Source organism: Mesorhizobium sp. CA8, assembly GCF_020164955.1.
Classification (GTDB): Bacteria; Pseudomonadota; Alphaproteobacteria; order Rhizobiales; family Rhizobiaceae; genus Mesorhizobium.
Genome location: NZ_JAIUHG010000013.1, coordinates 113,190 through 170,023, shown reverse-complemented (window position 1 = coordinate 170,023; position 56,834 = coordinate 113,190). Strand labels below are relative to the sequence as shown.

Here is a 56,834-nt window from a genome sequence, read left to right as displayed (position 1 = left end):
GCCACAGGCTCGACGGGAGCAACCGGAGCCACAGGCTCGACGGGAGCAACTGGAGCCACAGGTGCGACGGGCGATACCGGCGCCACTGGAGCAACCGGTGCCACAGGCTCAACCGGAGCTACCGGATCCACAGGTGCGACCGGCGCCACTGGCGCAACAGGTGCCACCGGCTCAACCGGGGCTACCGGAGCAACGGGAGCCACAGGTGCGACGGGCGATACCGGCGCCACTGGAGCGACTGGTGCCGCCGGCTCAACCGGTGCCACCGGCGCAACGGGCGCCACAGGCTCAACCGGAGCGACGGGTAGCGGCGGTCCGACCGGAGCCACCGGACCGACAGGCCCAGGCGGCGAAACCGGGCATCAAGGTCCGCAGGGCAACAACGGGCACGGCAATGGCGAACAGAACGCGCCAGGCAATTCTGGCGACCACAACAATGCCGATAACAGCTCGCACCAAGGGCAGGGCAACTCTGCCGGTGGCCAAGGCAATGGAAATGGCGGGCCCCACGCCACCTTAACGGCAAGCACGCTGGGCCTGACGGACTCCAAGCAGTTCTTGCAGTCCGGCTCGTCCGGCGGCGGCGGCCCTGCCTCGTTCGGGAAGCTTGTCAGCCAGGCTGCCAATTCGGCCACGACCGATCTTTTGAACGTGCTCAACACGGTCAAAGGCTTTGGTCAGAACCAGAATAAGCCGTCCGGCGCGACGTCCGACCTGGTATCGGACAAGGGCAAGCAAGGTGCTGGCTACGGTCAGGCCGACGACACGCTGAAAAAGGCTCTGAAGGATATTCTGAAGCCGAATGACTGAGTGTCGGTCAAGAAAAGCACGCGCGGGCTTTGCGGAAACGCAGGGCCCGCGCCCTTGCGTCTTGGACAGAGGGAAAAGGCTCGTGCCGTGGCCTTGTTCGCATTACAATAGAGTTGCCGTGCACCCACGCCGGCGCAGTCGTTGCGGCAGCGTTCTCGAACCCTCGCAAGGTCGCAGGGGAAGTAGATGGTGAGCGTTCCTCAATACACCCTGGCTCAGCCGGTCCCAATCCGTACGGATATGGAAGCGCGCAAGGCCGGGAACGGTCACAAGATCGCAGAGGACCGGACCCCTGGCGGCCCCGCCGCTTTCGATCGGATCGGGCCGCGAGTCAAGGCAATGCTCCAGGTCGCCCGCTATCACGGTGTCGAACTGGATCCTAATGAATTCCGAGCAACGGCCGAAGGGTCGTTTCCAACCGCCTCCGACCTCTCGCAGTGGGCCCAGAACGCCGGGATGTGGTCTCGTGCGTTGCGTATCCGCTGGTCGCATCTGTTGCGCTTTGAGCACGCGGGGCCAATCGTCCTCCTGTTCAACGATGGCGGAGCCGGTCTCCTTGTCGGGGCAAGCGCCGAACACAACCTCGTTTTCCTCAAGAGCGTCGACGCTTCCGACGACGCGGACGCTCTACCAATCGACGAGCTCCGCCTCGCTCAGGTGTGGTCTGGCGAGGCCGTCTTGTTGCGGGCTGCGCGGTCCCACGTCGCGGCGGACGCGCCATTCACGTTTGGTTGGCTGATCGATCTGGTGCGGCTCGAGAGCCGCCCGCTACGCGACATTGGCATCGCCTCGTTTACGCTTAGTATTCTTACCGTTCTGCCACCTCTCATCGTAATGACGGTGGTCAACAAGGTGCTGCAGTTCAGCAGCCTTTCGACCTTGGTGCTTCTCTCGGCCGTGATTGCTGTTGTCTTCGTCTACGAGACACTACTCGGCCATGCTCGGCGGCTGATCGTCAACGTTGTCGGCGCGCGTCTGGACACGAAGCTCAATCTGCATGTTTTCGGCAGGCTGTTGCGCCTGCCTCTCGACTATTTCGAGCGGCATCCTGCAGGCGAGACGATGTATCACCTTGCCCAGGTTTATCGCATTCGTGAGTTCCTGACCGGCAAGCTCCTCAGCACTTTCCTGGATCTGATCACGCTGTGTGTCCTGATCCCGGTCATCTTCTACATAAATCCCATACTGGCCTGGATGGTGCTCGCCTGTGCGGTCGTGATCATGGCGACGATCTTCGCCTTCCTCGCGCCGCTGCGCCGACGCTATCAACGCGTCGTGGACGCGGAGACCTTGAAGGCAGCCGCGCTCGGCGAGACCGTCGTCGGCATCAAGACCGTCAAGGCGCTCGGGCTCGAACCGCAGCGCAAGGCGATGTGGGACGAACGGGTGGCCGACGCGGGCAAGGCGCGTCTCGCTTTCGGGCAACTGGCCAACTGGCCGCAGACTCTCGTCACGCCGATCGAGCGTGTGATGGTTCTCGGCACCATGCTCATCGGCGCCTATCTCGCGATGAACGACCGGTCGGGCTACATGGTCGGCAGCCTGTTCGCTTTCATGATGATCGCCCAGCGCGTCGCCCAGCCACTGGTCGGACTGGCACGGCTGGTCGAGGATTATGAGGAGGTCAGCGCCGCGATCGGGGAAGCCGCTTCGGTTCTCAACCGGCCATTGGAGAGCAGTTCCAATTCTGCCGGCCTGCGGCCAAGGCTCGTCGGCGAGATCAAGTTCAGCGATCTGACATTCAGTTACATCGGCACCAAGACACCGGCACTCGACCGGGTCAGCTTCGATGTCCCGGCCGGTACCATGTTCGGCATTGTCGGGCGCAGCGGATCAGGCAAATCGACGATCGCGCGCCTGTTGCAGGGAATAAACCGTGACTACAGCGGGTTCCTTAAGCTCGATGGGGTTGATCTCAAGGAAATCAACCTGCGCCATTTGCGCCAGGGACTGGGCGTCGTCCTTCAGGACAATTTTCTGTTCCGCGGCTCGATCAGGGACAACATCATCGCGGGACGTCCTGGTCTGACGCTGTCCGACGCGATGCGTGCCGCTCAACTGGCAGGTGCGGCCGAATTCATCGAGCGCATGCCGAACGGCTACGACACCTATATCGAGGAGGGTTCGCCCAACCTATCTGGCGGCCAGAAGCAGCGGCTGGCAATCGCTCGTGCGCTCGTTCACGATCCGACGATCCTGATCCTCGACGAGGCGACGAGCGCGCTCGATCCGGAGAGCGAGGCCGTAGTGAGCGCGAACCTGATGCGCATCGCCAGCGGTCGCACGATGATCATCGTTTCGCATCGGCTCGCCTCTTTAACCGAATGCGACCAGATCCTCGTCATCGACCAGGGCAAGGTGCTCGATGTCGCTTCTCACCCGGTGCTTCTGGAGCGGTGCGCTGTCTATCGCCAGCTCTGGTTCCAGCAGAACCGGCATCTTGACGGGCGTCATGGCCGTCTGGCGGCCGTGCCGTCTCGACCCGACTGAGCTGGCCGGCAATGAGCAGCACCACTCATTCCACCCTTCCAGTTCACCGGCGCCGGCGAGATGCGAGCGATCCGACTGCTCCTGCCATTCTTGAGTTCAAATGGCCGTCGACGGCAGTCGCCAATGCGCCGATTCCCTGGGTGGCGCGCAGTATCGTGTGGATTATCTCCAGCATGGTCGCCGCCTTGATTGTGCTCGCGGCGCTGATCCCCGTCGACCAGGTCGTCACCACAAGGGGGCTTGTGGTCTCGCAATCGCCCAACATCATCGTCCAGCCGTTGGAGACTGCGATCGTACGATCGATCGAGGTGCGCGAAGGCCAGCGTGTAAAGGCCGGCCAGGTGCTGGCTCGCCTGGATGCCACCTTCGCATCAGCGGACCTTACGGCGCTGGCCGCGCAGGTCTCAACCCTCGAAGCCGAAGTGGCGCGCCTCAAAGCCGAGGCCGAGGGCTTGCCTTTCAGCTATGATGGACTGGACCCGAGCTGGACATTGCAGGCCGCGATCTTCGATCGCCGCAAGGCGGTATACGATGCAAAGCTGGAAAGCTTCGACAGGCAGCGTGACGAGTTGAGCTCCGTCATCCGGCGCTCACAATCCGACGCAGAGGGCTATCGGCAGCGTCTGGCTGTCGCGGCATCGATCGAAAAGATGCGTCAGCAGCTCGAAGAAAGGCAGGTTGGGAGCCGTCTCAACACGCTTCTCGCCGAGGACAACTCGGCGGAGATGTCGCGCTCGCTGAACAACGCCGAGCAGACGACCGAGGCTGCCAAGCGTCAGCAGGCCGCGGCCGCAGCCGAGCGTGACGGCTACGTGCAGAGCTGGCGTGCCGATGTCTCGCAGAGCCTTTCGGAAGCGAATTCACGCATGTCGGACGCGCGCGAGCTTCTAAACAAGGCGAAGCTGCGCAAGCAGCTGGTGGAGTTGAAGAGCGAAGCCGATGCGACCGTTCAGTCGGTCGCCAAGGTGTCGGTGGGTTCGGTTCTGCAGTCCGGCGAGCGCCTGATCACACTTGTCCCATCCGACGCGGTGCTCGAGATCGAGACCAATATCGTTGGGCGCAGCAGCGGCTTCGTCCATGTCGGCGACCCTGTGGCTATCAAGTTCGATACCTTTCCCTACTCGCAATATGGCTTGGCGCATGGCACCGTTCGCGCGGTCAGCCCGGACTCCTTTTCGGCCAGGGAACAAGCGCGCGATCCAAACAGTTCGCTGGCAATGCTGCCCTCCGATGCGGACCTATTCTATCGCACCCAGATATCTATCGACGATGTCGCACTCCACGGTTTGCCGGCGGACTTCGCGATCAGTCCCGGCATGCCTGTGACTGCTGACGTGAAGGTGGGCCGCCGCACAGTGCTAAAATATCTGCTGGGCGCCCTGCTGCCGATCGGACAGGAAGCGATGCGGGAGCCCTAAATGGCGATCCTCGACCGCCTGACCGCACGTATTCATCCCGCGCTGGCACTTCGCCGGGCGGTTCAGCTCTCCGGCAGCGGCAAGCCTGAAGAAGCTTTTGTGCTGATGGCCATTGCCGCGCGCGGCGGCATTGTGGAAGCGCAATATCAGGTCGGCCGTTGCTACCTGGAAGGCGTTGGCGTGCCGCCAAGCCATTCGGAGGGCGCGCGCTGGTTGCGGCGCGCAGCCGATCGCGGCAGCCCCGATGCGCAAGCCCTCCTAGCTGCGCTCTGCGTAGCCGGGCTGGCGCCTCGCGAAACAGAGGATGGTTCGGAAGGCTTGTTCGAACGAAATGCCTCGGGAGAGCCAGACTTCGCGGCAGCGCTTGACCTCGCGCGGAAAGCCGCCGAAGCCGGATCCGCTACAGGACAAGCCCTGCTCGGCTACATACTGAGCAAAGGTCCAAAGGTGATGCGCGATCTTGATGCCGCGCATGGCTGGTACGAAAAATCAGCGGCCGCCGGTTGCCCGGAAGGATGTCTTGGCCTGGCGCTTTCTTTGACCCGGTTGAGGCAGCCGGAGCAGAGAACCAGAATCGCCACAGAGCTTCGTCGGGCGGCGGACGCCGGTCTGCCAACGGCGATCTATCTGCTTGCCGTGCTCACCGAGCACGGGATGGGAGTGGCGGTCGATCTGGACGCGGCTCAGCGGCTTTACAGGGATGCGGCAGAGACGGGACTCGCATCCGCTCAATTCCGGCTGGGGTTGGCACTCATCGAGGGCAACCTGGTGGATCTGGACCCTGTCGCCGGTGAAGCCTGGATGCGTCGCTCCGCGCTGGCAGGAAATGTCGAAGCCGCTTATCGCTTGGGCGAACTGTATGCGAGCCGGCCTCAGCGGGACCTTGCGGAGGCAGCGACCTGGTACCGCCGGGCTGCTGATGGCGGTCACCAGCCGGCCTTACGTGCATTGGCTTCGCTCTATCTCTCGGGCAATGGCGTGGCTCAGGACGTTGAGGAAGGAACTCGCTTGCTGCGTTCCGCAGCAGCCAGCGGCGACCGCGACTCCCAAGTTGATCTGGCAAACCTCGTCCTTGAAGGCGCAGGCGAATCAGATGACGCTGTCAGCGTAGCCGGATGGTTTGGGGCAACCGCATCATCAGGCGATCTGGTTGCGGCGTTCAATCTCGGCCTCTGCTTCGCGGAAGGCGTGGGTGTCGGCAAGGACCAGGAGCGTGCGGCGCGTTGGATGGGGCGGGCGGCCGAAGGCGTTGCCGAGGCGCAATATATGTATGCCCGCATGCTTCAGGAAGGACGAGGCGTGGCTGCCGATCAGAGGCAGGCTCGCGTCTGGTTTGAGCGTGCGGCAAAAGCTGGCCTTGTGGACGCGCAGGTCGCTCTTGCCGAAATGCTTTACAACGGTCGCGGTGGAGAACGCTCTGTCGTTGCCGCAGCCCATCTTTTCAAGCAAGCCGCCGCTGCTGGACATGCCGGGGCGATGTTCGCGATCGGGGCATTGTACGAGACCGGACAAGGCCTATCGATCAATCCTAAAGCGGCGCAGGAATGGTTTGCAGCGGCCGCTGAAAGAGGCCACGGGCATGCGCAGCTCATGCTTGGCCGCTATCTCTCCAGGGGCATTGCCGGCGACCATGACTCCGCTGCCGCCCGCATCTGGTTCGAGCGGGCGGCAGCGCACGGTGTCCAGGAAGCCTCCGACGAGCCCGCCGAAACATAGCGGCGATATAGCTCGCGATTTTTGGCTACCGGGATCGGTATCTGGGATACGTCTCAGATGTTCGCCGCCGTGAGGCATGCAAGCACGCAGGCCGCCGATCGACGCTCTGGCGGAAAAGCTTGAAGCGAGGGCAAACAGAGGCTCTCACCGGCCAGTTGGTGTTGAAGCGGGCTCGATCGGCTACATATTTAAGGCATGCCCGTCCGTCGAAAAGTCGACTTAGCAGAAAAACTGATAGCAGAGTGGCCACTCTCCCCAGCGGCAACACTTGGATCGTCCGTAAGGGCGAGGGGCATTTTCCTCGACATGCGGGCGCGCCTACCTCTTGCACTGAGAAAGCTGCTTCACATCGAATCCACGGTGCTCAGCCTGAGGCTGCCGGAAGGCGATGACGCCGATGTTGAATCGGCCTCCGCAATCATCACTCAAGCAATGCACAACATCGAAGACCTGCCGGTGATCCCCCGCGAAGTCGAGGACATCCTGACAATCTCCTCCGCCGAGCGGCACCGCTGGCTGAAGGACGGGCGCTTGCAGAGCGCCGGAACCAGAACGGTCAAACTTCGCGGCCGCGCAAGAAAGATCACCTTCCACGTCTTCGAGCCGCGCCATATCGAAGATGTGCTCGACCGCGACCTGGTCAGCGCCTGGCGGGACGAGGATGCCGCGACCTCTGCTGAGAACCGGCGACGCGCTGCCGCGAAGGCTGCCCTGAAGCGTGCTCAAAAAAGTGGCCGTAGGGGTTCAACTTCAGGCGATGGCGACCGGGACAATGCATCTCGCTCCAACTTGCGCGGCTGGGAGGATTTCGAGAGTGAGGGTCTTCTGCGCTGACAATTTTAAGGCGCGCCTCGGCAACTTGGCGGGCGATCCCGACTGACGGGCGTCAATGCTCAGAACTTGTAGACTCTGCCAAGCGGGCGTATAGTATTGTTTGGTTGCTACATGTTACAGAAGTATAGAATAAGAATTTAACAAATTTAAAACGAAGGACATTCGCCGGGGCGGAGGGCAACCGAGCGGTATCGGTTGGCGTGAACTCGTGGTCCTGGAGGCCGGCTATGGCGAAGACGATCAACAAGGGCTTGGGCGTTGGCCAGCCTGGGCCAGATCAGCCGTTTCTCGACACCACCGCCTACGGATCCGGGCCGGACGACTCTGTCTCGGATGTGACCGAGAACGCCGCCATCACCCACCACGTGGCCACGGTGAACGGGATTTCCGTTCCCTACACCGCGACAGCCGGTCATCTTGTCGCCGTCGATCCGTCGAGTTCGAAGCCGGCCGCCAAGGTCTTCTATGTCGCCTTCACGGCGGACGGCATGGACGCGACAACCCGGCCGGTGACCTTCTTCTACAATGGCGGGCCTGGCTCGTCATCGGTCTTCCTGCTGCTCGGCTCGTTTGCGCCCAGGCGCATCAGAACCAGCATGCCCGGCTTCACGCCGCCTCCGCCCTACGCCATGGAGGACAATCCCGATAGCCTGATCGAACGCAGCGACCTGGTCTACATCAACCCGGTCGGCACCGGCTATTCCGCGGCGATCGCACCTTTCAAGAATCGCGACTTCTGGGGAGTCGATCAGGACGCCGTCTCGATCAAGCAGTTCATCAAGCGGTATCTCAGCGCTTTCAATCGCTGGAACTCGCCGCGCTTCCTGCTCGGCGAATCCTACGGCACGGCTCGCAGCTGCGTGCTGGCTTGGCTGCTGCACGAGGACGGCCTCGACCTCAACGGAATCACGCTGCAATCCAGCGTGCTTGACTATCCCGCCAACTTCTCCAACGCGGTCGGCCTCATGCCGACCTTTGCCGCAGATGCGTGGTTTCACAAGAAGACCGGCATCGAGCCACTGCCAGCTGACCTCGCCTCATACATGGAGACCGTGACTCAGTTCGCGCAGGGCCCCTACAGCGCAGCACTTAACGCTTTCCCGAACCGCAGACCCCGTGGCGGTGGAGACGCTGAGCCGCTACCTCGGCTTGCCCGCCAGCGAACTCGGTGCTTGGCGGCTGAACGTGGAGGCTGCCGACCGGCTCGGTCATTCCGCCTTCCTAATCGAGCTTCTGCAGGACCAGGGCCTGGCGCTGGGCGCCTATGACGGGCGGGTGACCGGCATCGATACGGGCATATCGGCCATCGTCTCGCCCGATGGCGGCATGAACGACCCGACCATGGCGGCTGTGGGCGGTGTCTACACCACAATGTGGAACAGCTATCTCAGCAACGACCTCAAATTCACTGCCACCTCGAACTTCATCGACCTCAACGATCAGGCCTTCCAGTTTTGGGACTTTAGTCACACCGATCCGACGGGCGCAGTGCAGAAGCCGGACAGCCAGGGCAACCCGACCCTCTACACGGCAGGCGATCTCGCCGCCACAATGGCCGCCAATCCCGACCTGCTGGTGCTCTCGGCCAACGGCTACTACGATTCGGTGACGCCTTTTTTCCAAACCAAGCTGACGCTGGACACGATGCCGCTGGAGGACGCCCGGGTGCGCGCCAATCTTGCGATCAGAAATTACCCCTCGGGACACATGATCTACCTCGACGGCGCTTCGCGAACGGCCATGAAAGCCGATCTCGCCGCCATGTACGACCGGGCGGTCGGCACACGTCGCGCCCAGTTGCAAGCTAGAGCGGCGCTGTCGCGCGCGGTGCCCAACATCATCCGGCCCTATTTCAAGCTGCCCGGCGTCGGCGACGTCGCCTTCCGTCCTGCTGCTGCCGGTGCAGAAGCGTGGAATGTACCGGATCTGTGCCGGGCCTATGGCTGGCCGAGCGGCCTCGTCGGCGGCGGCGTCATCGCGATCATCGAGTTCGGCGGCGGGTGGGTGCAGAAGGATATTGATGCCTATTTCCGCTCGACGGGCCTGCCGGCACCGACCATCGTCGACGTGCCGATCGGGGGCGGCCGCAACGATGCGAACAAGCACTCCGGCAACCCGGCTGCCGACCCGGACCGCGAAGTCGCGCTCGACATCGAAGTCGCCGCCGCAGCCTATTCCGTGGCCACCGGCGATGCGGCAAGCATCCGCGTCTACTGGGCTGACGGGAGCGACTGGGGCGCGATGGCGACCGCGATCATCGCCGCCGCGGCCGACGGCTGTGATGTCTGCTCTGTGTCTTGGGGCTCCGACGAGGCCAACTGGACGTCGGCGGCAACAATGGCAGGCACCGACTATCCCGGCAGGCTGAATAAAGCGGCGGAGGCCGCCACCAAGGCCGGCATGATTGTCTTCGCCGCATCGGGCGACAACGATTCCTCGGACGGCGGGGCCGATCCGGCCAATGTTGACCTGCCGTCCTCCAGCCCGTTCGTCGTTGGCTGCGGCGGCACCATGAAGCCGCACGGCGCCAATGCGGAAGAGACCGTCTGGAACGACGATCCCGGCAACCCGAACGGCTCGGGAACGGGCGGCGGCTTCTCGGAGCTCTTCCGCCCCATGCCGGCATGGCAGGCGGGAGCTCCGCACGGCCCCGGCCGCATGGTGCCCGACGTCTCCGCCAGTGCCGATCCCTATACGGGCTACGGTGTCTTGGTGCACGGCCGGCAGGAAGTGATCGGCGGCACCAGCGCCGTGGCGCCGCTCTATGCCGGACTATTTGCCGCCTTCGGGCGCAAGCTCGGAATGGTGGCGCCGCAGCTTTGGCTGAACCACACCTGCTTCAACGACATAACCAGCGGCGATAACGGTTATTTCCGCGCCCGCATCGGCCCGGACCCCTGCACCGGCATCGGCACTCCTATCGCGGACAAATTGGGCGCGCTGTTTGAGGCGCCACGCAAGCCTGCTGCCGAAACGGCGCGCCCAGCGCCCCGCCGACGGCGAAATGCAGCGGCGGCTGCTTGAAACCGCCGGCGCTCCCGAAGACCTGATTGCGGCGCGACCCCCGGGACCCAGGCGGTTTGTATATGCTTGTATAGATAGTTCGATCGGCTAGGCTCGAGTGAGATCGCTAAGCAGACCGTTCCAAGGAGGATCGCATGCGCAACGCTCCGCTCTTCGACCTGTCGGGCCGGAAAGCGCTTGTTACCGGCGCAAGCCGCGGCATCGGGCGTTCCATTGCCGAGGCACTGAGCGCGGCCGGCGCCGATGTCGCCGTCACGGCACGCAGCCTTGCCTCGCTTGGGGAGACGACGGCAGCCATCGGCGCCGCAGGTGGAGTAGCGCATGCCATCGCCTTGGACGTCACCGATGTCGGCCGCTGCAGGACGGCGACAGCCGAGGCCACCAGCCTGCTCGGCGGTCTCGATATTCTCGTCAACAATGCCGGGATGGAGGAAGTCCGCCCCTCGCTCGATGTCGACGAGGCGCTTTGGGACAGAATCGTCGACACGAATCTCAAAGGCGCATTCTTCTGCGCCCAGGCCGCCGCGCAGCGCATGAAGGATGCCGGCCGGCCCGGCGCCATCATCAATCTTTGCTCGCTCACCTCCGAAGTCGGGATTCCGACGGCTGTGCCCTATGGCTCGTCGAAGTCGGGTCTGCTCGGCATGACGCGCGCGCTGGCGGCCGAGTGGGCGGATCTGGGGATCAGGGTCAACGCCATCGCCCCCGGCTATTTCAGGACAGCAATGACGGAAGTGTTCTACGGCAATGAGGCATGGCGGCAATCCATGCTCGCCAAGATTCCGCAGCACCGGTTCGGCGACCTATCGGACCTGCACGGGATTGCGGTATTCCTCGCCTCCGATGCCTCGGCCTACATAACCGGCCAGTCCATCCCCGTCGATGGCGGCTTTCTCGCGTCGATCTGAGGTGGCCTCCCATCAGCTGGGCTCGAGTTGGCGGGACGCAGAAAATGCTGACAGCTGTTATACGTACATGTATATGCTTTTGTAGTCTGGCAATTGTTCTACCTGCGATCCTTGCCCCGTATTGCCGGTCTCAAGGCCTTCCAGGCGTGTGACCGGCCATCGCCAATTGCCACTGCGTTCCAGGAGAAGGAGCAGCCATGTCCGATATCAGCTTCCACGACCTGTCGGCCCTCGATGCCGACCGGCGGGCCAGCCTGCTGAGGCGCGCCGAAACCGATCTTTCTGTCTTCGTCGAAAAAGTCCGTCCGATCATCGAGGCGGTCAGGACCGAAGGTGATGCGGCCCTGCTTCGGTTCGCGCGCGAGTTCGACAAGGCCGAAGTGGCCGATGGCGGGCTCAAGGTCTCGGAAGCGGAGTTCGGCGCGGCATTCGACAAGGTCGAAAAGGATGTCGTGGAGAGCATCCGGTTCGGTATCGAGAACATCAGGCATTTCCACGAGGAGCAGCGTCCGGAAACGATGTGGCTGAAGGAAGTCCGGCCGGGCGCCTATGCGGGTGACAGATACACCCCGATCGCCTCCGTGGCGCTTTATGTTCCGCGCGGCAAGGGCGCCTTCCCGTCGGTGACGATGATGACCTCGGTTCCGGCTGTGATTGCCGGCGTGCCCCAGATAGCGATCGTGACGCCGCCGACTTCCGATGGATCCGTCGATGCCGCGACCCTGGTTGCCGCACGCCTCGCCGGCGTCGAGACCGTGTACAAATGCGGTGGCGCCCAGGCGGTCGCTGCTGTCGCCTATGGCACCGAGACGGTGAAGCCCGCCGTCAAGATCGTCGGGCCGGGCAGTCCCTGGGTGGTGGCGGCAAAGAGCCTGCTGTCCTCGGTCATCAACACCGGCCTTCCAGCTGGCCCGTCCGAAGCGATCATCTTTGCCGATGACAGCGTCGATGGCGGCCTTGCCGCGCTGGACCTTTTGATCGAAGCCGAGCACGGGCCGGATTCCTCGGCCTATCTGGTGACGCACAGCCGCAAGGTCGCCGAGGCCGCCCTTGCGGCGCTGCCGCAGCATTGGTCCCGCATGAGCGAACAGCGCGTCGAATTCTCGCGCGCGGTGCTGACTGGAAAGCGCGGCGGCATCGTGCTTACCGCGTCCCTTGAAGACAGCTACCGCTTCATCAACGACTATGCCCCGGAGCATCTCGAGATCCTGTCGACGGAACCATTCGCGCATCTCGGGCACATCACCGAAGCGGCCGAAATCCTTATGGGTCCGCATACGCCGGTGACGCTCGCCAACTTTGTCCTCGGGCCCAATGCCGTGTTGCCGACCAGCCGGTGGGCGCGCACCTATGGGCCGCTGTCGGTCACGGATTTCGTCAAGCGCTCGTCGGTCGGCTATGTGACGTCGGCGGCCTATCCGGAACTCGCCCAGCATGCGCGCAGGCTCGCCCGCTACGAAGGCTTCAGCTCGCATGAAAACGCGGTGTCGGAAATCCGCAGCCAGTATCTCTCGGTCTGAGAGAAAGCGAAGACGATGAAGGCCGCGCGGCTTTACGGACCCGGCGACTTGCGGGTTGAGGATATCGCTGCCCCGGACGTCCCCGATGCGGGCTGGGTGAAGCTCAAGGTGGACGCCGCGGGCATATGCGGGTCCGACCTGCACAATTTCCGCACCGGCCAATGGATAAGCCGCTCGCCTTCGACGGCCGGCCATGAATTGACGGGCACGGTGATCGCCGTCGGAGAGGGCGTCGACACCATCGCCATTGGCGACCGGGTGGTCGCCGATTCCCGCTTCTGGTGCGGAGAGTGCGCGCAATGCCGTTGTGGCGGCCGGCATCTCTGCACCTCGCTCGGCTTCGTCGGCGAAATATGCGATGGCGGATTTGCCGAACAGGCGGTTCTCCCTGCGCGCCTGCTGCATCGTGTCGACGCCGCGCTTGACGTACGGGTGGCGGCGATGGCCGAGCCGCTCGCCGTTGCGCTGCACGCGGTGCGGCGCCTGCCGAAAACAGCAGGCTCGGTGCTTGTCCTCGGCTGCGGGACCATCGGCGGCCTTGCCGCGTTGCTGCTCTCGCGCACCTTCGCGGGCACTGTGCTGATCGCCGACCGCAACCAGGCCCGCTGCGCCCGCGTTGCCCGCGTGACCGGCGCCACGATCGTTGATCTGGACCCGCATGCCATTGCCTCAGCGACTGCGAATACCCCTTTGCTCGCGGCCGTCGAGGCGACAGGCAGCATCGCCGCGCTCGGTCAGTTGCTGGGTGTTCTCGGCCCGGGCGGCACCATTGCGATGGTCGGCATCTTCCACGGCCGGCTCGACATCGACCCAAACATGCTGGTCGAGCGGGAGATCGCGTTGCTGGGCTGCCACGCCTTCGCCGGCGAGCTTCCCGATGCCATCCGGATGCTGGGTGACCTGAGCGAGCCGCTGATCAGCCTGATCGACCGCGAGATCGGCCTGGATGACGTCCCCGCGGCCTATCAGCGGCTGTTGGCAGGCCAGGGCGACGGTTTGAAAACAATCATTCGAATGCGGCAACCTCTCGAGCATTCCCGATTTCCGATGCTTGCCGGAAAGGACATCTGAAATGAACACTTTGCCCGATACGGCCAGCCCCCTCTACGAGAAGGTCAAGGACTACATCCTGACGAACATCGGAACCGGCCGATGGAGCAAGGACCGTAAGCTGCCGTCGGAAAATGAATTCGTGGCAGCGCTTGGTGTGTCCAGGATGACGATTCACCGCGCCTTACGGGAACTGACCTCCGCGGGATTTCTGATCCGGCTCCAGGGGGTGGGAACATTCATCGCGCCGCCGCGGCCGCAATCGGCCCTGATCGAGATCAACAATATCGTCGCCGAGATCCTGGCACGCGGCAACAAGCATCGTTCCGAGGTTCTCGTCCTCGAAAAAATCATGCCGGCAAAGGAGCTTGCGCTGTCCTTCGAATTCGCCAGGCGCTCGTCGGTCTACCATTCCGTCGTCGTCAATTTCGAGAACGATCTGCCCGTGCAGCTGGAAGAGCGCTTCGTCAATCCGAGCCTGATACCCGACTACGACAAGCAGGATTTTTCCAAGACCGCTACCTACGACTACCTGATGCAGAAGACACCGGTGACCGAGGTCGAGCATATCATCTCGGCCATCCCCGCCGATGCCGAGACGGCGCGGCATCTGGGCATCGATGCCGGCAGCTGCTGCCTGCTTCTGAACCGCCGAACGTGGACGGGAGCGATCGTCGCCACCATTAGCAAGCTGACCTACGTCGGCAGCCGCTATTCGCTCGGCAGCCGGTACTCGCCTTCCAAAAGCGGCTGATCGCGACAAGCGAGTCCCGTTCCGGCGCAAACCGCGTGACGGATTTCCTGGATGCGCTCGACCCGAACGCCATGCGGCAAACGGATGCGGCCCGATGCCCAGGAAGCCGCGGGTTCGAGCGGCTCCAGCTTGTATATGCATGTATGTATTTTCGCCTTGACATTCACCGCCGCTGACGTTGACTATCCTTGCGCTTCCGTTGAAGTGGCAGGTAAGACGCCGAGGCACAGTGCCGCAAGAGCATAAGCCTGCATTCTCATCCAGGCCGGATATCCAGTTCAAAGAGCGTCGCGATCATAAAGGGGAACAGAGATGATGCATAACCTAGCAGGACAATTTCGTGCACTCGTCGCGGCTGCCGTCATCGGGTTCGCCCCGGCGGCCTATGCCGCCGACGCGGCCATTCCCGCGAAACCTGAAGCGGGAACCTTCAAGATCGGCATCGAGCCATGGCTCGGCTATGGCCAGTGGCACGTCGCCGAAGCCAAGGGTCTTTTCAAGGCAAGCGGGCTGTCGGACGTCCAAATCGTCAACTTCGCCGAGGACAAGGACATCAACGCCGCGCTCGCGAGCGGCCAGCTCGATGGCGCCAACATCGCGACCCATACCGCGATGGGCATGGTTGCGGCGGGCCTTCCGGTGAAGATCGTGCTGTTGCTCGACGTCAGCATGACGGCCGACGCCATGATCGCCGGTAAGGACATTTCCTCCGTCGCCGACCTCAAGGGCAAGCAGGTCGCCTTCGAGGAGGGCACGACCAGCGACATCCTGCTCAAATATGCCCTTGCCAAGAACGGCATGTCCATTGCCGATGTGCAGCCGGTGCCGATGCCGGCGGCTGACGCCGGCAGCGCGCTGATTGCCGGGCAGGTCCCGGTCGCGGTCACCTACGAACCTTATCTCACCGCGGCCAGGGCGCAGAACAAGGACGTCAAGCTCCTCTTAACCGCCGGCGAGGATCCCGGCCTGATCAGCGACGTGCTTGTGGTGCGCGACGAGGTGATCAAGTCGCGTCCCGGCCAGGTGCTTGCCATGATCAAGACCTGGGATGCGGCCCTGAAAGACTACAATGGCGACACCGCTGGCGGCCGCGCCATCATTTCCAAGGCCGTCGGTTCCAGTGTCGAGGACCTCAACACCGCCTTCGACGGCGTGCGCTATTATTCCCTCGCCGAGAACAAGAGCGCTCTGACCGGCGAGTTCTCCACCAAGACATTCGCTGATGTCGAAGCCGCCGCCAAGAATGCCGGGCTCCTCCAGGCCGACGTGACGCCGGAGCAGATGATCGACCCGTCATTCGTCAAGGCCGCGGAATGACCAAGGCTGCGTTACGGTGGTAGCGCGGATGTCCGAGCAGCGCGCCGCCAAAACGAGCCAGTCCGGCCCAGCACAAAGACCGGCTGCGAGACCGGTGTCGCGCCGACGATCCTCCGGGATCGGCGCGCCCATCACGCGGTCGCGTTTCCTGATGATCGCCGTGGCCGTTTTTGCCGGCCTCGGCCTTGCCTGGTGGGCGGCGACAGGCCTGGAGCTGGTGAAGCCCATCTTCCTGCCTTCGCCGGAAAGCGTGGCGGGGCAGCTCGGCAAGCTCTGGAGCGACGGCACGTTGTGGCTGGACCTCAAGGCCTCGATATATCGCATCTCCGTCGGCTTCCTGATCGCCTCGGCACTGGCGATTCCGATCGGCGTGCTGATCGGCAGCTTCAGGGTCTGGGAAGCTGCCATTGAGCCGCTTGTGGATTTCATCCGCTATATGCCGGTGGTCGCCTTCGTGCCGCTTTCGATCCTGTGGTCGGGCACCGGCGATGCCCAGAAGTTCCTGATCATCTTCATTGGCACCTTCTTCCAGCAGGTTCTGATGATCATGGACAATGTGAAGCGGGTTCCAACGGATTTCGTCGGCCTCGGCAGGACGCTCGGCCTGCCGGACCGCAAGATCCTGACGCGGATCGTGGTTCCCAGCGCCCTGCCAGGCATCTGGGACACGCTGCGCATCAGCCTGGGCTGGGCGTGGACCTGGCTCGTGCTGGCGGAACTCGTCGCGGCGACTTCCGGCCTCGGCTACCGCATCACCGTGTCGCAGCGCTATTTCCAGACCAACACCATCATCGGCTACATCCTGCTGTTGGGCGTGCTCGGTCTCATCACAGACCAGGTGATGAAGGCGCTGGGAAAGGTGCTGTTCCGGCAGGAAGGCCACGCGCAATGAGGTTCGGCCGATGAGTTTGCCCAAACTGCGCGTCGAAGGCCTGCACAAGAGCTTTGGCACCGGGGAGCGGCGCACCCAGGTGCTGCGCGACATCAATCTCGACCTTGCCGACAACGAGTTCGTCTCGCTGGTGGGCACGTCGGGTTGCGGCAAGAGCACGCTGCTGTCGATCGTGGCCGGGCTGCAGGATTTCGACGCGGGCGAGCTCGACATCGACGGCTCCCCGATCCTCAAGCCGGGCCTCGATCGCGGCGTCGTCTTCCAGTCCTACACGCTGCTGCCCTGGCTGACGGCGCAGCAGAACATAGAATTTGCCCTCAAGGCCGCGGGCTATGATCGCTCGACCTGCCGCAGGATCGCGCGCGAGCATCTCGACCTCGTCAAGCTCCCGCACTGCGCCGACCTCTATCCGTCGGAATTGTCGGGCGGCATGAAGCAGCGCGTCGCCATCGCGCGGGCGCTGTCTTATCGCCCCAAGATGCTGCTCATGGACGAGCCCTTCGGCGCGCTCGACGCCTTGACCAGGCACCAGATGCAGGAGCTGCTGACGCAGATCTGGGAGGAGCATCGGCTAACCGTGCTCTTCGTCACCCATGACGTGGAGGAGGCCGTCTACCTGTCCGATCGCATCGTCGTCATGGGGATCGGCCCGGGACGCATCATGCGAACCTTCAACGTCGACATAGAGCGCCCGCGCCGGGAAGAGATCATGGAAAGCGCGGAGTTCATGGACCTGCAGCGCAATGTCCACAAGGCGATCCGAGAAGCTTCGAGACGTCCAGAAACGGCATGAGGCGAGCCAGCCTTGCCGGCCGCCCACAGTATCGCCGGCGTTGAATTGGCGGCGCGGTTATACGGGAGGACGCGGGATTAGTTTAGTCCTCCTTGTGATCCCTGGGTTCGCCAGACCATACGAGAGAATACGAAGGGGACAGGACATGGAAAGCCGCGTCAACGAATTGCTCGCCAACATTTGACGACAGGTTTCTCGAGAACTCTCCCGACCCGCGGCTGGAAACAGTCGCGGGTCGAAGGTTCGAAAAAGTAGCGCCACGGCAATACTCCCTCGACACCTGGCCAACCTCTCGCCCAGGTCGGTATGGCGAATTCGCTGGCGAGTCTCGATGGTGCGGCCTTCGCGGGCTGATCTTTGGACGGCGGCGCCATGACGGCTGCCCGTCAGCCATCTCGCAAGGGTCACTTTCAACAGTGCCTTGCGCGCGCACTGCGGGGACGGCACAGCCGTCATTTGATGACGTTCTAGTGAGTTCCACAGCCCATGTTGCCCGAGCGCAACACGGCCGAACGCGCGCCGCGTCGAACGCGCCGCGTTAGGGCAGGGGAGCCTAGCAGCTCCCCTGCTCAACCTGGGAAGATCGTGAAACCGCCATCGACGCGGATGACCTGCCCGTTGATGAAGCGCGCGCGGGGGCCGGCGAGAAAGGCCACCGCTTCGGCGATCTCTTCCGGCTCCGCATACCGGTTTAGCGTTTTCTTGCTCGAGTCCATGCGCGCCGGATCGACCACGCGGGTCGCCTGGAACCGTGCGGTCTTGGTCGCGCCGGGGCTGACCGCATTGATGCGCACGCCGTCGTCGATCAGTTCCTTGGCGAGGCAGCGCGTGTAATGCACGACCGCGGCCTTCAACGTCGAGTAGACGACCTCGGGCGAGCAGCCGAGGTGAGCCGCCGCCGACGCGATGTTGATAACGGAGCCGCCGCCGCGCTGCTTCATGGGCGGCACGAAGGCCTGGCAGACCAGCATCGTGCCGATCAGATTGTTCTCGGTCAGCACGCGGATGTCCTCGAGTTCGATGTCGAGGGCGTTGTTCGGGTTCGGCTTGCCGCCCCTGGCGCCGATGTCGCCCCCGGCACAATTGACCAGCACATGCACGTCGCCGAGATCGGCCTCGATTTTGCGCTTCATCTCGGCCACCGCCTCCCGGTCGCCAATGTTGCCGGTCACCCACGTGACCTTCGTCCCATGCCGCTTCAGGCGCTCGACCACCTCGCCGAGATTGGCGAACTCGCCGTATTTGGCCGGAGCTGTTTCGTCGATGTCGTGGACCGCGACATTGGCGCCGAGTTCCGCCAGGCGCTCGGCCATCACCCGGCCAAGACCTCGGCCGGAACCGGTCACGAAGGCGGTCAATCCATCGAGTTCACGTGTCGTCACCAGATCTTCTCCACTTCATCAAACCAAATTGCGCATGTTAGCGGCGCTGCGCCGGATCATGTCGAGCTCGTAGGAAACCAGGGAACCGTCGTCTTCGCGCTCCCAAGGAGTGCGGTAATCGGCATCGTCGGGCAGCCGATTGCGCTGCGCGGCCCGTAGGCAGGCCGCAAATTCGCGCGCCGTCTTCGGCGGGTAGCCGTGCCACCAGTCGTCGCGCAGAAAGCGGACATGCCGTGCCTCCAATGCGCCCGGTTCGAGAACAGCCGTCATGTGATCGTGGTGTTCGGCAAGAATTGCGAACAGCTCGGCAAACGGCACCGCGCCATCGCCGATGGCACAACGGATCAGCCGGTAGCCTTCGGCTGTGAACTGCACACGGTAATCCTTGAGGTGGACATGGCGGACACAAGGTGCGATCCGCCGCGTAAAATCGAGCGGCGCTTCGCCGACCGGGAACGTGTTGCCGGTGTCGAAGGTGACGCCGACGCCTTCGCCGCCGAGTGCGCAGAAATCGACGAGTTCCTGGCTGGTGAAATCCTGGTGGTTTTCGATGGCAAGGACATGGCCTTCGGCAATCGCGCGGGGACCCCATTCCTTCAACCTGTCTCGAATGATGGCGGCGAACTCGCTCCATTTGTCGCCGGCAGCGTTGCGGTCGCCGCATAGAACCGGCGTCAGCGCCGTCCGGATGATTTGGGCCCTCAGAAGACGTGCGGCCCGAAATGCCTGGTCGAGCGGTTCGCTCACCAGAAGACCGCCGCTGACGATCGGTGTGATCCCAAGGCTGGCGAGCCTTTCCCGCAACGCGATCACCGCATCGTCGGAAAGTTCGGTCAGCCAGGGCACCCAGATCTCCAGCACCCGCGCGCCGAGTTCGGTCGCGAGCGCGATGAAACCTTCCAGCCCTGCCGGTTGGGGATTGGCGCGTGACGTGCCGCGGCCCTGGATGCCGAGATGATAGGTCAGACCGTAAGGGTTCAGGCCGACCTGGAGCATGGAGCGATCCTTGGGTTCGGGTTTTGCGGTCATCGCAGGCCGGCGTCCACAGTGATCGACTGCTTGGTGATCATGCGGCTGTCGTCGGCGGCGAGAAACAGCACCGTGCGCGCGATCTCTCCGCCGGTCAGAACCCGGCGGATCATCTGGCGCTGCACGACCTGGTCGACCGACGCCTGCGTCTTGTACCAAAGCTGCCGTTGCCGGTCGGTGATGACGGCACCCGGCTCGATGGCGTTGACGCGGATGTTGTCGGGGCCAAACGCCCGCGCCAGCGCAAATGTCAACCCGACCACCGCAGCCTTGGCCGTCGCATAGGGCGCCATGTCTGCCGCGCCGAAACGCCAGGCGATCGAGGAAAAATTCACGATCGAACCAAAGCCCAACTCCTTCATGTGTGGATGCACGGCTTGGGCGGCAAAGAAGTGGTGCCTGAGGTTCACGTCCTGGGCGTGATCCCAGTACTCCTGCGTCACGTCGGCAACTGGGTGGCGGTTGTCGTCGGCGGCGTTGTTGACCAGCACCGCGACAGATCCGAGGCGGTCGCGCACCGTGCCTATCGCGACCTGGAGCGCGGGAATATCGGTCACGTCGCAGTGCATGAATAGTGGCGCGTGCGGTGCCGAGACGGCGAGTTCCCGCGCAAGCTTGTCGCCGGCTTCCTGCTGCAGATCGAAAAACGCGACGCGTGCGCCATTGGCGGCGAAGGCGCGGACCGTGTCGGCGCCGATGCCCGACGCGCCGCCTGTGATCAGCACGACGCGGTCGGCCAGGCTCGGATAGGTGGCAAAGGACAAATGCGGAACTCTCTTCAGATCAGGCGTTGGGTCGTCGGGTCGAACAAGCAAGCACGCGCCATGTCGATGCCGAGCGTCACCGTCTCGCCCATCCTTGGCGTGCCGTCGGGGTCGAAACGGCCGGTGATCTCCTTGGCGCCCAGGCGCAGAACGGCCATGGTTTCCGCACCTGTCGGCTCGACCAGCTCGACCACGGCATCGATTTGCGCGATGCCTGGCTTGCGACGCTGAAGATCGGGATCAGACCGGTAGATGTGCTCCGGCCGAATGCCGAGAACGAGCTGTCGCGGCGTGTCGGACGGAAGCGTCTGGACGACAGACAGGCCGACCGTCTTGCCGTCGGCGGTCGGCAAGGCAACGGTGGGGCGACCGCCTTCTTCGCTCAGTTCGGCCGGCAGGAAGTTCATCGCCGGCGAACCCATGAAGCCCGCGACGAACATATTGGCCGGACGGTTGTAGATCGTCGCCGGCTCGTCGAATTGCTGGACCGAGCCTTGATGCATCACGGCGATGCGCGAGGCGAGCGTCATCGCCTCGACCTGATCGTGGGTGACGTAAACCGTCGTCTTGCCGACGCGGTGATGCAGCTTCTTGATTTCCGTACGCATGTCGACGCGCAGCTTGGCGTCGAGATTGGAGAGCGGCTCGTCGAACAGGAACAGTTTCGGATCACGCACCAGCGCCCGGCCCATCGCGACGCGCTGGCGCTGGCCGCCCGAAAGCTGTCCGGGCTTGCGCCCAAGCAGCGGTTCGATCTGCAGAAAAGCAGCAACCCGCTTGACGGCCTCGTCCTGCTGCGGCTTCGGTACGCGGCGGCTTTCCATGCCGAAGGTGATGTTCTCGCGCACCGTCATCGTCGGGTAAAGCGCGTAGGACTGGAACACCATGGCGATATCGCGGTCCTTCGGCGCAACCGAATTGACCAGCCGGCCGTCGATGCGGATCTCGCCGGAGGTTACGGTTTCCAGCCCGGCGATCATCGCGAGCAGGGTGGACTTGCCGCAGCCGGACGGTCCGACCAAGGCGATGAACTCGCCGTTCTGCGCCTCGAGATCGATGCCCTTCAACACCTCGACCGTGCCGTAGTTCTTGCGCAGGGATCGGATGGTCAATGTCGACATACGGTGCCCTTCTTCGGGGAGCGGACGATCGGCGACATGCGATGAGGCCCGTTCACTTGATCGCGCCTTGGGTCAGGCCGCGGACGAAATACTTGCCGCCGAAGAGATAGATCAGCAGCGGCGGCAGCGCGCCGATCAGCACGGCGGCGCTCATGACATCATAGGCGCGTACATTCGTGCCGCTCGCCGTCAGCGCGACGAGCGCGGCCGTGATCGGCTGTTGCTGCCCGGAGGTGAAGACGACGCCGAACAGATATTCGTTCCAGATACCGGTGAACTGCCAGATCACGGTGACGATCAGGATCGGCGAGGAAAGCGGCAGAATGATCTTGCGGAAGATGCGCCAGAAGCCTGCGCCGTCGATGCGCGCCGCCTTGATCAGATCGTCGGGGATGCTGACGTAGTAGTTGCGGCAGAACAGGGTGGTGAACGAAATGCCCTGGATCACGTGGATGACGATGAGCCCGTAGGTTGTATTGCTGAGGCCCAGATTGCCGAGGATGAACGCCCACGGCATCAACGAGATCTGGCCCGGAATGAAGACGCCGAGCAGCATGCAGGTGAACAGCGCTTCCGAACCCTTGAAGCGCCATTTCGACAGGATGTAACCGTTCATCGCGCCGACCGTCGTCGAGATGATCGTTGCCGGAATGGTCATTTTCAGGGAGTTGTAGAAGTTGCGCTGCATGCCCTCGCAGGTGCCGCCGATGCAATAGGTGCTCCAGGCCTGGCTCCAGGCTTCGAGGCGGAAGCTGCGTGGCAGCGAGATCAACCCGTTGCGCGCGATCTCTTGCTGATCGCTGAATGAATTCAGCACCACGACCAACAACGGGACCAGATAGATCGCCGCGAAGACAACCAACAGCCCATAGATGACTAAGCGGGTGAGGAAATGCCTGCGCGCTGCAACCGTGGCGGCGCGATGATCGAGCGACTGGTCCAGCGCTGCGTCAACCATGTCCGGCTTCCTTGCGCCGGCGCCAAACCACCCAGAACGAATAGGGCACCAGCACCACGGCAAGAGCGGCAAGCATCATGATGGCAGCCGCGGCGCCTTCGCCGATCTGGCCGCGTTGGAACATCAGGTCATAGACATAGATGGCGGGGAACGTGGTCGAGATTCCCGGCCCGCCTTTCGTGAGGGCCGCCACGAGGTCGAAGGTCTTGATGGCGAACTGGATCTGGATGACGGCGACGGCCAGGAAGATCGGCGCAATCGTTGGCAGAAGCACTTTGCGATAGATACGGAAGGTCGAGGCGCCGTCGATCTGGGCGGCCTTGACGAGGTCCGAATCCACCGAGCGCAAACCAGCCAGGAAGAGCGCCATGGCAAAGCCCGAGGACTGCCAGACACCGGTGATGATCACCGCGTAGATCGCATGGTGCCGGTCGCTGGCGAGTGCGAAACTGAAATTCGTCCAGCCCAATCCGCGCACCATCGCCTGGATACCGTCGGTCGGGTTGTAGAGCCAACTCCAGACCGTGCCGGTGACGATGAAGGAGACGGCCAGCGGATAGAGGAAGATCGTCCGCCAGACCGCTTCGCCGCGCACGCGCTGGTCGATCAGGATCGCCAGCAGCAGTCCCACGGCCATCGAGCCGACGATGTAAAAACCACTGAAGAGAAAGAGGTTGTTGTAGGCGATGTTCCAGCGCCGGTTCGCCCAGAGCGACGCATAATTGTCCAGGCCGACAAAGCCGTAGCTCGGGAGCAGCGAAGAATTCGAGAGCGAGATGTAGAGCGTCCAGCCGGTGAACACGAAGACATAGACGAAACTCGCCACAAGGGAGGGGCCGAGCACCAGCAAGGGCACCGCGGAGCCCAGCCGCTCCCGCCAGGGGCGGGCGGGCGCCGGGACCGATAGGGTCAGGTCGTGATTTGACATTTCGAGCGCGGGACTGAGATGGAGGATGGCCGGGTGCGGCTAGCCATTGCGCCCGGCCGTTTCCGTCTACTTCTGTGCTTCTGCCGCGTCGGCCATCGCATTGGCGCCGTCCTCGGCTGACATGTCGGGCGTCGCCACGAACTCGGTGATGGCGTCCATGATCGCGCCGCGCATCTTCTGCGGGATGGTCATGTTGTGCGCCATCGAGCGGACCAGCGTGCCTTCCTTGATCGAAGCCTGCAGATCCTTTTGCGAGACCTGCTGGCACGGATTGAAACCCTTCGACAGATCGATGTCGAGGCGTGCGGGGATCGAGCCCTTGGCCTGGTTGAAGACCGTCTGGAAGTCGGGCGACAGGATCAGGCTGGCAAGCAGCTTCTGGCCGTCGACGTAATCCTGGTCCTTCTGCTTGAAGAAGACGACCGAGTCCGAGTTGAGGATGAAGCCGGGCTTGCCCCAATCGGTCGGCGCCTGGGCGCAGACATAGTCGGTGCCTTCCTTGAAGCCGGCGGCGGTCAGCAGGCCGATGGTCCAGTCGCCCATGATGTGAAACGCCGCGTCGCCCTTGCCGACCAGCGCCGACATCGAATCCCAGTCGCGGCCAACCATGCCCGGATCCATATACTTGCTCGTCATCAGCCGCATCTGCTCGAAGGCCTTGACCATCCCCGGGCTGCGCATCGATTCGACATCGCCTTCGACGAAGGCCTTGCGATAGAGATCGATGTCCTGGCCGTAGAGCACGACCTCGAACACCGTCGAATCCGTCCAGTCGGCGGTCGAATGCGAGATGCAGATCTTGCCTAAGGCGACGATCTTGTCGCAGGCTGCATTGAACTCGGCCCAGGTCTTGGGCATTTCCGCCACGCCAGCCGCCTGCATGACCTTCGGCGAGGCCCAGAGCCAGTTGATGCGGTGGATGTTCATGGGAGCGGCGACCCATTTGCCGGTCGGCTTCATCACCGGAAGCAATTCCGGCGCGACGACTTTCTCCCATCCTTCCGAGCCCGCCAACTCGTCGAGATCGGCGGTCATGCCGGTCTGGTTCCACTCGGCGATTTCCGGGCCCTTAAGCTGCACGGCAGGCGGGGCATTGCCGGCGATCACGTCGGCACGCAGCTTGGCCAGCGTATTGGCGGTGTGACCGGCGATAGAGGTCTGTTCCCATTTGCCGCCCTTGGCGGTGAACATCTCGCCGAGCTTGGCGATCGCCTGGGCGTCCGATCCCGTCGCCCATTGGTGCAGCAGGTTCGTCTTGGGCTCGGCGAAGGCTGTCCCGGCGACAAAGGTCCAGGCAGCAGCTGCCGCTAAGGCGGTCATGACGCATTTCATCGTTTCACTCCCATATGGTGTTGCACGGTTCGTATCGACCGCTTATGGCCGCGGTTTGAAGCCGCCGCCGGCGAGATGCGTTAATCTCGAGTTCTTTCCAAGATGACATATTGGAGCTATCAGTCAACGATGTTTATGTTGATCCATGACAAAACCTTCGCTTAGAACCTGGCTGATCGACAGACCGTCCGCGTCGCCGGAGAGCATGATCGTGCGGTGCCTGAGTGAGCGCGGTATACTCTCCGCATCGCAGATTACACGCGTCACCGGTCTGGCGCGCTCGACGGTCTCAACCGCGCTCAACGGTTTGAGAAAATCGGGGATGGTGATCGAAGCCCCGGCCAACCGGGACGGGGTCAGAAGCATCGGCAGGCCGGCTGCGGCCTTGACGCTCAATCCGACAGCGGGCACCTGCGTTGGAATTCACCTGGCTCTTCAGGAGATACGGCTCATCGTCGCCGATGTCTCGCATTCCGTCATTGCCGAACAAATTATCTCGATGCCTCTGGACTACCAGCCGCAACAGGCGGCCCAGATGGTCAAATCGGCAATTGCCCAATCTTACAAGGAAAACGGTTTGCCGGTGGCCGGGCTCCTGGGGGTTGGGGTGTCCGTCTCTGGCCCTGTCAGCCGCGATGGAGTGGTGCTGCGCGCGAGCATGGTTCCAACCTGGGCCGGCGTCAACATACGAGATGTGTTCGGACCCGTCCTGGAGCAGCCGATCTTCGCCGACAACGAAAGCAACTGCTCGGCCATTGCGGAGCTGATGTGGGGTGCGGCCATCGGCCAAGACGATTTCGTGCTGTTCAAGATCGATCTGGGTGTCGGTGGGGCCATTGTCCAGCATGGCCGGCTGGTGACGGGCATCGCCGGCGGCGCCGGCGAATTCGGGCACATCAGCATCGATCCCGGCGGCGATCTTTGCCGCTGCGGCAATCGCGGATGCCTGGAGCTCTATGCGAGTTTTGCCCGGCCACTGGAACAGATCTCGCGTATCGTGCGGCGGCAAGTCACCATGGGCGACGTCATCACGATGGCAGAGCAGGGGGACGTCCGGGCGTTGCGGATGATCGAGGATACCGCCGAGATCGCCGGCCGGGGTCTCGGCTTGATCGGCTCGGTGCTCAATCCGCCGCTCATCATCATCGGCGGCCACATGGCTTTAGCTGGCGACATTATGTTGACGCCGCTGATCGCGTCCTATGAACGCCACACGCTCATCAAGTCCCGCGATATCGCTCCGGCCCTGCGCACGCGGATAATCGTAGGCAAGCACACCGAAAACGATGCGTTGCTGGGCGCCGTCGGCCTCGTGCTGAGACATCAGACAGAGGGACTGTCGATCGGCTGATCGGCCAGACCGCTCAGAGAATGGTTCCGGGAGCTAACGACGCTCAAGAAGCTGGCGAACTATAGTACCGAAGGCTGGGTCTGCAGCCAGCTGTCCCGCCATCGTATCGGAGCGAGCATCTGGCACGGCTAGTCGAACTGACGATTGCCGGACCAGCGACACCTGTTGCAGGCGCGAGTCTCCATTGCACGTGCACGGTTTCCGCTATAAAAAATTCGACCGGCTCGCATTCAAGCTTTGCCTATCGGATGGCTCAATCGGCCAGCCTCTAAAAATATCCACGCGCGTCGGATCAAAATCGCCACTGGCACGTTTAGCCTAGTTAAGCAGGATGGATATGGCCAAGCCGAGATTCCCTATTGTCGGCATCGGCGCTTCGGCCGGCGGCATCCCCGCCATGGAAGAACTCTTTCACGGGGTCCCTTCCAGCCTTGGCGTTGGCTTTGTTATCGTTACGCATTTAAGTCCGGAACGCGAGAGCCTGCTGCATGAAGTGGTTGGCCGCTATACCGACATTCCCGTCAAGGTCGCCGAGGATGGGATCGAAGTTCGGCCCGACGTCATTTACGTCATGCCGCCCAACGCGATCTTAACGATCGAAAACACCGCGCTCAGACTACGGCACCCGAACTCCGTATCGAGAGAGCGCAAGCCGATCGACATCTTCTTTAGCGCGCTGGCTGAGGACCACGGGGAATACGCGGTCGGAATTGTTCTGTCCGGCGGAGATTCAGACGGGACGTTGGGTGTGAAGGCGATCAAAGAGCATGGCGGACTGACGCTCGCTCAAATCGCCGACGGGTCTGGGCCGCGTAATCCGGACATGCCTCAAAGCGCCATCGGTTCAGGGTTGATCGACATTGCCGTCCCAGCACGCGATATGGGAGAAAAGCTTGCCGAATTCGCGCGCAGTTTCGAATTGGTGGACGACCCGGTGGCTGACGGCAGGGCGGAGGAGGGGAGCGTCCGCGACGCGCAAAATGAAATATACGCCATCCTGCGCAGCCACTCCGGACATGATTTCTCGGGTTACAAGCCGAAGACGGTGCTTCGTCGCGTCAGGCGCCGCATGCAGATCAAGCAGCTCAGCTCGATCGACAGGTATGTCGACCTGCTGCGCTCGAGCGCAGACGAGGTCCGCTTCCTGTTTCGGGACTTGTTGATCAATGTCACCAACTTTTTTCGCGACACCGATGCCTTCAAGATTTTGGAAGATACGGTGATCCCAAAACTGTTCGAAGGCCGCGACGCCAATGACACGATCCGCATCTGGGTTCCCGGGTGTGCGACGGGAGAAGAGGTCTTCTCGATCGGCATGCTGATGCGTGAGCACATGGACACGCTGCCGGTGGTGCCGCGTGTGCAGATATTCGCAACCGATATCGATGACGCCGCACTGAGTGCCGCCCGCTCGGGACGCTATACCGAACCGTTGCTGGCCGGGGTTTCACCCGAACGTCGCGAACGCTTCTTCAACAATGACGGCACCAGCTTTGTGCTGCATAAGAGCGTGCGCGATCTTTGCATCTTCTCTGCCCACAACGTCATTCGCGATCCGCCGTTCTCACGCATGGACATGGTCTCATGCCGAAATCTGTTGATCTACTTCGGGCCCGACGTTCAAAAGCAGGTCATTCCGACATTTCACTACTCACTGAAGCCAGGCGGCTATCTGTTCCTCGGCACGTCGGAGAGCCTGAGCCAACACAGCGAACTGTTCGCGCCGGTCGACAAGAAGCATCGCATCTTCAAGGCACGCGAACACGCAGCGCCGCCGCGCCTGCCCCTTCTGCTTAATGCAGCGTCTTCGAGCAGCCAGCTAAAAGGCGGCGACGCCCGTGCGGGGCGCGGCTTGTCCTATTCGCTGCGCCAGGTCGTCGAAGCTCAGGTACTGGAGCGCTTCGCGCCAGCCCACGTCGTCGTCAACGGCGAAGGAGATGTCGTCTATTATTCCGGCAGAACGGGCAAGTATCTTGAACCGCCGCAAGGTGTGCCGAGCCGTCAATTGCTGACGATGGTGCGCAGTGGGCTGCGCCTGGAACTGCGTGGCGCGTTACGGGAAGCGGCCGAAAACAGGCGTCCCGTCGTGCGGGAGGCGATTGCCGTTGAGGAGGACGACGACCGCGTCCAGTTTGTAACCTTGACCGTCGAACCTCTGGCCGATCGCGGAAGCGAACCGCTTTTCCTTGTCCTTTTCGAGCCGGTCGGGCGTTCGCAGCCGCGGACGGCCCAGACGGGTTCCCAGTCGGCGGCCGGCGGATTGGCGGATCTGGAGCGCGAGCTGCGCGACACCCGCGAGCGCCTGCAATCTACAATCGAAGAGTATGAAACCGCGCTGGAGGAACTCAAATCCTCCAACGAGGAATTGGTCTCGGTCAATGAGGAAGCGCAGTCGTCCAACGAGGAGCTCGAAGCCTCCAAGGAGGAGATGCAGTCCCTCAACGAGGAGCTGAGCACGATCAATGCCGAGCTGGTATCGAAGGTCGAGGATCTCGATCGCGCCAACAGTGACCTGAAGAACCTGTTCGACAGCACCAAGATTGCGACTGTCTTTCTTGATCCGAGGCTGGTTATTCGAAGCTTCACGCCGGCTGCTTCTTCATTTTTCAATCTGCTGCCGAGCGATGTCGGTCGTCCGCTTACCGATCTTGCCAGCCGGCTCGATTATCCGCAGTTGCGCGAACACATCGCGCAGGTTTTTCGGTCAGGCGAGATGATCGAGCATCAGCTTTCGCGCGATGGTGACGGCGTTCACTATCTCGTCCGCCTAATCCCCTACCGGGATGCCGTCGGCAAGATACAGGGCGTCGTCGTGACCTTCGTTGACGTCACGACCCTGGCCCAAGCGGAAGCTCATCAGCGGGTCCTCATCTCCGAGCTCAATCATCGGGTCAAGAACATGCTGGCTGTTACCGTGAGCATTGCCAGCCAGACCCTGAAGAATGCTGAATCGCCGGAAGTCTTTGCCGAAGCGCTGATCGGCCGCCTGCAGGCGATGGCGAGGGCCTACGGCGTGCTGTCGCGTGAAAGCTGGAAAGAGGCTTCGGCTGAGGAGATCGTTCGGCAGGAGTTAGAACCCTTTGGTTTGGAGCGCAGCACCAGGGCTGGTGATGACGTCCGTTTGAAACCCCAACAGGCTCTTTCCCTTGGAATGGTTGTCCACGAACTGGCGACCAATGCCGCCAAATACGGAGCGCTATCCTCGGCGAGCGGCAAGGTGTCAGTCACTTGGTCCGTCCTTGGCCAGGAATTCCGCTTGGAATGGACTGAAACGGGCGGCCCACCGGTCAAGCAGCCCGAAAACTCCGGATTTGGCTTGGCTCTGGTCAAAGGGGAAATCGAATACCGGCTGGGCGGCAAATTCGAAACAGCTTACGACTCCGACGGTTTTAAGCTGCGATTGGCGTTTCCACTCGATCGCCGGGAGACGGCGGTTGGCTAACGCACGGATTCTGGTTGTTGAGGACGAGTGGCTGATCGCCGAGGATCACAAGGATGTTCTCGAAAAAGCGGGCTATGAAGTCGTGGGACCTGCCGCATCCGTACGCAGCGCGATCGGGCTGATCGAAAACGAAGTTATCTCGGCGGCGGTGCTGGACATCGGTCTCAACGGCGAGACGAGCGCTGCGCTGATACCATTCCTTACAGAACGAGACATTCCGTTCGTTTTTGCGAGCGGATATGTGCCGCCGGACGTTCCAATGGAATTACGTGCCTATCGGATACTGCCAAAGCCTGTGCTGGCCCTTACGCTCATTCAAGCCGTTAGCGGCATGCTTAATGGCAGCGGCGCTAGTCATACCGCCTGTTGACAGGCGCGAACTTGACGAAGCCGCCACTGGGGACTCCTCCGCCAATGTCCCTCGGCGCTAGCGAGATGGCGCCGAAGTCGTCATCACGCGGACCGGCACCGACTTTGCCGCCGGCACATGTGCCTTTTCGGCTCGGTGCCACAGCGGAATGAGCGGATTGAGCTCGGGATAATAGCCGGCACAATCGCCGCGTGGAATGGAATAGGGAGTGACGCGCAATCCGTGTACACGGCGCTCGACACCGTCGCCTGCCGCAGATTCCAGATCGATCTCCTGTCCGTCATGGAGTCCCAGCCGTTCGATATCGTGCTCGTTCATGAGCAACACCATGCGCGTCCCGTCGATGCCGCGAAGGCGATCGCGGTAGCCGTAGACGGTGGTGTTGAATTGATCGTTGGAGCGAACCGTGATCAGCGTCAGCACGTTGGATTGCGAGACGTCAATGTCCGGATCCGTTTCCAGCATCGTCGGCGGCTTGAAGTTGGCCTTCTTGTTGGGGGTCTGCCACACCCGCTTCGAAGCCTTGATATCGCGGTGAAACCCGCCCGGCGCCAGGAAGCGTTTGTTGAAGTCCTTGAAGTGATCCGGATAACAACGTTCGATCTCGTCCCGCACGCGGGCATAGTCGGCTACCCATTCATCCCACGGAATCGAGCTCTTGCCGGCAACTGTCGCTTTGGCGAGTTCGGCGACGATCCGCGGCTCGGAGAGCAGGTTGGGTCCGGCTGGCGTGCGATGGCCGAAGGAGCCATGGATGCAGGCGGTGGAATCCTCAATGGAGACATGTTGCTCGCCGGTAGCCTGCAGGTCCTTCTCGATGCGCGAAAGGCAGGGCAGCAAATAGGTGACGGCTCCCGGTATCAGGTGACTGCGGTTCAGCTTCGTGGCGATCTGGACATGCAATCTCAGGTGCCGCCAGGCGTCTTCGACGAGCCCGGTTTCCGGGACGGCCCGTACGAAATTGCCGCCCAGTCCAATGAACGCCTTCACCGAGCCGTCGATCACGCCTTCGCATGTTTCGACGGTGTCGCGCCCTTTCTCGCGCGGCGGTTCGAACCGATAAAATTCGGCAAACTTGTCGAGCGGCACCAGCTCGGGCTTTTCGGAGATGCCGACGGTTCTTTGGCCTTGAACATTGGAATGGCCGCGAAGCGGGGACACGCCGGCGCCCGGTTTGCCGATATTGCCGCGCATCAGGAGCAGGTTGCAAAGCATGTGGACGTTTTCGGTCCCGTGCCGGTGCTGCGTCAGGCCCATGCCGTAATTGCCGATGACCGCCGAAGCCTTGCTGTAGATGTCCGCCACATGCTCGAGGTCGGCGCGCGCGATGCCCGAACGCATCTCGATTTTTTCCCACGGTGTGCGGCGTAGATAGGCCTCGAACGCATCGAAACCTTGCGTGTGTTCTTCGATGAAAGCGGTGTCGAGGACGCGCGGCGCGCCGGTCCGCCTCGCCGCGTCGTCGAGCGCGAGAACGGCTTTCGCAATGCCGGTCATGGCGGCGATATCGCCGCCGCCGCGGATCTGGAAGAAGTCGCTGGACATCTTTGTGCCGGCGCCCGGCGAAAGCATTTCAATTGGGTTCTGCGGATTCTTGAAACGTTTCAGGCCGCGTTCCGGCAATGGATTGAACGTGATGACGGGTATGCCGCGCTGGCGCGCGTCCTCGATCGGGTGGAGCAATCGCGGCGCGGTCACGCCGGTATTGTGGCCGAAGAAGAACATCAGGTCGCAACGGCTGAAATCCTCCAGTTGCACGGTGCCGACCGGCGAGCCGATCGACTCAGGCAGGCCGACCGAGGTCGACTCGTGGCACATGTTCGAAGAGTCCGGCAGATTGCTCGAGCCGTAGATGCGTGCGAAGAGCTGATACATGAACGATGCCTCGAGCGAAGCGCGGCCCGAGGTGTAGAACACGACCGATTTCGGATCGAGCTGGCTCAGCTCTTCGCCGATATCCCGGAATGCGGCCTCCCACGCCACCCGCTCATATTTGTCGGTGACCTCGTTGTAGCGCATCGGCTCGAGCAGGCGACCCTGCTTTTCCAGATCGTGATCGGGCCAGTCGAGCAGCTCGTTGACGGAATGCGCGGCGAAGAACTCCGGGCCGCAGCGCCGCTTCGTCTGATCCCAAATCGTCGCCTTGGCGCCATTCTCGCAGAACTCGAACGGCCGCGGCTCGGCAGGCTTCGCCCAGGAACAGGAGACGCACATATAGCCGTCCGCCTTGTTCTGCTTGAGCAGCGTGCTCCAGATGCCGGACGTCAGCAGACCTTCTGCGCGAGCCTTGCGGATCAGCGATCTGAGGGATCCCCATCCGCCGGTCGGGTGATTGTATTTGCGGATTTCGATGTGGTTGGTGGTGGAGGGCCTCATGGTGGAACTCGGTCGGCTATCGCTTTGATCTCCAACCCTTCTGGCGCCGCTATGTTCCAGTGCCGGCGAACGCTGCGGCAGAGTCGTTTTGCGCGAGATGGGCCGCCAGGCCTGCTCTGCTGTCGACAACTGCCCGCCGCGAACCTGTTGCGGCAGCGGAACATTTGACCCCTTTACCGGTTAGCCAAGACCGGGCGCTTAGCGCATCGCCGGCAACCCCGGCTGCGGGAGCATTGCCTTCGATCCGGGAAGGAAGACCAATGTCAGGCACCGATTTGTGGTTCATCGTCGTCGCGGGCGGTCCCCTCATTCTTTTGCTCGTGATCGTCTACGTTCTCCTCACCCGCCGGCGCCGCGGACCGGCGGAGCAACGCGAAAGCGACCGGGCAGCCGAGCGTCTGTACCGGGAGAAAGGCGACTAGAGCGGTCCGCCTCGCCGGCGCCGCATCCAAGGCAGTGTCGTTGAGGGCGGAACAACGCGGGGCCGTCGCTATTATCGAAGCGGACGTGAAGATCGACACCGGAGCAACGGTTGATGGCCAACGACGAGTTGCCGGGAGTGCTGGCGACGCTGCCTGTGATCGACGCCAAGGCGGAGCCGACGCCGAAGAGCGCGGAGGCGGAAGCGTTCTATACGCAGGCGATCCGCGAGCTCGCCGCCACCGACATTCCTTTTCTGGTTGCGGGGACCTATGCGGTGAGCGCCTATACCGGCGTCGTGCGCCAGACCAAGGACCTCGATATCTTCTGCAAGGCCGGCGATTGCGCGCGCGTCCTCGCCCATTTCAAGGATATCGGCTACGCCGTCGAGATTGAGGACGATCGCTGGCTCAGGAAGGTCTTCGAAGGTTCGCATTTCTTCGATGTGATCTTTGCATCGGCCAATGGCACCATGCTGGTCGACGACCAGTGGCTGGAGCATGCCCGCCAGGTCGAGCTGCTCGGCAGCCGTGTCCGGATCATCGGACCGACGGAGCTCATCTGGTCGAAATGCTTCATTCAGGACAGGGGTCGTCATGATGGCGCCGACATCGCCCATACCATTCTCAAGGCGCATGACCAGATCGACTGGCAGAGGCTGCTTTCCTATCTCGACGTCCACTGGGAGGTGCTTTTGATGCAGCTGCTCAACTTCCGCTGGATCTATCCGAGCGAGCGCGACCTTGTCCCCGACTGGCTGCTCGACGAACTGCTCGAGCGGCTGGCCACACAGCGGCGGCTGCCGTCGCCCAGAATGAAGATCTGCCGTGGCCGGCTGCTGTCGCAGATCGATTATGAGATCGACGTCAAGGAATGGGGCTTCGCAGGCGTCGGCGGCGTTGGAGAATTCCGCGATGGCTGAACAAAGCAAGGCAGACCGCAAAGCGGACGGAAACGGCAAGGTCAAAGTCGCCGCTGTGGGCGATCTGCATGTTCAGGAAGATGCGCAGACCTCCTACCGCGATCTGTTCGGCGAGGTTTCGCGCGAAGCCGATGTCCTGGTGCTTGCCGGGGATCTCACCAATCTCGGCAAGCCGAAGGAGGCCGAGCTTCTGGCGGAGGATCTGCGGGCCTGCTCAATTCCCGTGGTTGCGGTGCTCGGCAACCACGACTACGAATCCGGTTGCGCAGAGCAGATCGCGGCGACGCTTCGCCATGCCGGCGTTCATCTCCTCGACGGACAGGCGACGGAGCTGATGGAGGTCGGCTTTGTCGGCGTGAAGGGCTTTGTCGGCGGCTTCGGCCCGAGGATGCTTGGGTCCTTCGGTGAGCCGGCAATCAAAGCCATGGTGGCCGAGAGCGTCAGCGAGGCGATGCGGCTCGAAAATGCCATGCGGCAAGTCCGCGCCAAGCGCACGCTAGTGGTGCTTCACTACGCACCGATCGCGGAGACGGTCGCCGGCGAGCCGCCGGAAATCTTCCCGTTCCTCGGCTCTTCCCGGCTGGCGGAAACGATCGACCGGTTCAAGGTGAGCGCTGTCGTGCATGGGCATGCTCATCGTGGCACTTTCGAAGGCCAAACTCCCGGCGGCGCGAAAGTTTACAATGTCGCCATGCATATCGCGAAACCGACCGGCCGGCCTTACGCACTGCTCGAGATCTGAGCCGGCCAGCGATTTGGTGATCGGCTAGACTTCGTCAAACCGGCTGCCTTCCTTGGAAGGATCCTTGGACAGCACACGCTCTTCCTGATCGTCGGGCAAGGCTTCGTCACTTTCCTGGAAGGGGTTATCGTCATCCTCTTCCGGCAGGTCGCCTTCCGCTTCAGCATCATCCTGCGGGTCACCGTTCACGGCAACGCTGTCAGGCAGGATTCTGCCGCCCTCCAGGGCATCCCAGTCCTGCTGCTCGATGGTCGGGGCTTCGGTTTCTTCGGTCTTTGCAGGCCGCTGTTTGTCGCGCGGGTCCATGACGTTCTCCAATGCTGAGCTTCGAGTGAAAAACCCTTCGCCGAAACAGTTGTTCCGCTTCTTATCCAATCACGAACGGTTGGCGCGACTGCCCGGCACCGGCCTTCCCATCATCGGCAGCGTGCCCGGTCATCCGCGAATTCATGCGGTGATGGGCTATGGCGGCAACGGGATCACCTTTTCACAGATTGCTTCCGAGATCGTTTCCGCCTCGATCGCCGGCGCACAGGATGCCGATGCGGATCTCTTCGCTTCAAAACGTGATTCTGAGAGCCATCGTTGCGAGCGGATTGGAAGCTATTCGATCTGCTCGAACGTGCATTGGCTCGGCGCCTTGTCGGGTCGCCAGCGCAAGAGCCTCGTGCCGTGCCGGAAACGGCCGCCGGTAACATGGTCGAAGCGGACCTCGACGACCAGTTTTGGCCGCACCGGTTCCCACTCTCCGCTGCGTTCGGTGCTCCATCGGCTCGGCCCGCCCGGTGCCTTGCCGGTGAAGCCTGACCCGCCACGCAATTTTTCGAGCCTCTCGGTGAGAGCGGCGCGCTCGCCACTGGCGATGGTCGAGGTGAAGCCGACATGATCGAGCTGCCCATTGTCGTTGTAGAGGCCGAGCAGCAGCGATCCGACTAGCCGCGTACCATTGAGATAGCGAAAGCCGCCGACCACGCAGTCGGCCGTGCGTAGCCGTTTTACCTTGATCATAGCGCGCTCGCCGGGCCGATATGGCTCGTCAAGCCCCTTGGCGACAACTCCGTCGGTCGAACCCTGGCCCGAGCCCCGCAGCCATCGCTCGGCAGTCGCAATGTCGGTGGTCGATCGCGATAGCCGCAGCGCTCCGCCTGCGCAGCCGGATATGAACGTCTCCAATGCCGCGCGTCGGTCGGCCAGTGGCGCTTCGAGCATGATCTTGCCGGTCGGCGCGACAAGCATGTCGAACAGGATCAATCGCGCCGGCGTCTCCATGCTCAGCTTGCGAATGCGGCTTTCCGCCGGATGCAGCCGCATCTGCAACGCGTCGAAGGAAGCGCGACCGTCGATCTCGATCACGATCTCGCCATCGACGACGAAATCCTTGGCGTCGAGCCTTCGCACCGTGGTGATCAGCTCCGGAAAGTAGCGCCCGAGCGGCTTGCCGGATTTGGCGCGAAGATCGACGTCCTCCTTGCCCTTGAAGGCGAGGCAGCGGAAGCCATCCCATTTCGGCTCATACTGCCAAGGCCCGTTCTCCGTCGGCAACGTTTCCGCAGTTCGCGCTTCCATTGGCGGCGTGTCCAACGGCAATGGGAAGCTGTTTGCCCGCGCGGCTACCATCGCTCTTCCGTATCGCGATGAGGCAGGTCGATGCCGCAGCAAACCCAGCCGAGCCGCTGCGAAGATCCGTAATTGTATTGCGGCTCAAGATCGGCCGGATTGTCGAAGGTTCCGACATGCAGCGCGATCTCGCTGAGGGCTGCGTCGTAGGCCAGGGTAAGAGGAGAGCCGCAAACCTGGCAGAAGCCGCGTCTGGCGAGAGGTGATGAGCGCCGGAAGCACGGCTCGTCGCCCAGCCATGACACGTCGGCACAAGGCAGCCAAGCGAGCACCGCGAAGGCGCTGCCGGTCGCGCGGCGGCACATGTCGCAATGACAGTAGTGCACACGTGGATTGCCGGTCACGCGGTAACGGATCTTGCCGCAGAGGCATCCGCCTGAACGTTCGCCAGTCGCCGCGTTGGTGAGAGTCTCTGCTGCATCCATTCAGCTTGAACGGTCGGCGCGGGATCTGGTTTCCGGCGGGAACAGCCAACGAACCAAAGCGTTGTTCAACATTCCAAGGACCAGGCCTTGATCTCCAATCACCACTGCCGCGCGTTGCCGTACATGCATTTCCGCTTCATCCCGCTTCCGCCGAGCCGAATTTATCGGGTGTTCTGATGTCAGCTCCGGGCTTGACCTATGGGCCGCTTGGCGATCACTGCGCCCATCTTTGCGTCGACATGCAAAAGCTGTTTGCCGAGCCGTCGGAATGGGCGACGCCCTGGATTACCCGGGTCCTTCCGAGAATTGTGAGTCTGGTCGAAAGAAAGGCCGAGCAGACGATCTTTACCCGCTTTATTCCGGCGGCGCGGGCGGGGCAGGGCGTAGGCACCTGGAGACGCTACTACGAGCGATGGGCCTCGATGACGGTCGAAGCCGTCGGCCCGCAGATGGTGGACTTGCTGCCGGCGCTGCGCGCATTTTGCCCGCCGGCCCAAGTGATCGACAAGCATGTCTATTCGCCCTGGCCGGAGGGCAGACTGCAGGCTGAGCTTGCCGGCCGAGGTGTCGATACTTTGGTGATCACCGGCGGCGAAACCGATGTCTGCGTTCTAGCCACCGTTCTGGGAGCGATCGACGTCGGCTACCGCGTCGTGCTGGTCACGGATGCGCTTTGCAGCTCTTCCGACGCTACTCATGATGCGCTGATGACCGTCTATCACCAGCGCTTTGCCCAGCAGGTTGAGACGGTGGAGATGGAGGTCGTTCTCTCGGCCTGGAATTGAGAGGCTGCTCCGCCTCGAGATCGATCAGCGCAACGCCAAGCTCGGAACGCTTCCGGCGGCGCAGGTGGCCAGGCGATTCCAGCACCGTGACCTCCAGCGTGGGTCGCACGTAGCCTTCCAGCAGGTGTCCGCCCCGCGTCGACCCATCGCCGAGGCCGAGCACGGCATGCACGTGAAGACTGGGTTTGCCTTTATCGTCGACGGCAATGTCGCCGATCGCGCTCAGCTTGTGAAGCTCGGCGGTTTCGCGAGTGAATTCGGAACAATGGCTTGGCTCATCGGTTGGGGCCAATGACCAGCCAGCGACGGAGCGAGCATGTCCAAGCCTTCAGCCTCCCATGTTGCTGCTCTCAACCGACGAAATTTCATGACTGGCACGGTGTCCGCCGCCGCGGCCGTGCCTCTGCTTGGCTCACAGGCCAAGACGCAAGAAGTCACACAGTCAGGGGCACGGCTAAGGGAGCCGGTCGTCACGACGTTGCGGATCAACAAGCAACGTCACGAGCTTTCGCTCGATCCCAGAACGAGCCTGCTCGACGCGTTGCGTGATCACGCCGGGCTCACCGGCACCAAGAAGGGCTGCGATCACGGCCAGTGCGGCGCGTGCACGGTGCTGGTCGACGGCAAGCGCGTACTTTCTTGTCTGAGCTTCGCCGTGATGAACGACGGCAAGGATGTGACGACAATCGAAGGGCTCGCGTCCAGCGACGGCAAGCTGCATCCGATGCAGCAGGCCTTTATCGACCACGATGCCTTCCAATGCGGCTACTGCACGCCGGGCCAGATCATGTCGGCGATCGGCTGCGTCAATGAAGGTCACGCCGAATCCGAGAATGACATCCGTGAATATATGAGCGGCAATATCTGCCGCTGCGCCGCCTATCCCAACATTGTCGCCGCCGTTCTGCAGGCACGCGGCGAAACGAGAGGGGCCTGAGATGCGGCCTTTCGTCTATGAACAACCGACCGACATTTCCGCAGCGGTCGCGCTGGCATCCAACTTCACGACCCGCGACGATCAGCCGACGCGAGCCAATACGCAGTTCATCGCCGGCGGCACCAATCTCGCCGATCATATGAAATTGGGGGTCGCTGAGCCGAACCGTCTGCTCGACCTCAACCGGCTCGAGGAGCAAAAGCTCAGGCATATCCGGGTAACGGAAGACGGCATCCGCTTCGGCGCCCTGGTGCGGATGGGCGAGGCTGCGGATCACCGCGAGGTCAAGGAGCGCTATCCGGTCATTGCAGAGAGTTTGCGTTTGGCGGCAAGCGGCCAGATCCGCAACATGGCAAGCCTCGCCGGCAATGTCCTGCAACGCACGCGCTGCGAATATTTTCGCGAGACGTCTTGGGCTTGCAACAAACGTGTGCCGGGGTCGGGCTGTGCCGCTATGGACGGCTTCAACCGGCAGCATGCGGTGCTGGGAGGCAGCGACGCGTGTATCGCCACCTATCATGGCGACTTCGCCCAGGCGCTGATCGCGCTCGACGCCGTCGTTCTCACCGAGGGTTCGCGCGGCGCGCGCAAAATCCCGTTCGCCAAGCTGCATCGGCAGCCCGGCGATACGCCGCATATCGAGACGGATCTCGCCGCCGACGAGATCATCACCGCCATCGAGGTGCCGGCTCTGCCGTGGGGCCGGCGCTCGCTCTATCTGAAGATCCGTGACCGCGAATCCTATGCCTTTGCGCTGGCTTCGGCGGCCGTTGCTCTCGACCTCGACGGCGAGACTGTGCGCGAGGCACGCATTGCGCTCGGCGGCGTGGCGACCGTGCCGTGGCGCGCCAGCGCGGCCGAGGAAATCCTGCAAGGGAAGAAGCTTGACGATGCGTCGGCAGGAGCAGCGGCGGACGCCGCCTTCGCCGAGGCCCAGCCCCGCCAACACAACGCGTTCAAGATCGAACTCGGCAAGCGAACATTGGTGCGCGCGCTGCTCGAAACCCGCGACATGAAGGTGTGACCATGGACGCTGCCGCTCCAAGACCCAAGGAAAACCAGGGTGAACCGCTGCCGCGCGTCGATGCGCGGTTGAAAGTCACCGGGCAGGCGCACTACCCCGCCGACCTGCCGGCCGCCAACATCGCCTATGGCGCGCTGGCCACCAGCAGCATCGCCAGAGGCAAGGTGACGAAGCTTCGTCTCGACGATGCCCGCGCTGTGCCTGGCCTGCTCGACATCGTCACCTATGGTGACATGGACAAGGTCGACAAGCCGAAATTCGGCAATTCCGGCGCCACATCGATCGGTCCACTGCATGACCGGACGATCTTCCATGACGGCCAGATCATCGCGCTCGCGGTTGCCGAGACTTTCGAGGCGGCCGAAGAGGCGGCGCAGTTGATCCGCGCCGAATATGAGGAGGACAGGCCGACCGCGAGCTTTGACAGTCCGGGCACGAAGACCGTTGCGGCGGCCGGCAAAAGCCCGATGTTCAAGGAGGACGTCAAGGCCGGCGACTTCGATGCAGCCTTTGCCGCGGCGGCGGTCAAGATCGACCAGCGCTATTCGACGCCCACCCAGCATCACAATCCGATCGAACTGTTCTCGACGACCGCGTACTGGCAGGGCGACCAACTCGTCGTGCATGAGCCCTCGCAGAACGTCACCGGCTGGAAAGTCGAGCTTGCCAGGCAACTGAAGATGGATCCGGCGAATGTGCGCATCGTAAGCCCCTTCATCGGTGGCGCATTCGGCTCGAAAGGGCCGATGACCCCGCGCACCGCGATCGTTGCCGTGGCCGCCAAGCGGCTCGGGCGTCCGGTGCGTTGCGTGACAAGCCGCATGCAGGCTTTCGGCACCCAGACCTACCGGGCTGAAACGCGTCACCGCATCAGGATCGGCGCCGGCAAGGACGGCCGCATCACCGCTTTCGCGCATGAAGGCTGGGAGGTGACCTCGCGGCCCGATCTCTATGTCGTTGGCGGCACGTCGGCCACGGGCCGCATGTACGGCTATGGCTCGGTGCTGACCCATGTCTCGCTGGTGCAGGCGGACCGCAACACGCCGGGTTACATGCGTTCGCCACCCGAGACGCCTTATGTCTATGCGCTCGAAAACGCCATGGACGAGATGGCGGTGGCGCTTGGCATGGATCCGGTCGAATTCCGCCGGATCAACGAACCGAAGACGGAGCCGATCGGCAAGAAACCGTTCTCCAGCCGCTCGCTGATCCAGTGCTACGACCAGGCGGCGGAGGCCTTCGGATGGGCCAGGCGCGATCCGAAGATCGGCGCGATGCGCGACGGCGACTGGCTGATCGGCATGGGCTGCGCGACGGCAATCTATCCCACCGCCGTCGCGCCATGCGCGGCGCGCGTGCGCCTGACTGTCGATGGCGATGTGCGCCTGCAATGCGGTTCGCACGAGATCGGCACCGGCGTGCGCACCGTGGCCGGCCAGATGGCGTCGGAGCGGCTCGGCGTCGCTATCGACAAGATCAGTGTCGAAATGGGCGACAGCAGCCTGCCTCCTGCGCCCGTCTCAGGCGGCTCGATCTCCACGGCCAGCGTGTGTTCGGCGGTGCTCAAGGCCTGCGACGCTATCCGAACCAAGCTGTTTGCCGCCGCGACTGCCGAGGGCGGTCCGCTGGCCGGCTCCCATAATGAGGAATTCGAGCTTGCCGACGGAAAGATCGTGGCGAAGAGCGGCGCGTCGACCAAGGTCGAGGACGTCCTGAAGGCCATGCAGGTCGGCGCGATCGAGGAATATGCCGAGTTCGCACCCAAGGGCGCGACGCCGGAGGCGCTGAAGAAGCTCTATGCGGGTACGCCGGAATTCCACGGCGGCGAGCAAGACGAGGATTCGGTGAAATATGCCTTCGGCGCCGAGTTCGTCGAAGTGCGCATCAATCGCTATACCAAGGAAATCCGCGTGCCGCGCATCGTCGGCGCGTTCGCGGCCGGCCGCATCATGAACACGCGCACGGCGCGCAGCCAACTGATGGGCGGCATGATCTGGGGCATCGGCCAGGCGCTGCATGAGGCGACCGAGGTCGACAGGCGCTACGCCCGCTACGTGAACCGCGACCTGCAGGACTACCTCGTGCCGGTCAATGCCGACATCAAGGACCTGCAGGTGATCCTGGTGCCGGAGATCGACCACGCGGTCAATCCAGCCGGCGTGAAAGGCTTGGGCGAACTGGGCAATGTCGGCACGGCCGCCGCCGTCGCCAGCGCGGTCTACCACGCGACGGGCAAGCGCATCCGTGACCTGCCGATAAGGATCGAGCAGTTGCTCGCTTGAGCATGCCTGCGATGCATGCGCACAGCTATTTTCTCTAATAGGGCGAAACCCATGTTTCACCTTGGCGTGTGGATGCTGCCCATCGCGGGCATCCCTCTGATCCTCATTCTGATCTGGATGTATTTCCTCGCCAGGCGCCGAAGCCGGCGGCCGGCAGAGCGGAAGGGCGGTCCGTCACAAGAGACGGGACAGCGTCGCAACGACCTGAAGCGCTGAAGTCTTTAGCCCGGCTGGTCGATCTCTGTCACCCGGCCGGCAAAGCGTAGGCGATGACTTCGTCGCCGACCTTGGTTTCCGTGAAGTGGTGCCGCCGGGCGCATGGGAGCGGCTGTGGTTGCGGGTTAAATCCGCGACCTGTTCCCGGTTGCAGTCACCATTCTGTGATTCCGACACGGGCTCGGAACCTTAGCGGCGAAAGCACCGTTAGGGGGCGTCAACTCTGGGTTTGCCTTCAGCAGAATCGGCGAGGGGATGCCGCAAATCTTCTCGAAAAACGCCAATGGCGTTGCGCGCTTTGTCATATGGGGAAGCTGTGCAGTTCTGTTGATCGCCGCCGCGATCGGGACAATCCTTCCCCGTTCGGACCTGGTTACGGGAGTAGGTGAGCCATTGGCGCAGCCGGTGCCGTTCAGTCACAAGCACCATGTCGGCCAGCTCGGCATCGACTGCCGTTATTGTCACAATGGCGTCGAGACCTCGTCTTCGGCGGGCCTGCCGGCGACCGAAATCTGCATGACCTGCCATTCGCAGCTTTTCACCAATGCCGATATGCTGGCGCCGGTCCGCGCAAGCTTGGTCGGCGGCAAGCCGATCGAATGGCAGCGCGTCAACGGCGTGCCCGACTTCGTATTCTTCAACCACGCCATTCACGTCAACAAGGGCGTCGCCTGCGAGACCTGTCATGGCGAGGTCGACCAGATGCCGCTGATGAGGCGAGCGCATACGCTGAGCATGGAGTGGTGCCTCGGCTGCCATCGCAACCCGGAACCCAATCTGCGTCCCCCACAGGACGTGTTCCTGATGCACTGGCAGCCGTCTGCGGACATCGATCAGATCAGGCGGCAGCTGATCGGCGTGCTCGACATCCACCCCGAGACGATGACGGATTGCTATGTCTGCCATCGCTGACGACAGGCCTGGTTCCGCCATCGATATCGAGGCTCTGCGCAAGCGGCTGGCGCATGGCGGCGAAATATGGCGCAGCCTGGACGAGATCGCCGGCGCTGCCGAATTCCGCCGCTTCGTCCAGGCCGAGTTCCCGGCAATCGCGGAACGCCTGCCGGCAAAGCCGAACCGGCGGACGCTGCTGAAGCTGATGGGCGCATCGCTGTCGCTTGCCGGGCTGGCCGCCTGCAGCAAAGCGGAAAACATCCTGCCCTATGTGCGCCAGCCGGAAATCCTGATCCCAGGCAAGCCTGTCTACTACGCGACGACGCTGTCGAGTGACGGCTTCGGTATCGGCGCCATCGTCGAAAGCCATGAAGGGCGGCCGACCAAGGTCGAGGGCAATCCCGATCATCCGGCCTCGCGCGGCGCCACCGACGCGGTGATGCAGGCGGCGGTGCTGACGCTGTTCGATCCCGACCGTTCACGCACGCCGCTCAAGGATGGCCAGCCGGCATCATATGGCGATTTCCTCAAGGACATGGCGGCGCTTGTCTCGCGGTGGACGGTATCGCAGGGGCGGGGCGGGGCGTTGCTTCTCGATGCCTATACGTCGCCTACGCTCGCGGCCCAGATCGATGCGTTGCGGGCTCGCTATCCGAAACTGAAAATCTTCCGCCACGACCCGTTGGCGATGCCGGCCGCGGGGGAGGCGTCGCGTGCCCTGTTCGGGTCGGTGCTGACGCCGGTCTACCGCTTCGATCGTGCGGAAACGATCGTCAGCTTCGACGCCGATTTCCTTGGCGAAGGGCCTGGTCGGCTCGCCTATGCGCGCGACTTTGTAGCGCGGCGACGTGTACGCGATCCGTCCGACCGGATGAGCCGGCTTTATGCGGTGGGGTCGACGCCGACAATCACTGGGGCTGCCGCCGATCATCGACTAGCGATCAAGCCAAGTGAAGTCGAAGCCGTGGCTGCCGGATTGAACGCGGCGTTGACTGGCCAAACCGGAACTTCCGGCTCGCCGATCGACCAGGCGTGGATGGCGGCGCTGGTCGACGATTTGAGGGCGGCGGGCCGCGACGCGCTGGTCATCGCAGGAGCGCAGCAGAGCGCCTTCGTTCACGCCGCCGCGCTTGCCGCCAATGCGAAGCTTGGCGCGCTTGGCAACACGGTCGAGCTGATCGAGCCGCCGGATGCGCTGTCGGTCGACGGCGATCTCGGAGCGCTGCGCGAGGCAATCGGCGATGGGGTTGTGGACACCGTCGTGGCGCTGGGGACCAATCCGCTGCACACGGCCCCGGCAAGTGTCGACGCGCATAAGGCATTCTCCGGCTTGAATTTGTTCGTCCATCACGGACTCTATCGTGACGAGACGGCGTTCCTGGCGCACTGGCATGTGCCGGCGGCGCATGAACTTGAGAGTTGGAGCGACATCCGCGCCTATGACGGCACTGCCTCGCTGGTGCAGCCGCTGATCAAGCCGCTCTATGACGGCAAGACCGTGCACGAATTGCTCGCCGTGCTTGGCGGCCAGTTCGAGACCGATCCGCTGTCGCTCGTCCAGCAACATTGGGCAGCACTCGATGACGATGCCTGGAAGAAGGCGTTGCGCGACGGCACTGTGCCGAACGGCGCTGCCAGGCCCGTACCCGTCACCATGCCGCCGGATCTGGGCGGACTAAGGCCAGCGGCGAAAGCGGGTGACGGTATCGAAATACGGTTCGTCGCCGATCCGTGGCTGCGCGACGGCCGCTTTGCCAATGCGTCGTGGCTGCAGGAATTGCCGCGGCCGCTGACCAAGATCGTCTGGGGCAATGCGGCGCTCATCTCGCCCGCCACCGCGCAGCGGCTGAAGATCGCAAATGGCAAGGTCATCAACATCGCATCCGACGGGGCGGACGTCGCTGCGCCGGCCTGGATCCTGCCCGGTCATCCGGACGAAACGATAACGCTTTCCTTCGGCTTCGGACGCAAGGCCGGTTCCGTTGCCGCGCTGGCAGAAGGCTGCGACGCATTTCGCTTGCGCAGCGGCGCTGAATGGTTCGCGGCCGGCGCGGCCATCGCGCCCCGCAAGAATAGCGTGCGGGTCATCACCACGCAGCATCACCAGGCGATGGAAGGCCGCGCCATCGTGCGCCATGCGTCCCTCGATGCCTTCCGACAGAATCCGGATTTCGTCCGCCAGGATGCGCCGCCAACGCCGACGGAATCACTCTATCCCGATTGGCCCTACGACCAGGAAGCCTGGGCGATGGCGATCGACCTCTCGGCCTGCATCGGCTGCATGGCCTGCGTCTCCGCTTGCCAGGCCGAGAACAACATCGCGCCGGTCGGCCCGGAAGAATGCGAGCGCGGCCACGAGATGCACTGGCTGCGGGTCGACCGCTACTATGCCGGGCCGTTGGATGCGCCCGAGACGCTTTTCCAGCCGGTCCCCTGCATGCATTGCGAGAAGGCGCCATGCGAGGTTGTCTGCCCGGTCAACGCCACCGTGCACACGCATGATGGGCTGAATGCGCAGGTCTATAACCGCTGCATCGGCACGCGCTACTGCTCGCAGAATTGCCCCTACAAGGTGCGGCGCTTCAATTTCCTCGACCATCAATCCTTCGACAAGGATGAGGCAGGTCCGGAGCAGGGCGTCCATAACCCCAATGTCAGCGTGCGCTCGCGCGGGGTGATGGAGAAATGCACCTATTGCGTCCAGCGCATCAGCGCCAAGCGCATCCAGGCGCAGATCGAGAACCGCGACATCGCCGATGGCGAAGTTGTCACCGCCTGCCAGCAGGCCTGCCCGACGCAAGCTATCACCTTCGGCGATCGCAACAAGAAAGATGCAAAGGTCGTTCGCGAAAAGAGCGCGCCGCAGAATTACGCGCTGCTGGAGGAGCTGAACACACGGCCGCGCACCACCTATCTCGGCAAGATTTCCAATCCCAACGGCAAGCTTGCCAAGCCGGGCAAGGCGACCGATGGCTGAAGCGAGCGCGAACAACCCGGTCGTCCTGCGCGGCCGCCACGATTTTCCCGAGATCAGCGGACGCATCGGCTCGATCGTGCTCAACGGCCGCCTGCCGCGGCATTTCTGGACCGCGTTCTTCCTCTGCTTCCTGCTGATTTTGCTGCTGCTCTATTCGATCACATATCTGATAGCGGTCGGCGTCGGCGGCCTCGGCATCAACATGCCGGTGGTCTGGGGCACGATGATCTCCAACTTCGTCTGGTGGATCGGCATCGGCCATGCCGGCACGCTGATCTCGGCGGTGCTGTTGCTGCTGCGCCAACCATGGCGCGCCTCGATCAACCGCTTCGCCGAAGCCATGACGCTGTTTGCCGTCGCCATGGCCGGCCTGTTTCCCATCCTGCATCTTGGGCGACCGTGGTTCTTCTACTGGCTGCTGCCGCTGCCCAATGTGCATATGCACTGGCCGCAGTGGCGAAGTCCGCTGGTCTGGGATTTCGCGGCGATCGCCACCTACGCCACCGTCTCGCTGCTGTTCTGGTATATGGGCTTGCTGCCCGACCTGGCGGTGCTGCGCGACCGCGCCAGGTCGAGACCGGCGCAGCTCTTCTACGGCATATTGGCGCTCGGCTGGCGCGGCTCGGCCTATCATTGGGCGCGCTACCAGGTTGTCTATTTCCTGCTTGCCGCTTTGGCCACGCCGCTGGTCGTTTCGGTGCATTCGATCGTCTCACTCGACTTCACCTTCGCGATCACGCCCGGTTACCACTCGACGATCTTCCCGCCCTATTTCGTCGCCGGCGCGCTGCTCTCCGGCTTCGCCATGGTGCTCACCATCGCCATCCCATTGCGCTGGGCCTTCTCGGTCAAGGACCTGATCACGCTCCGGCACATGGACAATGCCGCCAAGCTGATGATCGCCGCCGGCATGGTCGTCGCCTATGGCTATGTCTCGGAAGCATTCTTCGCCTGGTATTCGGGCGAGCCGTATGAGCGCGCCATGATGGCGCAGCGCGCCCTGGGTCCCTATGCGCCGCTGTTCTGGATAATGCTGAGCCTGAACTGCGGCGTGCTGCAATTGCTGTGGTTCAGAGGCATCCGGCGCAACATGCCGCTGCTGTTCGCGATCGCCGTCGCCATCAATGTCGGCATGTGGATCGAGCGCTACATCATCGTGGTGACGGGGCCGAGCCGAGATTATCTGCCGACCTCCTGGGGCGAGCAATCGTTGACCTGGCTCGATTTCGGCATCCTGTTCGGCTCGATCGGCACCTTCTTCGCGCTCGTCTTCCTGTTCATCCGCATCCTGCCAGCGATCACCATCTTCGAGGTCGAGGAACTGGCTGAGGAAGAGGGCAAGCTCGGATGAGCCTCTACGGTCTCATGGCGGTGTTTGCCGAGCCGGAAGCGCTGATAGAAGCCGCGCGCGGCATGCGCGAGCGCGGCTATCGGCGCATGGATGCGTTCTCGCCGTTTCCGATGAAGGAGCTTGACGGGATATTGGAGATCCCGAAAACGCGCCTGCCTTGGATCGTGCTCGCCGGCGGCATCGCCGGGGCCGTACTCGTCTATGCGCTGATCTGGTACTCGGTCGAGATCGACTACCCTGTCAATGTCGGCGGCCGGCCGCTGCATTCCTGGCCGCCTTTCGTCGTCATCGCTTTCGAGGCTGGCATTCTGGGCGCTGCCTTCGCGGGGTTCCTGGGCGTGCTCGCGGCCAACGGGTTGCCCCGCTATCACCATCCGGTGTTCAACGCCGAGAGCTTCAGCTACGCGCGCGGCGGCAAGTTCTATCTGCTGATCGAAACGGCCGATCCCAAATACCGCAAAGGCGTGACGAGGGGCCAGCTGACGCGGCTCGGCGCCGAGCTCGTCGAGGAGGTCGAGGCGTGAGCCGCCTCGGCCTCACGCTCATGGTCGGTGCGCTGGCCGTCGCCGGCTGCCGGCAGGATATGGAGGACCAGCCGCGCTACGATCCGCTGGAGGCGAGCAACCAGTTCGCCGACGGCATGTCGGCGCGCACGCCGGTGCCGGGTACGGTGGCGCGCGACGCCGATCTGACGCCGGTCCCCGACAAAATCCCTTATCCGATCACGATCGAGCTTCTGCAGCGCGGACGACAGCGTTTCGACATCTTCTGCTCACCCTGCCACGGCCGTACCGGCAATGGTCACGGCATGATCGTCCAGCGCGGCTTTCCGGCGCCGCCGAGCTATCATCAGGATGCGCTGCGCAAGGCCACGGACCGGCACTTCTACGACGTCATCACCAACGGCTATGGCGCCATGTATTCCTACGCGGCGCGAGTGCCGCCGCAGGACCGGTGGGCGATCGTCGCCTATATCCGCGCGCTGCAATATTCGCGCGACGCTCCAGTCGCCGAACTTCCGCAAAGCATGCGCGCGCGGCTCGAAGCGGAGGCATCGCCATGAGCCGCGTCGAGCAAGGCTTTCTGGCGGCGGGCGCCGTGGGACTTGTCATCTGCGGTCTGGGCGTATCGCTCGATGCCAAGGCGATGCTGAGCGCCTGGCTCCCCGCAATTCTCTTCGCGCTCAGCCTGCCGCTCGGCGCGCTGACCATACTGATGGTGCACGGGCTGACCGGTGGACGCTGGGGCGATGCGGTCCGCCAGCCTTTGCGGATCATGATCGCGATGCTGCCATTTGCGCTCATCCTGCTCCTGCCGGTGCTGATGCGGCTCGACCTGATCTTCCCATGGGCCGGCGCCGATCCCGCGATGCTTCCTGAGCAGGTTCGAGAGAAGCTTGCTTATCTCAACATGTCGTTCTTCCTGCTGCGCTTCGCCTTCTGCGCTGCGGTCTGGCTCATTCTTGCCTGGACGATGCTTACTTTAGAGGACCCCGCAAAGCGTGGCAGCGGCAGGAAATATGCCCTCGGCCTCATCCTTCATGCGCTTGCCGTCAGCGTTTTTGCCATCGACTGGATGCTGTCGCTCGAGCCTGAATTCACCTCGACCATCTATGCGCTTTGCGAAGCCTCGGCCGAGGTGGTCGGGGCATTCGCCCTGGCGATCCTGGTGCTGGCGGCAAGGCGGGCAGTGGAGGTCATGCCCGGCGGCGAGGAAGACGTCGCGCTCAGCGAAGATCTTGCCAACATGCTGCTCGGCTTCGTGCTGACCTGGATCTATCTCGCTTTCATGCAATGGCTGGTGGTCTGGGGCGGCGATCTGCCCGATGAGATCCATTGGTACGTCATCCGCGGCGACGATGGATGGCACTACCTGCTCTACCTGATGGTCGCCTTGCAGATGGCTGCCTTTGCGGGTCTGCTCAGCCGGAACCTGAAACGCAGCCATGCCGGCCTCGTCTGGCTCGCCGGAATTGCCTTGGCAGGCCATTTCGCCGATGTGTTCTGGCGTATCCGCCCGCCACTCTTTTCCGGCGGCGTCCTGGCATTGTGGCATGATGCGGCCGCCTGGATTGGAGTGGGCGGGCTGTGGCTCGCGCTGTTCCTCTTCCTGCTCCGCCGACCGGACAAGATCGTCTGGTGGAAGCGCGAGGTCGCCCATGGCTAAGGCGCACCGTCACCCCGAGACGCGCGATGTCCAGCCGCGTGTGCTGCTCGCTTTCGGCGGCGGGCTGTTGCTGTTCATTGCTTTAGCTGCGATCGGCGTGAAGCTCATCTTCAACACCGCGCCGACGTGGCTGCCGCTGCCAGCCAACACCAGTCCCGAAAACCCGGATCTGCAGACCACGCCGCAACAGGATCTGACCGTGTTCCGCGCCGAGGAAGATCGCCAGCTCAAGACGCTTGGCTGGGTCGATCGCAATGCCGGCATCGCCCGCATTCCGATCGATGACGCCATGTGGGCGGTGGTCAGCCACGGCCTGCCGGATTGGTCGCAACAGACGGCAGCTGCCACGGCGCCTGATGATTGCGCCTTGCTCACAACTGCGGTTCCCCGCGCACCGCAGGCCGAAAACTGCCGGCGGCAGGACTGGACAGGGCGATGAGAAGCTTGTTGGCTGCGCTTTGTCTGTTCATTGCCAGCACGGCGCTTGCCGCCGAACGACCAACCTTCGATCCGAAGCCCGGCGCGCAGCTCAGCCTTGAGCGGGAGTTGGTCGATACTAGCGGCCGGAAGCTGACGCTTGGCGAGACGCTCGATGGGCGTCCGGCGCTCGTCATCTTTGGCTACGACAAATGCCCGAACCTTTGCGGGGTCACCCAGCAGGCCGTCGCGTCCGACCTGAAGAAGACATCGCTTCGCCCTGCAGATTATCGCGCGCTGTTCATCTCGATCGACCCCGAAGAAACCTCCGCCGATGCCGCAGAAGCGCAAGCTGAAATCGCGTCCGCCGCCGGTCCGACGGGACTGTCCGCCTGGCGGTTCCTGACAAGCAGCGATGGCGCCGGCGCAGCGCTTGCCAACGAGGCCGGCATCACGTTCGACCGGCGCAAAGGCATCGATCAGTTCGTGCATCCGATCGCGGTCATTGCGCTGACGCCTTCTGGCCGAATTTCGCAGGTATTGCCGGCGCTGACCTTCACGCCGCGCGATCTCCAGCTCGCGCTGGTCGAAGCGTCGGCCAACAAGCTCGGGTCGATTGCCGATCACGCCTTCCTGTTCTGCGCGGGGTTCGACAGTTCGAAAGGCCAGTACACTCCCGTAATCTGGGCAGCGCTGAAAGTGGCAAGCCTGGCAACGGCGCTTGGTCTCGCTGCGATCGTGCTCTGGCAAACGCGCGGGAGGATAAGGTGAGCTTCGGCGTTCCCTTCTTCCCGCAGGAAGCCTCGTCGGAAGCCGGCCATGTCGATGCGCTGTTTTACACGCTGCTCATTTTCTCAGCCGTTCTCGGACTGACACTCACCGGCCTCGTCGTCGGCTACGCCGTGAAATACCGCGTCGGCTCGAAGGCGGATCGCACGGGACAGCGTTCCCGCACCATGTGGCTGGAGATGAGCTGGACCGTCGCCAGCCTGATCATCGCCTTCATCTTCTTCGGCTGGGGCGCAGTGCTTTTCGTTCGCCGCGATCATCCGCCGGCGGACGCGCTCGAGATCACGGGGCTTGGCAAACAGTGGATGTGGGAGTTCAGGCAACCCGGCGGCCAGCGCGAGATCAACGAGCTGCACGTTCCGGTCGGCAAACCGGTCGTGGTGTCGCTCGCCTCGCAGGACGTTATCCACTCCTTCTACGTGCCGGCCTTCCGCATCAAGCAGGACGCGGTGCCCGGCCGCACGACGCGCATCTGGTTCATCGCCACCGAGCCCGGCCGCTACCATCTGTTCTGCGCCCAATATTGCGGCACGCAGCATTCCGAAATGAGCGGCTGGGTGACTGTGATGGCACCCGAGCAATACGCATCCTGGCTGAACGGCCAGGGCGAAGGCGAGACGCTTGCTGCGAGTGGCGAGAAACTGTTTCGCGCGCTGGGCTGCTCCGGCTGCCATGGCGCGAGCAGCAAGGTGAGGGCGCCGTCGCTTGACGGCATCTTCGGCCGGCCGGTGGCGCTCGACAATCAGCAGACGGTGATCGCCGACGAGCGCTATTTGCGCGACTCCATCCTCAACCCGAAGAAGGAGATCGCGGCGGGCTACGAGCCGGTCATGCCGAGCTTCGACGGCCTGATCGACGAAGGCGAGCTGCAGATGCTGCTTGCCTATCTGAAGTCGCTTTCGCCTCGGCCAACGGCTGGAGCCAAGCCATGAGCAACGCGGCGATGCAGGGTACATATCTCGGCGAAGGCAGCGGCCTGCGGGCATGGCTTCTCACCACCGACCATAAGCGCGTCGCGTGGCTCTATCTCATCTCGCTGACGGTCTTCTTCTTTCTCGGCGGCGCCATGGCGGTGCTGATGCGGATCGAGCTGGCGACACCGGCAGGCGACCTCGTCTCCGACGATGTCTACAACAGGCTGTTCTCGCTGCACGGCATCATCATGGTCTGGTTCTTCCTGGTGCCGTCGATCCCGGGGACCATGGGCAATTTCCTTTTGCCGCTGATGATCGGCGCGCGCGACCTTGCTTTCCCGCGGCTCAACCTCGCCAGCTGGTACGTCTTCATTTTCGGCAGCCTGTTCGCGCTGTTTGCGGTGGTGGCCGGCGGCGTCGACACCGGCTGGACCTTCTACACGCCGCTGTCGACGCTCTATGCCAATGGCTTCGTCTCGACCGCCGCGTTCGGCGTCTTCATCGTCGGCTTCTCGACGATCATGACCGGCATCAACTTCATCGTCACCGTGCACACGCTACGCGCGCCGGGGCTCACCTGGTTCCGACTGCCGATTTTCGTGTGGACGCTCTACGCCACCAGCCTGGTGATGGTGCTGGCAACCCCGGTGCTCGCCGCCTCTCTGATCCTGATCGTGCTGGAGCGCGTGTTCGGCATCGGCATCTTCAATCCCGATCTCGGTGGCGACCCACTGCTCTTCCAGCATCTCTTCTGGTTTTACTCGCACCCGGCGGTCTACATCATGATCCTGCCCGGCATGGGTGTGGTGTCGGAGGTGCTACCCTGCTTCAGCCGCCGGCCGCTGTTCGGCTACAAGGCGGTGGCGATGTCGTCGATGGCGATCGCCGTCTTCGGCTTCCTGGTCTGGGGCCACCATATGTTCGTCAGCGGACAGTCGGCCTATGCCGGCGTGGTGTTCTCGTTCCTGTCCTTCTGCGTCGCGATCCCGTCGGCGATCAAGGTTTTCAACTGGAGCCTGACGCTGCGCAAGGGCGAGATCAGCTTCGAGACGCCGATGCTCTATGCGTTGTTTTTCCTGGGGCTGTTCACTTTCGGCGGATTGGCCGGGCTCTTCCTTGCGGCGTTGGCGGTCGATGTCCATGTCCACGATACGTATTTCGTCATCGCGCATTTTCACTACATCATGGTCGGCGGCATGGTGACGGCCTATATGGCTGGCCTGCATTTCTGGTGGCCGAAATTGACCGGCCGCATGTATTCGGAAACGGCGGGGCGTATAGCGGCGACCGTTACCTTCGTCGGCTTCAATCTGACCTTCTTCCCGCAATATATGCTGGGCTTCAACGGCATGCCCCGGCGCTATCATACCTATCCGCCGGAGTTCCAGTTCTGGAACGTATTGTCCTCGGCCGGCGCGGTGGTGCTGGCGATCGGCTACCTGATGCCCCTGTTCTACCTCGGCTGGTCGCTGTTTCGCGGCGCCCGGGCGCCCGATAATCCGTGGAACGCGACCGGGCTCGAATGGCAGACAAGCTCGCCGCCGCCGCCGTATAATTTCGAGACCATGCCGGTCGTGACGCGACCGGCCTATGCCTACGACATGAAGGGGCTCGAGCACGAGAGCTTCAGTCCGCACCGGGAGGAGGCGGCGCGATGAGCGGCACTGAAAGCGTCGCTTTCGACACGCCCCTGCGCGAACGGCGCGCCGACACTTTTGCGATGTGGGTGTTCATCGGCTCCGAGGCGATGCTGTTCGGCGCGATTTTCCTTGTCTTTCTCGTCGCCCATATCGATTTCGGCCCCGCTTTCGCCGCCGCCTCGAAGCGCCTTTCTCTGCCGCTCGGCACCTTGAACACGGCCGTGCTGATCACCAGCAGCTTCACTATGGCATTGGCGCATATGCTTGCGCTTCATAGACATTGGCGCCCGACAATTTGGGCGCTGGTCGCGACTGCGGCGCTGGGCTTGTGCTTCCTGATCGTGAAGGGGATCGAATACGGCAAGGAGATCAGCGAAGGACTGGCCCCGCTTCTCGGCCTGCCGTTCCGCTATGCAGGACCGGATCCCGTGCACGCCGAATTCTTCTTCGGCCTCTATTTCACGATGACCTCGCTCCATGCGCTGCACCTGATCGGCGGCATCGTCGTCATCGCCGGCATGATCGCGCTCTGGCCGACTTCCAGCCCTGCCAACCGCCTGCGCCGGGTGGTTGCCGTCGGCCTTTACTGGCATTTCGTCGATATCATCTGGGTGTTCATGTTCCCAGTCCTTTATCTGATCAACCGATGAGCGAATTGCGCAAACTCACCTTCGGCTATCTCGGGCTGCTCGCGCTGCTGACACTGACGGTCGGCTCGTCCTTCGTCGATCTCGGCGGGTTCAACGTCGCGCTCAACCTGGCGATCGCCGCCGCAAAGGCGATCCTGATCGCCATGCTGTTCATGCATCTGACCGGCACGTTGCCGCGGCTGGCCGTCGCGGCCGCCGGGCTTTGGCTCGTCATCCTGTTCGGGTTGACGCTGATCGGGCGATAAACGGTAAGGCTGGTGGCCTACGATCTGAGCTTTTCTCATCGTTACACTCGACCAGCTGCTGCACATGTCTGGCGCCGTCGCATTCGAAGCGACCGGTCAGCTGATTAGCCCTGCAATATGCCCGATGTTCCATTGGTGCCGATTGACGCGCCACATGCAGCTCGATCGAGCCTGGTAGGAAGCCGTGTCGTTGCGAAGGATGTCCGGGAACATTGGACATCGCTGGCAGTTCGGGTTTGCTTCAGACGCCGCTTCAAGGCGTCTGTCGAAGATCGGTGGGCAACACCTGATCGGCCCGGGTCTGTCCCTCGCAGGCGTGGGCTTTGTGCCCCGGCAGGATCTGCCGTGCCGCTGTGCAGATGTCGCCGCCACAACCACAGGAGACAGCAATGAAGCATCAGACCTCATATGAACTTCAATCGGTGGCAGTCGTCGATCGGCTTGGATTGGTTCCTCTGGCAACAAGAGCGCAGCGGATCGAGCGGTGGGCGGAATTGCTCGACCGAAATCCTCTGCGTTGCCTCTCGGCCCTGACGGGAACCGAATATGTCGATCCTGAAGTTCGCGAACGGGTGCGGGCGGACGGATCCCCGCTCACGGTTGCGTTTGATGATCCGTTGCTTCGCGCGGCCGGATTGCAATCGGACACTTATGGCGAGGCGAAGCGCTTTTTCGAACTCTCCGATTGGCAATTGCATGACGTCGTCTGCAGCTGCCATGCCGGGTCGACGATGCAGGCCAGTTGGGCCGCGGCGCGGGTGCGTAGGCTGATTAGCGGCAACCGGTTCTTCGCCTGGCTCAGAAGCCGCTTCCTGCATTGAAGAAGGCTAGCCGCCCGGCGAGCGCAGGTCGCCGGCGGCTCGGCGCGCCGCGCCCGACAAGGAGTTCGCACGGAAACCGATCGATGAAATGCGAGGGCGGCTGTTCGGTCCCCGTGCCTATGCACATCGGTTCAGGCGGCAGGCCGCATGGAACCTTTCCGCTGGCACGACGAAGTCGAACCATGACAACGACAGCGCGGGGGAATCTTGCGGAGACGACGTCGCCACCCGGTGACGCGGCTCCATCCTCTCAGCCATTCTGGTCGATAGCGTGCGGCGAAGGCTGCTGGGCACCGCCGCTCGGACGCCTGCCAGCGTGGTCGGCCCAGACCCATACAGCAACCGCCACGATCACCACGATGACGACCAAGGCAATGATACGACGCATCGGGCTCTAGCCGCCTGGCTTGTTGACGGTCGGATCGGAGCCGACGCCAACCACCGGATCGGGGGCAACCGGGCCGCGCTCGGCTTCCGAACTTTCCGACTCGATCTCCTGGACAGCCTGATCCCAATGTTCCTGCTGGCGTCCCTCGGGGCGGCGTTCGCGCTCCCAGATCTCATGGGCGCGTTCTCTGATGCGTTCTTGCCTGTCCATGCGGAACCTCCTCTCGCGCCGGGCTGGCGCTGAAGCCAGGCCTAATCGGGCGACGGGAGGTTTGTTCCATCAAGACTTGAATCGGACCGCGCCGCATTGGGAACGCCGCCTTCGTCGAAATGTTATCTTTCATCCAACAGGAGATCGTCATGAAGGACAGCCAGAACCGCCGCGAGACGGGCGCCAGGAAATATCCCCCCAACACCGATCCGGATCCAAGCGACCAGTTCTCCCAGGACGCCGCCAGCAACGAAAAGCCCCATGTCGGTCCAGGTCTCAGCCGCAAGCACGGTGAGGTCGAGGACAAAACCCATCAGTCCGAGGGCCGCAATCCGGCCCGTCAGACACCAAGCCCGGCGACGGAAAAGAGTTCAGGCGCAGGCCCGGCCGTCGCGGAGCGCTCCAAGGACGCAAAGGCGCCCCGGAGCGGCCGTCAGCCCGGCGCCTATGTGAAGGACTGAGCCGGACCGGATGCGCCGTGGAACATAGCTTCGACTTTGAGGTTCGGTAGCAACCGCCGTCGGCGACTCCGCATGCCGGCGGCGGATTGTGAGGCCCCGGGGCCTATCCGGGGCCGCCGCAGACACGGCGGACCGGCGATGGACAGAACAGCCCCAAGCAGATGCCTCCCAAAACGGACAGGCGCGGTGGCCTGCCGATCAACCAAGCAGCGCCGATCGAAGGTCTGGCTGGTTTTGCCGGCAAGCATCGTGGCAAGTTTCCTTTGCGTCCCGGCATTGGCGCACCAGGCGCCGGCAGGCTGGCAGTACGATCCTTCATGCTGCGCCGGGGTGGATTGCTATCAGGCGCCGCCTTCGGACGTGAAGGAGACGAAATACGGCTATCAGCTCTCGACCGGCGAACTGATCCCCTACAGCGATCACCGCATCAAGCGATCGCGTGACGAGTATTTTCACGAGTGCAAGCCTGGCGGCGACACCCAATCCCAGCACTCCTTCTGCCTTTATGTTCCGGACCGCGGGATGTAGGGCGGGAGGCTCGACCGCAGATCGCCAAGGAAGAAGGCCCGTCCCTGAAAGGCGGGCCTTTTTCTGTGCAAGGCAGCAGGCTGACGAGCCTACTTGTTGCAATTCTGCATGTTGGATGTGGTGTTGCCACTGGCGGTGTTGTTATCGATGTCGTTTCCGGCCGCGTCCTTGCACCGGTCGCTGCCTCCGTTGGGCTTGGCTGTCGTGTTCGTGCTGTTTGTGGCGTTCGGATCGATCGTGCCGCCATTGCCGTTGTTGTTCATGCCACTGGTCCCGGTCGTGGTCCCTGTGCCGTTGGTGCCCGTCGTGGCGCCGGTCCCGCTGCCACTGGTTCCGGACCCGCTGGACTGTGCCATTGCGGATGTGGCGAGCACGATTGCGACAGCCGAAGCCGAGAGAAGTCTAATCATGGGGAGTCTCCTATTTTATCGCCT

The 56,834-nt window shown here is 62.9% G+C and carries 53 protein-coding genes and 2 pseudogenes; 40 read left to right on the top strand and 15 right to left on the bottom strand.

Going from position 1 to position 56,834, the window contains the following annotated elements:
- The first annotated feature begins 645 nt into the window (after positions 1-645).
- From LB553_RS16455 to LB553_RS16390, 14 genes are all read left to right on the top strand, one after another.
- Positions 646-810, top strand: a complete 165-nt coding sequence (locus tag LB553_RS16455; protein WP_224514867.1) for a hypothetical protein — start codon at positions 646-648, stop codon at positions 808-810.
- Positions 811-996: 186 nt separating this feature from the next.
- Positions 997-3,300 carry a peptidase domain-containing ABC transporter gene (locus tag LB553_RS16450; RefSeq protein WP_224514865.1) on the top strand — a complete coding sequence of 768 codons (2,304 nt, stop codon included), beginning with the start codon at positions 997-999 and terminating at the stop codon, positions 3,298-3,300.
- 140 nt (positions 3,301-3,440) lie between these two features.
- Positions 3,441-4,718: an HlyD family type I secretion periplasmic adaptor subunit gene (locus LB553_RS16445; protein WP_224514863.1), complete on the top strand. Its 1,278-nt coding sequence runs from the start codon at positions 3,441-3,443 to the stop codon at positions 4,716-4,718.
- Positions 4,719-6,434 (top strand): tetratricopeptide repeat protein, encoded by a 1,716-nt coding sequence (locus LB553_RS16440; RefSeq protein WP_224514861.1) that lies wholly within the window; start codon positions 4,719-4,721, stop codon positions 6,432-6,434.
- Between the two features lie 195 nt (positions 6,435-6,629).
- Complete coding sequence (locus tag LB553_RS16435) at positions 6,630-7,268, top strand: hypothetical protein (protein WP_224514859.1); 639 nt, start codon at positions 6,630-6,632, stop codon at positions 7,266-7,268.
- A 227-nt stretch (positions 7,269-7,495) separates the two neighbouring features.
- The gene (locus LB553_RS16430) at positions 7,496-8,536 is read left to right on the top strand and encodes a S10 family serine carboxypeptidase-like protein (protein WP_224514857.1); all 1,041 of its coding nucleotides are present in this window, start codon (positions 7,496-7,498) and stop codon (positions 8,534-8,536) included.
- Positions 8,537-8,594: 58 nt separating this feature from the next.
- A complete protein-coding gene (locus LB553_RS16425) occupies positions 8,595-10,292 on the top strand; it encodes a S8 family serine peptidase (RefSeq protein ID WP_318011504.1) in 1,698 nt (565 codons plus the stop codon).
- A 134-nt stretch (positions 10,293-10,426) separates the two neighbouring features.
- The gene (locus LB553_RS16420) at positions 10,427-11,200 is read left to right on the top strand and encodes an SDR family NAD(P)-dependent oxidoreductase (protein WP_224514854.1); all 774 of its coding nucleotides are present in this window, start codon (positions 10,427-10,429) and stop codon (positions 11,198-11,200) included.
- 197 nt (positions 11,201-11,397) lie between these two features.
- Positions 11,398-12,720 carry a histidinol dehydrogenase gene (hisD, locus tag LB553_RS16415; protein WP_224514851.1) on the top strand — a complete coding sequence of 441 codons (1,323 nt, stop codon included), beginning with the start codon at positions 11,398-11,400 and terminating at the stop codon, positions 12,718-12,720.
- 15 nt (positions 12,721-12,735) lie between these two features.
- Positions 12,736-13,791, top strand: a complete 1,056-nt coding sequence (locus tag LB553_RS16410; RefSeq protein ID WP_224514849.1) for a zinc-dependent alcohol dehydrogenase — start codon at positions 12,736-12,738, stop codon at positions 13,789-13,791.
- Position 13,792: 1 nt separating this feature from the next.
- Positions 13,793-14,524, top strand: a complete 732-nt coding sequence (gene hutC / locus LB553_RS16405; protein WP_224514847.1) for a histidine utilization repressor — start codon at positions 13,793-13,795, stop codon at positions 14,522-14,524.
- A 315-nt stretch (positions 14,525-14,839) separates the two neighbouring features.
- Positions 14,840-15,841 carry an ABC transporter substrate-binding protein gene (locus LB553_RS16400; RefSeq protein ID WP_224514875.1) on the top strand — a complete coding sequence of 334 codons (1,002 nt, stop codon included), beginning with the start codon at positions 14,840-14,842 and terminating at the stop codon, positions 15,839-15,841.
- A gap of 28 nt (positions 15,842-15,869) precedes the next feature.
- On the top strand, positions 15,870-16,733 hold the full coding sequence (locus LB553_RS16395) for an ABC transporter permease (protein WP_411962143.1): 864 nt from the start codon (positions 15,870-15,872) through the stop codon (positions 16,731-16,733).
- Between the two features lie 10 nt (positions 16,734-16,743).
- Positions 16,744-17,526, top strand: coding sequence for an ABC transporter ATP-binding protein (locus LB553_RS16390; RefSeq protein ID WP_224514843.1), 783 nt, complete (start codon positions 16,744-16,746; stop codon positions 17,524-17,526).
- Positions 17,527-18,095: 569 nt separating this feature from the next.
- Here LB553_RS16390 and LB553_RS16385 read toward each other — a convergent pair.
- From LB553_RS16385 to LB553_RS16355, 7 genes are all read right to left on the bottom strand, one after another.
- The gene (locus LB553_RS16385) at positions 18,096-18,908 is read right to left on the bottom strand and encodes an SDR family NAD(P)-dependent oxidoreductase (protein WP_224514841.1); all 813 of its coding nucleotides are present in this window, start codon (positions 18,906-18,908) and stop codon (positions 18,096-18,098) included.
- 18 nt (positions 18,909-18,926) lie between these two features.
- A complete protein-coding gene (locus LB553_RS16380; RefSeq protein ID WP_224514839.1) occupies positions 18,927-19,904 on the bottom strand; it encodes a sugar phosphate isomerase/epimerase family protein in 978 nt (325 codons plus the stop codon).
- Between the two features lie 29 nt (positions 19,905-19,933).
- Positions 19,934-20,701: an SDR family NAD(P)-dependent oxidoreductase gene (locus LB553_RS16375; RefSeq protein WP_224514837.1), complete on the bottom strand. Its 768-nt coding sequence runs from the start codon at positions 20,699-20,701 to the stop codon at positions 19,934-19,936.
- 14 nt (positions 20,702-20,715) lie between these two features.
- On the bottom strand, positions 20,716-21,822 hold the full coding sequence (locus LB553_RS16370; RefSeq protein ID WP_224514835.1) for an ABC transporter ATP-binding protein: 1,107 nt from the start codon (positions 21,820-21,822) through the stop codon (positions 20,716-20,718).
- A 52-nt stretch (positions 21,823-21,874) separates the two neighbouring features.
- Entirely contained in the window at positions 21,875-22,780 is a 906-nt protein-coding gene (locus tag LB553_RS16365; protein ID WP_224514834.1) for a carbohydrate ABC transporter permease, read from the bottom strand.
- Positions 22,773-23,708: a carbohydrate ABC transporter permease gene (locus tag LB553_RS16360; RefSeq protein WP_224514831.1), complete on the bottom strand. Its 936-nt coding sequence runs from the start codon at positions 23,706-23,708 to the stop codon at positions 22,773-22,775. The genes LB553_RS16365 and LB553_RS16360 overlap by 8 nt, the downstream gene beginning before the upstream one ends.
- 66 nt (positions 23,709-23,774) lie before the next feature.
- Positions 23,775-25,028, bottom strand: coding sequence for an ABC transporter substrate-binding protein (locus LB553_RS16355; RefSeq protein ID WP_224514830.1), 1,254 nt, complete (start codon positions 25,026-25,028; stop codon positions 23,775-23,777).
- A gap of 217 nt (positions 25,029-25,245) precedes the next feature.
- On the opposite strand from LB553_RS16355, the gene LB553_RS16350 reads away from it, so the two are divergent.
- The 3 genes from LB553_RS16350 (at position 25,246) to LB553_RS16340 (ending at position 30,203) form a co-directional block, all read left to right on the top strand.
- Positions 25,246-26,391, top strand: coding sequence for an ROK family transcriptional regulator (locus LB553_RS16350; protein ID WP_224514828.1), 1,146 nt, complete (start codon positions 25,246-25,248; stop codon positions 26,389-26,391).
- A gap of 331 nt (positions 26,392-26,722) precedes the next feature.
- Complete coding sequence (locus LB553_RS16345) at positions 26,723-29,833, top strand: CheR family methyltransferase (protein ID WP_412033347.1); 3,111 nt, start codon at positions 26,723-26,725, stop codon at positions 29,831-29,833.
- Positions 29,826-30,203 (top strand): response regulator, encoded by a 378-nt coding sequence (locus LB553_RS16340; protein WP_224514824.1) that lies wholly within the window; start codon positions 29,826-29,828, stop codon positions 30,201-30,203. The genes LB553_RS16345 and LB553_RS16340 overlap by 8 nt, the downstream gene beginning before the upstream one ends.
- Positions 30,204-30,260: 57 nt before the next feature.
- On the opposite strand, the gene LB553_RS16335 is transcribed toward LB553_RS16340, so the two are convergent.
- A complete protein-coding gene (locus tag LB553_RS16335; RefSeq protein WP_224514822.1) occupies positions 30,261-32,579 on the bottom strand; it encodes an FdhF/YdeP family oxidoreductase in 2,319 nt (772 codons plus the stop codon).
- 260 nt (positions 32,580-32,839) lie between these two features.
- On the opposite strand from LB553_RS16335, the gene LB553_RS16330 reads away from it, so the two are divergent.
- The 3 genes from LB553_RS16330 to LB553_RS16320 all read left to right on the top strand — a co-directional run bounded on the left by LB553_RS16330 (position 32,840) and on the right by LB553_RS16320 (position 34,663).
- A complete protein-coding gene (locus tag LB553_RS16330) occupies positions 32,840-33,001 on the top strand; it encodes a hypothetical protein (protein WP_224514820.1) in 162 nt (53 codons plus the stop codon).
- A 113-nt stretch (positions 33,002-33,114) separates the two neighbouring features.
- Positions 33,115-33,921: a nucleotidyltransferase gene (locus LB553_RS16325; protein WP_224514818.1), complete on the top strand. Its 807-nt coding sequence runs from the start codon at positions 33,115-33,117 to the stop codon at positions 33,919-33,921.
- The gene (locus LB553_RS16320) at positions 33,914-34,663 is read left to right on the top strand and encodes a metallophosphoesterase family protein (protein WP_224514815.1); all 750 of its coding nucleotides are present in this window, start codon (positions 33,914-33,916) and stop codon (positions 34,661-34,663) included. Before LB553_RS16325 ends, LB553_RS16320 begins: the two co-directional genes overlap by 8 nt.
- Before the next feature lie 24 nt (positions 34,664-34,687).
- On the opposite strand, the gene LB553_RS16315 is transcribed toward LB553_RS16320, so the two are convergent.
- On the bottom strand, positions 34,688-34,969 hold the full coding sequence (locus LB553_RS16315) for a hypothetical protein (RefSeq protein WP_224514813.1): 282 nt from the start codon (positions 34,967-34,969) through the stop codon (positions 34,688-34,690).
- A gap of 97 nt (positions 34,970-35,066) precedes the next feature.
- On the opposite strand from LB553_RS16315, the pseudogene LB553_RS16310 reads away from it, so the two are divergent.
- Positions 35,067-35,231: pseudogene (locus tag LB553_RS16310) on the top strand (FAD-binding oxidoreductase); the annotation flags it as partial.
- A gap of 35 nt (positions 35,232-35,266) precedes the next feature.
- Here LB553_RS16310 and LB553_RS16305 read toward each other — a convergent pair.
- Positions 35,267-36,280: an ATP-dependent DNA ligase gene (locus LB553_RS16305; protein ID WP_224514812.1), complete on the bottom strand. Its 1,014-nt coding sequence runs from the start codon at positions 36,278-36,280 to the stop codon at positions 35,267-35,269.
- Positions 36,274-36,705 (bottom strand): GFA family protein, encoded by a 432-nt coding sequence (locus tag LB553_RS16300; protein ID WP_224514811.1) that lies wholly within the window; start codon positions 36,703-36,705, stop codon positions 36,274-36,276. The genes LB553_RS16305 and LB553_RS16300 overlap by 7 nt, the downstream gene beginning before the upstream one ends.
- Positions 36,706-36,881: 176 nt before the next feature.
- On the opposite strand from LB553_RS16300, the gene LB553_RS16295 reads away from it, so the two are divergent.
- Positions 36,882-37,490, top strand: coding sequence for a cysteine hydrolase family protein (locus LB553_RS16295; RefSeq protein ID WP_224514873.1), 609 nt, complete (start codon positions 36,882-36,884; stop codon positions 37,488-37,490).
- A 7-nt stretch (positions 37,491-37,497) separates the two neighbouring features.
- On the opposite strand, the pseudogene LB553_RS16290 reads toward LB553_RS16295, so the two are convergent.
- Positions 37,498-37,716, bottom strand: a pseudogene (locus LB553_RS16290) (PCC domain-containing protein); the annotation flags it as partial.
- 90 nt (positions 37,717-37,806) lie between these two features.
- On the opposite strand from LB553_RS16290, the gene LB553_RS16285 reads away from it, so the two are divergent.
- From LB553_RS16285 to LB553_RS16210, 16 genes are all read left to right on the top strand, one after another.
- A complete protein-coding gene (locus LB553_RS16285) occupies positions 37,807-38,427 on the top strand; it encodes a (2Fe-2S)-binding protein (RefSeq protein WP_224514810.1) in 621 nt (206 codons plus the stop codon).
- Position 38,428: 1 nt separating this feature from the next.
- Positions 38,429-39,451 (top strand): FAD binding domain-containing protein, encoded by a 1,023-nt coding sequence (locus LB553_RS16280; RefSeq protein WP_224514809.1) that lies wholly within the window; start codon positions 38,429-38,431, stop codon positions 39,449-39,451.
- A 2-nt stretch (positions 39,452-39,453) separates the two neighbouring features.
- Positions 39,454-41,733 carry a xanthine dehydrogenase family protein molybdopterin-binding subunit gene (locus LB553_RS16275; RefSeq protein WP_224514808.1) on the top strand — a complete coding sequence of 760 codons (2,280 nt, stop codon included), beginning with the start codon at positions 39,454-39,456 and terminating at the stop codon, positions 41,731-41,733.
- 621 nt (positions 41,734-42,354) lie between these two features.
- Complete coding sequence (locus LB553_RS16270) at positions 42,355-42,861, top strand: cytochrome c3 family protein (RefSeq protein ID WP_412033346.1); 507 nt, start codon at positions 42,355-42,357, stop codon at positions 42,859-42,861.
- The gene (locus LB553_RS16265; protein WP_224514806.1) at positions 42,845-45,820 is read left to right on the top strand and encodes a TAT-variant-translocated molybdopterin oxidoreductase; all 2,976 of its coding nucleotides are present in this window, start codon (positions 42,845-42,847) and stop codon (positions 45,818-45,820) included. The genes LB553_RS16270 and LB553_RS16265 overlap by 17 nt, the downstream gene beginning before the upstream one ends.
- Positions 45,813-47,171: an NrfD/PsrC family molybdoenzyme membrane anchor subunit gene (gene nrfD / locus LB553_RS16260; protein WP_224514804.1), complete on the top strand. Its 1,359-nt coding sequence runs from the start codon at positions 45,813-45,815 to the stop codon at positions 47,169-47,171. The genes LB553_RS16265 and nrfD overlap by 8 nt, the downstream gene beginning before the upstream one ends.
- Positions 47,168-47,695: a DUF3341 domain-containing protein gene (locus LB553_RS16255; RefSeq protein ID WP_224514801.1), complete on the top strand. Its 528-nt coding sequence runs from the start codon at positions 47,168-47,170 to the stop codon at positions 47,693-47,695. Before nrfD ends, LB553_RS16255 begins: the two co-directional genes overlap by 4 nt.
- Before the next feature lie 20 nt (positions 47,696-47,715).
- A complete protein-coding gene (locus LB553_RS16250; RefSeq protein WP_263484091.1) occupies positions 47,716-48,234 on the top strand; it encodes a c-type cytochrome in 519 nt (172 codons plus the stop codon).
- The gene (locus LB553_RS16245; RefSeq protein ID WP_224514797.1) at positions 48,231-49,337 is read left to right on the top strand and encodes a hypothetical protein; all 1,107 of its coding nucleotides are present in this window, start codon (positions 48,231-48,233) and stop codon (positions 49,335-49,337) included. Before LB553_RS16250 ends, LB553_RS16245 begins: the two co-directional genes overlap by 4 nt.
- Entirely contained in the window at positions 49,330-49,776 is a 447-nt protein-coding gene (locus LB553_RS16240; protein ID WP_224514795.1) for a hypothetical protein, read from the top strand. The genes LB553_RS16245 and LB553_RS16240 overlap by 8 nt, the downstream gene beginning before the upstream one ends.
- An 8-nt stretch (positions 49,777-49,784) precedes the next feature.
- On the top strand, positions 49,785-50,525 hold the full coding sequence (locus tag LB553_RS16235) for an SCO family protein (RefSeq protein ID WP_224514791.1): 741 nt from the start codon (positions 49,785-49,787) through the stop codon (positions 50,523-50,525).
- Positions 50,522-51,475 (top strand): cytochrome c oxidase subunit II, encoded by a 954-nt coding sequence (coxB, locus tag LB553_RS16230; protein ID WP_224514790.1) that lies wholly within the window; start codon positions 50,522-50,524, stop codon positions 51,473-51,475. The genes LB553_RS16235 and coxB overlap by 4 nt, the downstream gene beginning before the upstream one ends.
- Positions 51,472-53,115 (top strand): cytochrome c oxidase subunit I, encoded by a 1,644-nt coding sequence (ctaD, locus tag LB553_RS16225; RefSeq protein ID WP_224514787.1) that lies wholly within the window; start codon positions 51,472-51,474, stop codon positions 53,113-53,115. The genes coxB and ctaD overlap by 4 nt, the downstream gene beginning before the upstream one ends.
- Positions 53,112-53,747: a cytochrome c oxidase subunit 3 gene (locus tag LB553_RS16220; RefSeq protein WP_224514785.1), complete on the top strand. Its 636-nt coding sequence runs from the start codon at positions 53,112-53,114 to the stop codon at positions 53,745-53,747. Before ctaD ends, LB553_RS16220 begins: the two co-directional genes overlap by 4 nt.
- The gene (locus LB553_RS16215) at positions 53,744-53,992 is read left to right on the top strand and encodes a cytochrome C oxidase subunit IV family protein (protein WP_224514784.1); all 249 of its coding nucleotides are present in this window, start codon (positions 53,744-53,746) and stop codon (positions 53,990-53,992) included. The genes LB553_RS16220 and LB553_RS16215 overlap by 4 nt, the downstream gene beginning before the upstream one ends.
- A gap of 389 nt (positions 53,993-54,381) precedes the next feature.
- Positions 54,382-54,813 carry a hypothetical protein gene (locus LB553_RS16210; RefSeq protein WP_224514782.1) on the top strand — a complete coding sequence of 144 codons (432 nt, stop codon included), beginning with the start codon at positions 54,382-54,384 and terminating at the stop codon, positions 54,811-54,813.
- 250 nt (positions 54,814-55,063) lie between these two features.
- On the opposite strand, the gene LB553_RS16205 is transcribed toward LB553_RS16210, so the two are convergent.
- Together LB553_RS16205 and LB553_RS16200 are read right to left on the bottom strand one after the other, a co-directional pair.
- Positions 55,064-55,201: a hypothetical protein gene (locus tag LB553_RS16205; protein WP_224514780.1), complete on the bottom strand. Its 138-nt coding sequence runs from the start codon at positions 55,199-55,201 to the stop codon at positions 55,064-55,066.
- 6 nt (positions 55,202-55,207) lie between these two features.
- Positions 55,208-55,411: a DUF2934 domain-containing protein gene (locus tag LB553_RS16200; protein ID WP_224514779.1), complete on the bottom strand. Its 204-nt coding sequence runs from the start codon at positions 55,409-55,411 to the stop codon at positions 55,208-55,210.
- Positions 55,412-55,560: 149 nt separating this feature from the next.
- Here LB553_RS16200 and LB553_RS16195 point away from each other — a divergent pair, with 149 nt between their 5' ends.
- Positions 55,561-55,872, top strand: a complete 312-nt coding sequence (locus tag LB553_RS16195) for a hypothetical protein (protein ID WP_224514776.1) — start codon at positions 55,561-55,563, stop codon at positions 55,870-55,872.
- A gap of 249 nt (positions 55,873-56,121) precedes the next feature.
- Positions 56,122-56,400 (top strand): hypothetical protein, encoded by a 279-nt coding sequence (locus tag LB553_RS16190; protein ID WP_224514773.1) that lies wholly within the window; start codon positions 56,122-56,124, stop codon positions 56,398-56,400.
- A gap of 89 nt (positions 56,401-56,489) precedes the next feature.
- Here LB553_RS16190 and LB553_RS16185 read toward each other — a convergent pair whose 3' ends face one another.
- The gene (locus LB553_RS16185; RefSeq protein WP_224514771.1) at positions 56,490-56,810 is read right to left on the bottom strand and encodes a hypothetical protein; all 321 of its coding nucleotides are present in this window, start codon (positions 56,808-56,810) and stop codon (positions 56,490-56,492) included.
- Between the last annotated feature and the right edge of the window lie 24 nt (positions 56,811-56,834).

What these genes read in the sequence shown, in the direction of transcription:
- LB553_RS16200 (WP_224514779.1), bottom strand. Translation starts at nt 55,411, where the DNA reads ATGGACAGGCAAGAACGCATCAGAGAACGCGCCCATGAGATCTGGGAG.
- LB553_RS16330 (WP_224514820.1), top strand. Translation starts at nt 32,840, where the DNA reads ATGTCAGGCACCGATTTGTGGTTCATCGTCGTCGCGGGCGGTCCCCTC.
- LB553_RS16435 (WP_224514859.1), top strand. Translation starts at nt 6,630, where the DNA reads ATGCCCGTCCGTCGAAAAGTCGACTTAGCAGAAAAACTGATAGCAGAG.
- LB553_RS16315 (WP_224514813.1), bottom strand. Translation starts at nt 34,969, where the DNA reads ATGGACCCGCGCGACAAACAGCGGCCTGCAAAGACCGAAGAAACCGAA.
- hisD (WP_224514851.1), top strand. Translation starts at nt 11,398, where the DNA reads ATGTCCGATATCAGCTTCCACGACCTGTCGGCCCTCGATGCCGACCGG.
- LB553_RS16420 (WP_224514854.1), top strand. Translation starts at nt 10,427, where the DNA reads ATGCGCAACGCTCCGCTCTTCGACCTGTCGGGCCGGAAAGCGCTTGTT.
- LB553_RS16360 (WP_224514831.1), bottom strand. Translation starts at nt 23,708, where the DNA reads ATGTCAAATCACGACCTGACCCTATCGGTCCCGGCGCCCGCCCGCCCC.
- LB553_RS16440 (WP_224514861.1), top strand. Translation starts at nt 4,719, where the DNA reads ATGGCGATCCTCGACCGCCTGACCGCACGTATTCATCCCGCGCTGGCA.
- LB553_RS16240 (WP_224514795.1), top strand. Translation starts at nt 49,330, where the DNA reads ATGGCTAAGGCGCACCGTCACCCCGAGACGCGCGATGTCCAGCCGCGT.
- LB553_RS16390 (WP_224514843.1), top strand. Translation starts at nt 16,744, where the DNA reads ATGAGTTTGCCCAAACTGCGCGTCGAAGGCCTGCACAAGAGCTTTGGC.
- nrfD (WP_224514804.1), top strand. Translation starts at nt 45,813, where the DNA reads ATGGCTGAAGCGAGCGCGAACAACCCGGTCGTCCTGCGCGGCCGCCAC.
- LB553_RS16410 (WP_224514849.1), top strand. Translation starts at nt 12,736, where the DNA reads ATGAAGGCCGCGCGGCTTTACGGACCCGGCGACTTGCGGGTTGAGGAT.
- LB553_RS16195 (WP_224514776.1), top strand. Translation starts at nt 55,561, where the DNA reads ATGAAGGACAGCCAGAACCGCCGCGAGACGGGCGCCAGGAAATATCCC.
- LB553_RS16350 (WP_224514828.1), top strand. Translation starts at nt 25,246, where the DNA reads ATGATCGTGCGGTGCCTGAGTGAGCGCGGTATACTCTCCGCATCGCAG.
- LB553_RS16185 (WP_224514771.1), bottom strand. Translation starts at nt 56,810, where the DNA reads ATGATTAGACTTCTCTCGGCTTCGGCTGTCGCAATCGTGCTCGCCACA.
- LB553_RS16275 (WP_224514808.1), top strand. Translation starts at nt 39,454, where the DNA reads ATGGACGCTGCCGCTCCAAGACCCAAGGAAAACCAGGGTGAACCGCTG.
- LB553_RS16395 (WP_411962143.1), top strand. Translation starts at nt 15,870, where the DNA reads ATGTCCGAGCAGCGCGCCGCCAAAACGAGCCAGTCCGGCCCAGCACAA.
- LB553_RS16300 (WP_224514811.1), bottom strand. Translation starts at nt 36,705, where the DNA reads ATGGATGCAGCAGAGACTCTCACCAACGCGGCGACTGGCGAACGTTCA.
- LB553_RS16220 (WP_224514785.1), top strand. Translation starts at nt 53,112, where the DNA reads ATGAGCGGCACTGAAAGCGTCGCTTTCGACACGCCCCTGCGCGAACGG.
- LB553_RS16450 (WP_224514865.1), top strand. Translation starts at nt 997, where the DNA reads ATGGTGAGCGTTCCTCAATACACCCTGGCTCAGCCGGTCCCAATCCGT.
- LB553_RS16285 (WP_224514810.1), top strand. Translation starts at nt 37,807, where the DNA reads ATGTCCAAGCCTTCAGCCTCCCATGTTGCTGCTCTCAACCGACGAAAT.
- LB553_RS16370 (WP_224514835.1), bottom strand. Translation starts at nt 21,822, where the DNA reads ATGTCGACATTGACCATCCGATCCCTGCGCAAGAACTACGGCACGGTC.
- LB553_RS16320 (WP_224514815.1), top strand. Translation starts at nt 33,914, where the DNA reads ATGGCTGAACAAAGCAAGGCAGACCGCAAAGCGGACGGAAACGGCAAG.
- LB553_RS16295 (WP_224514873.1), top strand. Translation starts at nt 36,882, where the DNA reads ATGTCAGCTCCGGGCTTGACCTATGGGCCGCTTGGCGATCACTGCGCC.
- LB553_RS16210 (WP_224514782.1), top strand. Translation starts at nt 54,382, where the DNA reads ATGAAGCATCAGACCTCATATGAACTTCAATCGGTGGCAGTCGTCGAT.
- LB553_RS16430 (WP_224514857.1), top strand. Translation starts at nt 7,496, where the DNA reads ATGGCGAAGACGATCAACAAGGGCTTGGGCGTTGGCCAGCCTGGGCCA.
- LB553_RS16325 (WP_224514818.1), top strand. Translation starts at nt 33,115, where the DNA reads ATGGCCAACGACGAGTTGCCGGGAGTGCTGGCGACGCTGCCTGTGATC.
- LB553_RS16345 (WP_412033347.1), top strand. Translation starts at nt 26,723, where the DNA reads ATGGATATGGCCAAGCCGAGATTCCCTATTGTCGGCATCGGCGCTTCG.
- LB553_RS16380 (WP_224514839.1), bottom strand. Translation starts at nt 19,904, where the DNA reads ATGCTCCAGGTCGGCCTGAACCCTTACGGTCTGACCTATCATCTCGGC.
- LB553_RS16250 (WP_263484091.1), top strand. Translation starts at nt 47,716, where the DNA reads ATGGTCGGTGCGCTGGCCGTCGCCGGCTGCCGGCAGGATATGGAGGAC.
- LB553_RS16305 (WP_224514812.1), bottom strand. Translation starts at nt 36,280, where the DNA reads ATGGTAGCCGCGCGGGCAAACAGCTTCCCATTGCCGTTGGACACGCCG.
- LB553_RS16265 (WP_224514806.1), top strand. Translation starts at nt 42,845, where the DNA reads ATGTCTGCCATCGCTGACGACAGGCCTGGTTCCGCCATCGATATCGAG.
- LB553_RS16365 (WP_224514834.1), bottom strand. Translation starts at nt 22,780, where the DNA reads ATGGTTGACGCAGCGCTGGACCAGTCGCTCGATCATCGCGCCGCCACG.
- hutC (WP_224514847.1), top strand. Translation starts at nt 13,793, where the DNA reads ATGAACACTTTGCCCGATACGGCCAGCCCCCTCTACGAGAAGGTCAAG.
- LB553_RS16425 (WP_318011504.1), top strand. Translation starts at nt 8,595, where the DNA reads ATGAACGACCCGACCATGGCGGCTGTGGGCGGTGTCTACACCACAATG.
- LB553_RS16400 (WP_224514875.1), top strand. Translation starts at nt 14,840, where the DNA reads ATGCATAACCTAGCAGGACAATTTCGTGCACTCGTCGCGGCTGCCGTC.
- LB553_RS16205 (WP_224514780.1), bottom strand. Translation starts at nt 55,201, where the DNA reads ATGCGTCGTATCATTGCCTTGGTCGTCATCGTGGTGATCGTGGCGGTT.
- LB553_RS16255 (WP_224514801.1), top strand. Translation starts at nt 47,168, where the DNA reads ATGAGCCTCTACGGTCTCATGGCGGTGTTTGCCGAGCCGGAAGCGCTG.
- LB553_RS16355 (WP_224514830.1), bottom strand. Translation starts at nt 25,028, where the DNA reads ATGACCGCCTTAGCGGCAGCTGCTGCCTGGACCTTTGTCGCCGGGACA.
- LB553_RS16245 (WP_224514797.1), top strand. Translation starts at nt 48,231, where the DNA reads ATGAGCCGCGTCGAGCAAGGCTTTCTGGCGGCGGGCGCCGTGGGACTT.
- ctaD (WP_224514787.1), top strand. Translation starts at nt 51,472, where the DNA reads ATGAGCAACGCGGCGATGCAGGGTACATATCTCGGCGAAGGCAGCGGC.
- LB553_RS16215 (WP_224514784.1), top strand. Translation starts at nt 53,744, where the DNA reads ATGAGCGAATTGCGCAAACTCACCTTCGGCTATCTCGGGCTGCTCGCG.
- LB553_RS16335 (WP_224514822.1), bottom strand. Translation starts at nt 32,579, where the DNA reads ATGAGGCCCTCCACCACCAACCACATCGAAATCCGCAAATACAATCAC.
- LB553_RS16280 (WP_224514809.1), top strand. Translation starts at nt 38,429, where the DNA reads ATGCGGCCTTTCGTCTATGAACAACCGACCGACATTTCCGCAGCGGTC.